The following is a 57,671-nucleotide window of genomic DNA, read 5'->3' as shown; positions in this document are numbered from 1 at the left end:
ATTATTTACTATACAGATGGCTTGACCGATGCTGCTGCCGCTGGTGGCGATCGCTTCGATGAAGATAACTTTGTGGCTGGCTTCAATACGGCTTGCAAGTACTGCAATGGGCCAGAAGAGATTGTGGATTACCTATTTGACCAAGTTCAGCAATTCATCGGCCCTGATAAGCAAAACACTGATGATATGACACTAGTTGTTCTGCAAATTTTATAGTCATCAGTATTTTGCTTAAGCTTATGGTGACTAGGGATTCACCATAGTGATTCTACTAAATTTAATTTTTTATTTATTTTTTCTTTGAATTTCCGTAGCGATCGCTCAAATGGTCGCACATCAACCTTTTTTCGCGACTTGTTTGTATTTAGCCTTTAGGATGTTACATAAAAAATGATCGTTAGAATACTTTTCTGTTCCAGTAAAAACTATATATTTTGCACATCTAGCACAGTAGGAAACGCCAAGGGGAAGACCAGGTAAAAGGTAAAATCTACAAGGTAAAAAGTAAAAGGTAAATTTACTTCTTCATTTTTGCTTTCTTACTTTCTTTCCTTGTGACGCAAGCATTTAGCCTGCTCCCTCTTGTCGTTTTAATTTTTCCTTTCTCCGCCGTAGCAAGTTCACAACAGCTACGACGGAGTTTTGCTTTTTTTATTTCTTACGCCTAGAATTGGTTTTTTAAATCTCCTCACTTTTTAAGTAAATCACCTTCATTTATTGATTTATCAACATATTTCTGAAAATTTTTTAGTTAAAGAATTCAGATGGCTATTCTTGCGCCCCAGCTTTTTGCAGACTCCGCACCACATTCTTATAACCATTAAATTCTGCAATCATCAAAGCAGTATAACCACCCCGGTTTTTCAAATTCACATCTGCCCCAGCTTGGAGTAATAACTGCACAATTTCGCCGTAACCTGCTGAGGCAGCCCACATCAATGCTGTTGCCCTTGCTGAGTCTTGAAAGTTCACATCTGCCCCCTTTGCCAGCAGCAAATGTATTATCTCTGTGTGCTTGCGTTCAGTTGCCTCGATCAAAGCAGTTTTGCCATCATCCCTCGGAGTGTTGGCATCAGCACCATACTCTAGCAAGACTTTCACTGTTTGGGTGTGTCCTTGTGATACAGCCAAAGTCAAAGGTACTTCACCAAGATTTTTCCCATTGATATCTCCCCCAGAATTCAGCAGTGCTTCGACAATTTGGCTATGTCCCTGCAATGCGGCTACAAGCAGTGGTGTATCACCCAGGTGGTTCCTAATTTGAACATCTGCACCCCTGGTAAGTAACACTTGCACGACATCAATGTAGCCTTCCACAACGGCAAGGTGTAGGGCTGTTTCACCATCTCGATCTTGGAGATTAATCTCGGCACCTCGATCTAGTAAAGCTGCTGCGATCGCACTGTGTCCAGCTGCTGCTGCTGCCGATAGGGCAGTTCCACCATCAGCGTTTTTCACATTCACATCAGCCCCTGCTGCTAATAGTGCTTCCACAATCTCTAGATGTCCCAAATCTGCCGCTAATGTTAAGAGTGTTTCACCCTCCTCATCTTGGATATTGACATCTGCACCAGTTTGGAGAATTGCTTCTAAAACTTCTATTTTTCCCTGCTTAACGGCGAGTTTCAAGGCAGTATCATCATCTTTATCTGCGATATTCACCTTCGCGCCAGCAGCCAATAAGACTCGCACTACATCTACATGCCCTTTGAGTACTGCTGCCATTAAAGCTGTGCTGCCATCTTCATTAGTCGCATTGACATCAGCACCTTTGGATAGTAAAAGCTGCACAATGTCAAGCTGCTTGGCACTAGCTGCCAACATCAAAGCCGTCAAACCATAGAGTTTTCTGGGCAAGTTGATATTTGCCCCAGCATCCAGTAGCGATCGCACAATTTCGGTGTAGCCTAAATTGGCAGCAAACATTAACGCCGTAGTGCCAAGGCGATCGCCCGCGTCCACCCTCGCACCAGCAGCCAGTACCGCACACAGTCCCTTGATATCGCCACTTTTAGCAGCTTTTAGCAGCAAAGTATCGTTGTTTTCAGTCATGGATGAGATCCCACACAGGGGGTTTTGTTCGTATACCCTCAAAATTTAGTCTGAGATTGTTTATCCACTTTGGCAAGAGGGTTATGCAATTCAAAATTCACTCATTCAAATTTCAACCTTAATAAATGCAGTTTTGGCAAGCATTCTGGCTATTGAATTGATGCAAATTAAAGTAAGGGAGGCTTTACTTGTTTCTTCTGTGCTCTCCCTCAGTCTCTTTTAATTTGTGCAATATTAAGCACAGAAAATAGAGTTATGCTAATTTTTATGAAGATTTAATAATTGGGCGAGAACACCATGAGTCTGGAACTTTCTGCGTCGGTAAAATATTGGCTAAACTTCTTTCATCCGGTGCTCATGTGGGCGCTATTAGCATTCTCAATTTATGCTGCCTACTTGGGGCTGCAAGTACAGCGTACCAGAAATGCTCAGGGAGAAGAAAAGAAAGAACTGATTAAAGGTAAATATAACGTTAGACACTACCAAATCGGGTCTATACTCCTAGCTTTGATGGTAACAGGTGCGATCGGAGGTATGGCTGTCACTTACATCAATAATGGCAAATTATTTGTCGGGCCTCACCTGCTCGCAGGACTGGGTATGACCGGTTTGATTGCATTTTCTGCTGCTTTGTCTCCTTATATGCAAAAAGGAGCAAATTGGGCGCGTGCAACTCATATTTTGCTAAATTTCACGCTTTTGGGGCTTTTTGCTTGGCAGGCTGTTACTGGCGTGCAAATTGTCCAAAGAATTCTCACTAAAGCATAGTAAGTAGTCCTTTGTCATTTCTCATAAACAAATGACAAAGGACTATTAACTCAGCGCTTTTGCTTAGAATTCCCAGAAAAGGGTATTTCTAAAGATTTATGAAAATCTTCCTGAACTTTGCGAGTTAAGCGGCGGGAGACTTGGCGGACGATTTGGTTAAGTAAGCGATCGCCTGTAGATTGAATTATAGACTTGGGTAAGCGCTGAATAAACCTGGGAAAGTGCAAATAAACCATTAAATCCAATTCCCATTCAACTCTTGTAACCTCGCCAGTGCTACTGGAAGCATCGGTTTCTATTAACTGTAGAGATGCCCGATAATCTACGTCATAACCGGGCGGTTGGTAGTCAGGAATGGGAATTGTACGGATGCGGTAAATACTTTCCTCTGGAGGTAATAATTCCAAACCAATCTTCGGTTCTACTTCATAACCAAAAGCACCAAAACGACCAATTACTAAAGCATAGCCATTTTCCCCAAGTGGTTGCACCTTCATGGGTTCAGCGCAACGACAAAACCATGAGGCATGAGCATTAAGATACTCGGCAACCTTTTCTACTGGGGCAGACATTTCCATAAAATCTTCATAACGACCGGAAAATTTTGTGAGCGTCGCTATATTTGCTTCTGTTAATGTATCCTCGGCTTCTTCTTGGCTAGACGCTACAGGTAAAACTGCTTCTGTTATTTCCCAGGATTTATATTCACCGTTTGTTGAGAGCATAAATACATTAATGTATACTTTGGCGTTCGTCTATATTAATGATTCCCCACATTCCTGGGTCATTTCACACCAATATCCCATTTTGACCGAAACCTCATTAATCTGCCATCACCTCCATAGAATTACTAAAATAAAGAACTGAACAAGCACACAATAGTTTCCCAGGATAGCATTTCTCATGAAAGCATTTGTAGCAGGGGCAACGGGTGAAACAGGTCGCCGGATTGTGCAAGAATTGATAGCGCGGAATATTCCCGTCCGAGCCTTGGTACGGGATATAGAGAAAGCTAGGGGTATTCTCTCTCCGGAAGCCGAATTGGTAGTAGGGGACGTGTTAGAACTAGAAAGTTTAACTGCTGCGTTGGGAGATAGCACAGTTTTGTTGGTTGCTACTGGGGCAAAACCTAGCTTTGACCCCACTGGCCCCTATAAAGTGGATTTTGAAGGGACTAAAAATTTAGTCAATGCTGCTAAGACAAGGGGAATTGAGCATTTTGTCTTCGTTTCTTCTTTGTGTACTTCCCAGCTTTTCCATCCGCTAAACTTGTTTTGGCTAATTTTGGTGTGGAAAAAGCAAGCTGAAGAGTACATCCAGAAAAGTGGTCTTACCTATACGATTGTGCGACCTGGTGGGTTGAAGAATGAAGATAACTCCGACGCGATCGTCATGCAGAGTGCTGATACACTGTTCGACGGTAGTATTCCCAGGCAGAAAGTCGCCCAAGTTGCTGTTGAGGCGCTGTTTGAAGCAGATGCACGCAATAAAATTGTCGAGATTGTTGCTAAACCGGAAGCAGCCTCCAAAACTTTTGGGGAATTATTTGCTAACGTCGCGTAATTAACCAGTGATGAGTTAGGAGCAACACGCGGTAGGGGCGTATATCTGTATCTGTGCGCCCTTACAAACAGTCGGTCTAAGTGAACTTTGCCAGAATGAGCGCGTCAATCATTGTTGTGAGCAAAGAGAGCAAATTTGAAGGAGTCGGACTCTGAAAGGCTTTGAATTCAAAGGTGTTGAAAAACTTATTGGGCCAATAGCCGCGCTTCTCGGCTTTGTGTATTTGTTGCAATGGTATATTGGAGACTTGCGATCGCCTCCCGATCCGATCTTTGCAGTTAAACAGCCGCCTTTAGTGATGAAACAGGGCGACCCTTATATCCGCGCTTTAATGCGAACCATCTCGGCGAGTGAGGCAAGTGGTAACCGTCCCTATTCGCTGTTATACGGTGGGCAGCAAGTTAACGACCTGAGCCGACATCCTGAGATATGCGTCACAATTGTCACAGGCCCCAACACTGGAAATTGTTCTACTGCTGCTGGCAGGTATCAAATTATCAACATTACTTGGTATCGTTTAGCCCCCCGTTATCATCCAAAGCCGATGCGGATGATGTTTTGGACTGCTTATAGTTTTGAAGCAGAATATCAAGATGTAGTAGTTTACCGTTGGTTGAATGATTCTAAAGTTTGGGGAACTGATATTTCTCAACAGTTGCATCAGGGAAAGTTAAATGATGTTTTGCGGCGACTTTCTCCCACTTGGACAAGTCTGGGATATGGCATAGAAACTAATTCTGTTAGTAACTCTTTGCCTAAGGTTTATCAGAAAATGTTACAAGAGGAATTAAGTGCAGCAAAGCAACCAACAGCCCCGAAGTTGATAGCATCCCCAACTCCTTCTAGCAAGGCAGTAAAGAAGCAGTGAGGCTATTTTAATTTTTAACTTGCTGCATACAAAAAACATTTGATATTTTCCACAAATGCCAAGGTATTTTCAAAGTGAATATTATGTCCAGCATTACTAATTATTTTTAGTTGGGCACATTCACAGACTTCAGCCATTTCTGTATTAATAGATATAAATTTTTGATCGTATTCACCTGCTAGTAAGAGCAGAGGAATTTTATTCTCTTGTAGCTTTTCCCACAAAGAAGGTTGGCATCCAGTTCCCATGAAGCGCAGTGATTTATCTAATTCATGTGGATTATTCTGCAACCGACTTTCTATCATGCGATCGTATTCTGGATGATTTTTTATAGAACCAAAAATTGGTTGATTGTACCAATTCGATAAAAAAGTAGCAAAATCGGTTTGAATAATACTTCTGCTTAATTTTCTAGCTATTTGAGCATCACGCCTAACTCGTTCTAATCGTTCTGCTTCTGTTGCTAAACCTGGGGAGGATGATTCTAATACGACTTTAATAAAACGTTCTGGGAAATTTAGAGTTAGGTATAAACCTAATCTTCCACCCATCGAATAACCCATTAAGTGGCATTTATCTATTTTTAATTCATCTAATAAATTGATTATTGCTTTAGCAGTGGGTTCCATTCCATAGTATTCATCACCTTCTACAACTTCGGTTTTACCATGTCCTGGTAAGTCAAGGATAAGATAAGAAAAATCTTCTGCTAGAAATTTTATAGCTTCATCAAATTCGTTAATATTTCCCATGAAGCCATGTAAAAAAATAATTATAAATTTATTAATATTTATATTGAAATAATAGTTAAATTTATATTTTTCTAAAGTCATTTTATAAGATATGTGTAAAGTACAAGCTAGTTTAACTTTTCGTTTACGCAAGATAACTACGTAGGGTTTGCTGCTGTATGTATAGCTTTTTCTAGCCTTGGCAAGATAAGTAATGCCAAAACGTCCCCGCCCCAATACACTTTGGAGGGCATATTTACCATAGTGCAATTACTTTGGAACTGCCTAGAGCATCAGCTATGACTGTGAGACACTTATGTTAATTTTGGCATAAAGAAGACTTTGCCTCGGTCAATATACCAAATCTCGCATCTCTACAAAATGTCTTGTCATGCAAGTGAATTTTTTATTTTTAAGGTAAAAAACGATCTAAAGCAGCCTTTAACTGTTTAATTTCAACGTCAATATTACCCTCTTGTGCAGCTCGAGCAATACATTCAGTTAAATGTTCATCCAAAACAATTCGCGCTACCTTATCCAATGCGCCCCGCACTGCGGCAATTTGCAGTAAAACATCAGGACAAGGGCTATTTTGCTGCACCATTGTTTTAATACCACGAACATGTCCTTCTATCCGCGATAATCGATTGGCAATTCGCCGTAATGACTCTTCGCTATGGACGTGAGGATGAGCCGACTCTCCATTTCCATGAGTACGATCTGTATGCTCGTGGTCTGGATCGTGATGGTGGGAATGTTCTGCTTGCTGGGGTATTGGCAAGGATTCTTTGCCTAATCGGTTTGATCCATTCATGGGTTATCAAAAGATTTGTAGTACTAAGATCCTAGCCTAGAGGGTAATGGTTAATCGCTAATGAGTTTACACCCATATGTGTAAACTTGAGCAATGGCGAATGGAACCCGTGAAATTTACGGCCACACAAACGTAGACAAAGCGTTCCCGCAGTGTAGCGCACCAGAAAAAAATAAATTATCCAAATTTTTGGAATCAAAACGACTTTTCCTCCCGCTGTCCCCTGCCTTAAAAGCGATAAAATATTTTTTTGGAAGTCCCTTAACCCGCACAGGCGGGTTAAGCTTCGTGTAGTTGCGGTTTCTAAGCGCCTATTTAACTACTGACGATTGGCTCTTTCTTGGGGAATAATTTCTGTTACTACCCTACCGCTAGAGCTGCCACCTTTAACAACAATATTTTCTGTTTCCAGATTACCAACGGCTGTTTCACCCGTAAAATTTAATTGTGGATCGGCTTGTCGATAAATTATATTCCCCTGAGCTTCAACTAACTTATTGTCTAAATACCAAGTTAATGTATTGGATCTCAAAGACTGGCGACGCTGACCAATAGCGTTGACATTACCTGTTAAATAAACCGTTTTTTGCGGTATTTTCATTTCACCTTGATTGGCGGTGACAGTAAGGTTTTCGACACGCTGAAACATCCGCACGGGGGAATTTGTAGTAACAGTTTCTGTGTTCATGTTCCAAGTCATAGAGTTACTAGCTATTTGCACTGGTGGGTCTAGTAAGTCTAATTGAGCATTTTTTTGAATAGTGGCAATTTTCGTTTTTAAGTTGACTTCGGCAGAATTTCCCTTGCCGCGATCGCTAATTTTATTATCTTTATAGCGGTCAATTTGTAAAGGGCGATCGCCAATCAGTTTTTCTTCTTTAATATTCCAGATTAAATGCTCGGTTCTCACTTGCATCTGGGGATCGGTAGAATTTGCTACTACCCGTCCAGAAAATTCCATGCGCTGTTCGCGGGTTTTAACTCGCGCTTCCTGCGCCACCGCTTGTAGTTGTTTATGAGTACCATTAATCTGGTTACGGACAATCAACAAATCTTCTTTGGGACGCCATTCTAATTCATTACCTTGCAATACAATCCCATTAGTAGGGTCTGTGGCAAATATCTTACCCTTAAGAAATAACTGCTTTCCATCTTGTTCAATATCTGCTACATCTGCCTTAATTTGGTAAACTACCTTACCATCTTGATATAGTTCACCATAAGGGCTTTCAGCCTGACCAATTTGTTTTTCTTTGGTATATTTTGCGGTTTTAGCCCTAACTTTCCAAATCGGTCTTCCCACTTCATCTGCTTGTTCTAGGGTGACATCAAAGAAAGTCAAATTGCTATCTTTGTTAGATGAATCCGCAGTATTTTGTTGGGAAGCTGGGGGGGATTTGTCGCCGCAGGAAACTAAACCAAATACCAAGAAAAAGGTCAAAGGTAAAATAAGAAAGGAGGGAGTGGAGGAGAAATTTTGAATTTTTCTCTTTCCCCATCTCCCTCTTTTATAAAATTGATGCGCCATTATTCTTGGATTTCTAGGTGTCCATCACTAGTTCTAGGGTCTTCCAAAAAACCAATGCCAGTTAACGGTCGGTATGGATAGCTTTGGCGAGGGGTTTTTTGAATATCTTCTTTGATGGCTTCTAAATCAATGTAGCGATCGCTGACATTAATTAAGCTGTCGCTGGTCATCGAACGCAAGCTCACTACTTCTACCCGCACGCCGCGATAGCTGACTGAATTTACCGCATATGCCAAATCCCCATCACCGCTAACTAAAACTGCGGTATCATAAGAATCTACTAGTGCCATCATATCTACTGCTATTTCTACATCCAGGTTAGCTTTTTTAGAGCCATCTGGTAGCTGGACTAAATCTTTAGCAATGACTCGATAACCATTGCGACGCATCCACAGCAGAAACCCCTGTTGCTTCTCGTTTGTCCGATCTACCCCAGTGTAGAAAAAAGACCGCAGTAGTCTAGAACCTCCAGTTAATCGACACAATAACTTGGTGTAGTCGATTTCAATCCCTAGTTGCAATGCAGCGTAAAATAGATTTGAGCCATCAATAAATATGGCGACCCTGCCCCGATTCTCCAAAACTTGTTCTGGCGTAAATATTGAATCGGTTTCCAAATTATTCAACATTGTTGTGATACCTCAATTTTTATCCTTGTTATTTTTGATACGAATTACCAACTTTTAGATGCTAGTCACAGCGGCTTATGATAATGTTCCGGGACTAATATTAAGTTCAGCCCCGATAAATTTTTTGAGAAAATAAGAAATTGAACAAAATCAGAGTTTGATAAGGACTAATCGTTTTTCGGGGGTTCTATTCGCTGAAAAACAGGTTGGTATGTACCCAACTGTTGTTTACTAGATAGTAGCCCCCATGTCGCATGGGTGGCAAAAGGAGCAGCAATAGAACTTTGTATGCGATCGTTAAAGTTTATTCCAAAGCCCAGCTGCTGATAAATATCGCTGCTGATGTTCGGAATAATTGGGGATAGCAGATAAGCTGCTAGTCTAACTGATTCTAGAACTGCGTACAGAACTTTTTCCACCGCCTCCTGCTGTCCCTGTTTATACAATGCCCAAGGAGCTTGTTCCTCAATAAACTTATTACTGGCTTGCGCCAGTGAAAGTATGTCCACGCAAGCTTGACTGAAAGCTAGCTCCTCATAGGCTTGTTTTACCTGTTCCCCTAGACGTAAACCAATTGCTTTCAAAGGATTTTCGTCAGGAATTGCTTCATTGCCGATTGATGGGACATTATTATCAGCGCAGTATTTCTTCACCATGCCCAAGGTGCGATTGAGCAAATTACCTAAATCATTTGCCAAATCTGCATTCAGAACATTAATGAACCTAACTTCATTAAAATCTCCATCTTTGCCAAATTCGATTTCCTTAAGGAAGTAATAACGAACGGCATCACTACCATAGCGCTGAACTAACGCCACAGGATCGAGGGTGTTACCCAGACTTTTACCCATCTTCAGACCATCTTTGGTCAAAAAGCCATGTCCAAATACTCTTTCTGGCAATGGTAAGCCAGCCGACAACAGCATTGCTGGCCAGTAAACTGCATGGAAGCGCAAAATATCCTTACCAATTAGGTGCAAGTTAATCGGCCACCATTTTTCTAAAGCATTTTCTAAAGTCGGTTCTGCATCTGGTTCAAGTAATGCCGTTACATAACCTAGCAGGGCGTCAAACCACACATAAAGAGTGTGCTTGGCATCGACTGGTACGGGAAAACCCCAATCTAGATTCACTCGTGAAATGGAAAAGTCTTGCAGCCCTTGATTGACAAAGCTGAGGACTTCGTTGCGCCGACTTTCTGGTTGAATAAAATCCGGTTTAGATTGATAAAATTCTGTCAGCTTAGTTTGATATTTGGATAAGCGGAAAAAATAGTTTTGTTCGTCTCGCCACTCCACTTCTTTGTTAGTATGAATCGGGCAACGGTGTCCTTCTAGCAGATCCCGTTCTTCTTTAAATTCTTCGCAGGATACGCAGTACCAGCCTTGTTGTTGTCCCTGGTAGATATCACCAGATTCCCAGACTCGCTCAAAGAATTCTTTAACGATCGCTTCATGACGAGGCGCAGTAGTCCGACTAAAGCGATCGTATTGAATGTCTAGTAACTGCCATAAACTCACGAAGCTAGGGACAATTTCATCGCAAAACTCTTGTGGTGCTTTGCCTAAACTTTCTGCCGATCGCTGAATTTTTTGCCCATGTTCATCTGTACCTGTAATCAGTAATACCTGATGCCCCAGCAGCCTGTGAAATCGTGCTACTACATCTGCTGCGATCGTCGTATAAGCACTGCCTATATGGGGGACATCGTTTACATAATATAACGGTGTTGTAAGTGCAAATGTCTTTTGTGTTTTATTCACTAGATTCATGCAAAATAAAAATTAAGTTAATTAAAACGTTTTACATCTTTTTATCGGCAAAACCACGCAATTATACAATATTATTCCGATTTTTTCCAAGAACATCTTCATACTAGCAAATTTCTCAGGTCAAGAATTGTTTTATAATATGCATCAATTCAGCTTGTTTTTGCCTAAAAGATGAAAATTAACTAATCATAATTTTTTTGAATAGTTCCTATTAGATATTCTTGTGATGGAGAATACAAAATTGAAAAAGCAGAAAATCTAGCTGCTTTTGTGGATTAGATATTTCTATCTTAAGACGGTCATGGCAGTAGTAAAGAAATGTAAAAATTAATTTAAGATAAACTGCCATATTCACCGGAAAAATATATTGATTAGGTATGAGTCTAAATAGCCCCCTGGAGATTTCTCGCGCTTTGGTGGCGGCATTCTCAACGCAAATGTTTCGCTATTACGAAGATCGCATTCCCCAGGATGCCAGCGTGTTGGTAGTCAGCAATCACCGCAGCTTTATGGATGCACTGATTTTAATGGCGGCGTTATCGAATCCGATTCGCTTTGCTTGCCATCACTACATGGGACAAGTGCCAGTCATGCGGGAGATTGTCACCGGACAGTTGGGGTGTTTTCCTTTGGAAGAAACTCAAAACCGCCAGCAAAGCTTTTTTTCGCAGTCGCAGGTGCTATTGCAGTCCAAGCAGATGGTGGGAGTATTTCCAGAAGGAACTGAACCAATGGTGAAATTTACCAAGCCAAATCATCTGGGTGAATTTCAGCGAGGATTTGCTCATTTAGCATTGCGTGCGGATGTGCAGGATCTAGCTATTTTGCCGATCGCGATCGCCTCCTTAGAAGAGGTAAACACGAATGGCTTCCCTTTAAGGCTTTTGAGTCTATTTGACCCTTCAGAACCTTTGTTTAACCAAGGTGGTTGGCATCCCCTGGTAATTTATCGTCGGGTTGCTGTGTTAATCGGCCGCCCTTATTGGATTACGCCCCAACATCAAAAAAAATATCACGGCAAGCAAGCCAGAACTGTTGTGGCTGAACTGACAGAACACTGTCATGCTGAAATCAGCAATTTACTGCGTCAAGGTTGCTATTAAAATCAAAAACACCCAAGCTTTTATAAGCAACAATCAGCAGTCCAAAAGTTTTATACCATTGACCAATGACCAATGACTATAAGAGAAGTTGAGCTAAACCCTTGTTTTCTGACCCCTAAACGAGTACAGCCAGAGTATCCGCTGTTAGTATACTTGCCAGGAATGGATGGAACTGGTCAACTATTGCGATCGCAAACCGCTGGATTAGAAACTGGCTTTGATGTCCGTTGTTTGGCGATTCCACGGAAAGACCTTAACTCTTGGGATGTGCTAGCTAAAAGTGTATTGGACTTGATCCACGCCGAATTAGAAAAAAGTTCCCAGAGGGCAGTTTATTTGTGTGGTGAGTCGTTTGGTGGTTGCTTGGCAATGAAAACAGCAATCCAAGCACCGCAGTTATTTAAGCGAATTATCCTAATTAACCCAGCTTCCTCCTTTCATCTTCGCCCTTGGTTGAATTGGGCATCCCAACTTACTTACTTAGTGCCATCAGAGTTGTATGATGTTGGCGCACTGGGGTTGTTGCCGTTTCTAGCATCTTTGCCACGCATTTCTCAAAGCGATCGCCATGAACTGTTGAAAACTATGCGTTCTGTACCACCAGAAACCGTTCTTTGGCGATTGTCTTTACTGCGGGAGTTTGAAGTTGATCGGGAGCAATTAAGCCACTTAAGTCAACCAGTATTGCTAATTGCCGGTGGTAGCGATCGCCTTTTACCTTCTGTAACTGAAGTGAAGCGGATAGGGAATATCTTACCAAATACCAAAATTGTGGTGTTGCCCGATTGCGGACACGCTTGCTTACTAGAGCAAGATATTAATCTCTATGACATTCTCAAGGATAACGACTTTTTAGAAAGTAAAGCTGATATAAGTGTGGGGCAAGAGGTAAATAAAAATTAATTAAATAAACTCCAAACACACCATAATGATTGCACCTTTAACTACTTAGAGTGGTTTTTAGGTGTTCAATAATCCCATCTTATACCCGCGTTTGTCAGATGGTGCTGGTTTGCCTCTGTCTTCCATTGCCTTAACTAGATCGAACGCGGGGATTAGATATAAATCGAGTTTTGGCGTATTTGGGAACACTCACCCCTGAGCAATATGTGCCTATTGTTGATGGATTAACACAATTGTTCAGACAATAAAATAGTTAATCTTAAACTGATATTTACGTTTATAGAGGGATGTAGAGCCGCTCATACTTCGCTACAAATTTAAAGAGAGAGGCTTTACAAGATGGTGTCAAGCAATGGCAGACAAACCCCAAAAAATAGAGGTGAACAAAATAGTTAATTCACCCAGAGAAACTTCAGAAGTAAAAATCCAGGCTCAATCATCAGTAGAAAAGGAACCCTCTATATTAGAGTCTTTTGTTGAAACTGTTGCTCAGACTGGCAAAGCAGTTTTAGATACAGCAGTAGAGGTGGGAGAAGCGACGGCGAAACAAACACACAAGTTAATTGAGCAAACAACTCAAAGCAGCGGTGAGGTTGTGAATCGCCTCAGCGAAAATTGGCTGATTAGAAAACTATCTGGAGTCTTAAATCTCAATTGGCTGATTAACGATAGTAACCTTGTTGATTTAGAACAAGCAGAAGCGGCGGTAAACAAGCTTAAGAAACAGTATCCAAATGAATCACCTAGCCAGCTTGCTCACCGCATCATGGTGGAAAAAGCAACTCAAGCAGCCACAGTTGGACTAGCCACTAGTATTTTGCCAGGAATAGCAGTGGCATTATTGGCAATTGATTTAACAGCCACAACAAAATTGCAGTCAGAAATGCTTTATCAAATTGCATCTGTCTACGGGCTAGATTTAAAAGATCCTGCTCGGAAAGGTGAAATTTTAGCAATTTTTGGGTTGGCTTTGGGTGGAGGGCGTTTATTGAAAGCTGCGGGATTAGGCTTGCTGCGAAATGTGCCCTTAGCGGGTGCAGTTATTGGAGCTAGTTCCAATGCAACGATGATCTATTCATTGGGGTATGCTGCTTGCCGATTTTACGAAACCAAGCTGGATGAATCAACTTCTCTGGCATCGCCACAGACATTGGCAACATTAAAAGCCGAAAGTGAAAAGTATCTAGAAAGTGCGATCGCTCAAGAAGCCGTCATGGATCAAATCTTAGTTCACATGATTTTGGCTAGCCATCCAGATAAGACTTTGGAAGAAATTTTGCCAGAATTACAAGCTGTAAAACTCAGTCCTACCTCGTTGGATGCCATTGCCCAAAATATCAAATCACCTAAGTCTTTAGATATACTGCTCAATCAGCTGAATCGTGATTTTGCTATACCTTTGCTCGTTCAGTGTGAAAAAATTGCCCAGCTTGACAATAAGACTACACCACTTGAGCAAGAAATAATAAAAGCGATCGCCAGCAAATTTGACATTGACACAAATGGAATTGGGGCATTGGGCATTGGCCAGAGCAGGTAAAAGAGTAGAGTTATAAGCCGAGTTCACGAGTATCAAAGACGGAACTAGCTCTTTAAAGGTGATTCAACCTTTTGAATGAAGCTAAACATTTTTAATAAGTTTAAATCCTGCCAAGTCGTTGGAGTTTGGCAGGCTTTTGTAGTGTTTTACTAAATTAATGTTCTATCATTAATCTTTCCAAATATAACTACCTCTCTTTTTTTTAAAGTTTTTCCCTTTCTACCTCGAACTTTAAGTTGCTGTTTTTCTAGTCTAATTTTTTGTCTAGTTAATTCCTGAGCTATTAATTCCTGAGTCCGGCTTTCAATTTTAATTTGGCTTTCTATTGGCTGTTCTTTAATTTTTTCTCTTAGGCTTTTACCCATTCGTCTTACCTTCCTCTTTTAGTTTTTGAAGATGACTTTTGTACCGGGCATCAGCCTTTTGAATTAAGTGTTTATAAAAAAGTTTTTGGCTAACGCCGGATTTGTCACCTGCTACCAATAAAATGGCTTGTCTCAATGGGTCAAAAGCAAATGCCACACGCCAAACACCACCAAAAGCTGAGAATCGTAGCTCTTTCATGTTTACGTACTTTGACCCTTTGAGTGTATCAACATGAGGACGCTTTGCTTATGGGCCAAACTTTTCTAAAACCTGAGCCGTAGCAAGCAACTCATTTTTTACTTCTTGAGGTAGAGCATCGAACTCAGACTCGAAATCATCATGAAACTCAACTTGCCATTCCACTAATTTATTATGGTTAAAATGTCATGCATTTTCAAGACTATTATCGATTGACACTCTCAGCACTAAGATTATAGCTACTGACCCCTCATCTCCCCTATCTCCCTCACTTCCCACTTCCCTCACCATGAAACAAGAATTTTGAGCAATACTGGTACAAGAAGGATTACTTACACAAAATTCCAAAATGAAAATTCAACCTAGTGATAAGCCTTTGCTAGAGTGGGCAGGCGATAGTTTGGCAATTGGATTATTTGAAGATGCAGTAGAGTTAACCGGAGAATTGGCAACTTTAGATCAAAAATTTTCCGGTGTCTTAAAAGAACTAATTGCTGAAGAAGAATTTAAAGGTAAAGCCAACAGTACCATCTTCACCCGTGTGAATGCTGGTAGCCCAGTGCGGAAATTGATTCTGGTAGGTTTGGGTAAACCAGATGCACTAAAACTCGACACTTTGCGCCGCGCTGCTGCTGCTGTAGCTAGGGTAGGAAAAAAGCAAAAAAGCAAAATTTTGGGATTTAGTTTTCCATTGTGGAACAACGATCCTGCCGCAAGTGCCCAAGCGATCGCAGAAGGTGTCGAATTAGCACTTTACCAAGATATTCGCTTTAAATCAGAACCAGAAGATAAAGGTTCACAAATAGAAACCGTAGATTTACTAGGGTTCGGTGGACAAGAAGCAGCCATCACCCGCGCCAGTCAAATCGTTTCCGGAGTGAACTTGGCACGGCAATTAGTAGCAGCACCAGCCAACGCTGTAACACCAATTACATTGGCAGAAACTGCTCAAGCGATCGCTAACGAGCACGGTTTACAAATACAAATTCTGGAACGAGAAGACTGCGAAAAGTTAGGCATGGGTGCTTTTTTGGGAGTAGCCCAAGCTTCCGATTTGCCACCGAAATTCATTCACCTAACTTACAAACCAGAAGGTACACCCAAAAAGAAACTAGCAATTATTGGCAAAGGTTTAACCTTCGACTCCGGCGGACTCAATATTAAAGGTGCGGGTAGCGGCATCGAAACCATGAAAATTGATATGGGCGGTGCGGCTGCAACCTTAGGCGCAGCAAAAGCAATTGCTCAACTCAAGCCAGATTCAGAAGTTCACTTTATCTCGGCGGCGACTGAGAACATGATTAGCGGTCACGCCATGCGCCCAGGAGACATTCTCACAGCATCAAACGGCAAAACAATCGAAGTGAACAACACCGACGCTGAAGGACGTTTGACCCTAGCAGATGCCTTGGTTTATACCGACAAATTGGGCTTGGATGCGATCGTTGATTTAGCCACCCTAACCGGTGCTAACGTCATTGCCTTGGGTGAAGATATTGCTGGTTTGTACACTCCCGATGATGCTGTAGCTTCCCAAATCGAGAAAGCTGCTGAAACTTCAGGGGAAAAGATTTGGCGGATGCCAATGGAAGAAAAATATTTTGAAGGGCTAAAGTCTGGTATAGCGGACATGAAAAATACAGGCCCGCGTCCGGGTGGTGCAATTACCGCTGCCCTTTTCCTCAAGCAATTCGTCAAAGAAACCCCTTGGGCGCACATAGATATTGCAGGCCCAGTGTGGACAGATAAAGAAAATGGCTACAACGGCGCAGGGGCAACTGGCTACGGCGTTCGGACGCTAGTTAACTGGGTACTGGGAGCTGGAGAGTAGGGAGTAGAGGGGCAGGGAGCAGGGGGAAAATTCCTTCCCTCTGCCTCTGCTCTGCACTGTTCTCCCTACCCCTCTGCCTCTGCTCTGCACTGTTCCCCCTGCCCCTCTGCCCCTCTGCCCCCTGCCCCCTGTCCCCCTGCCTCTTCTCTATATCCAAATTCGTGCTATCTTGAGCTTGCCAGCAAAAATTGTTGCAATAGTAACAGAAGTAATTTGGCAATCAGAAAGTTAAGCTTTTTGGGCAGAGCCATCTGGTAAAATTTGTAAGGTTTCTAGAAGCTGTGAGCAATGGGATCGACTCGTGTAAGGATCGCAATTGACGCAATGGGAGGGGATCACGCACCCGGTGAAATCGTTGCTGGCGCACTGCGAGCACGAGAAGAATTGGGTGTAGATGTATTACTGGTTGGCGATCCCCAACAAATAGAAGCTGCCTTGCCACCAAAAACAAATTTAGGGCAGGTGGAGATTGTGACTGCTGAGGAAGCGATCGCTATGGATGAGGAGCCTTTAAATGCAGTTAGACGCAAACGCAAGGCTTCTATCAATGTGGCGATGGATTTAGTCAAGCAGCAAAAGGCAGATGCCGTATTTTCTGCCGGTCACTCTGGGGCAGCGATGGCATCTGCTTTGCTCCGCTTAGGACGATTGCCGGGAATTGACCGCCCAGCCATTGGGACTGTTTTTCCAACGATTATTGCTGGTAAGCCAGTGCTGGTACTTGATGTGGGCGCGAATGTAGATTGCCGTCCCAAGTTTTTAGAGCAGTTTGGCGTTATGGGATCGGCTTACAGTCAGTATGTCTTGGGTACAACTGAACCGAAGGTGGGTTTGCTAAATATCGGTGAAGAAGACTCTAAAGGCAATGATGCAGCCGTCCGCGCCCACCAACTGCTCCGCGATAATTCCCAAATTAATTTTATTGGCAATGCTGAAGGGCGTGATGTGCTTTCTGGTCGCTTTGATGTGATTGTCTGCGATGGCTTTGTAGGCAATGTATTACTAAAATTTGCCGAAGCAGTCGGAGAAGTGATTCTGCAAATTCTGCGGGAAGAATTACCCCAAGGATTGCACGGTCAAATCGGTTCAGCACTCTTAAAACCAAACCTGAAGCGGATTAAGCAGCGGATGGATCACGCAGAACACGGTGGCGCTTTGCTGTTAGGCGTGGCAGGGGTCTGTTTTATCGGTCACGGTAGCTCCCAAGCTCCTTCAATTTTTAATGCAATTCGCATGGCAAAAGAAGCTGTTGATAACGAGGTGCTACAACGAATTCAGTCCCAATATATCCTAGAGCGCGAGAGCGGTTAGTCATTAGTCATTAGTCATTAGTCATTGGTCATTTGTAAAGGACAACGACAAAGGACAAATGACAGAAGACAACTGACAAAGGACAAATGACAAGGGACAAAAAGCTGATAGCTGGGGAGATTAGGAGTGCAAAACTTAGGCATAGCAATTACCGGAAGCGGCTCGGCAGTACCAGCAACTTCCCTACACAACCAGACATTGAGTGAAGTAGTTGAAACATCAGATGAGTGGATAAGTTCAAGGACGGGAATTCGTCAACGGCGATTAGCCCTACCGTCTGAGTCCTTGAGCGTACTCGCTACTGCCGCCAGCCGTCAGGCGATCGCAGCTTCGGGAATTAGACCAGAAGACCTAGACCTGATTCTGCTAGCGACTTCCACCCCTGATGATTTGTTTGGTACTGCTTGTAAAGTACAGGCCCAATTGGGAGCCAGCAACGCAGTAGCCTTTGACTTGACTGCTGCCTGCTCTGGCTTTGTGTTTGGTCTGGTTACAGCAGCCCAATATATTAGAACAGGTGCCTATAAAAATGTACTTTTGATAGGGGCAGACATTCTCTCTCGGTGGGTAGATTGGCAAGATCGGCGCACTTGTGTGTTGTTTGGTGATGGTGCCGGGGCAGTAGTATTGCAAGCTGACAAAAGCGATCGCTTATTGGGATTTGCACTTAAAAGTGATGGCACTCAAAACCATCACCTCAACCTTGCATATACAGCTGCTTCCGAAGAACTCCTCCCCGGTGTAAAGATCGCTAAAGGCACTTATCAACCTATTACTATGAACGGCAAAGAAGTCTACCGCTTTGCTGTCCAAAAAGTGCCAGAAATTATTGACAAAGCCTTGTTTCAAGCCAACCTCAGTGTTGACCAAATAGATTGGCTGCTGTTGCATCAAGCCAATCAGCGGATTATCGATGCCGTTGCCCAACGCCTGAATGTACCAGAACATAAAGTTATCAGTAATCTCGCCCAGTACGGCAATACCTCTGCTGCTTCCATCCCCTTAGCTTTAGATGAAGCAGTACGACAAGGCAAAATTAAACCCAATGACATCGTTGCTGCATCCGGCTTTGGTGCCGGTCTTACCTGGGGCGCGGCAATTTTTAAATGGGGAAGGTAAATATTTTGTCCTTTGTCATTAGTCATTTTTCCCTTGTTATTCACTAATGACCAATGACAAATGACCAATGACAAATGACCACTGACCGCTGACTATTGACAAATGACAAAAACTGCATGGGTGTTTCCCGGACAAGGTTCTCAAGCGCTGGGAATGGGAATAGATTTATTAGATATACCCTCCGCTAAAGACAAATTTGCCCAAGCCGAGGAAATTTTGGGCTGGTCTGTAACAGATATCTGTCAAAACGAAGAAGTAAAGTTATCACAGACGCTATACACCCAGCCAATTCTTTATGTGGTAGAAAGCATTCTGGCCGATCTTCTCCGAGAACGAGGACATCAGCCAGATTTAGTTGCGGGCCACAGTTTGGGAGAATATTCTGCCCTTTATGTAGCGGGTGTCTTTGAGTGGTCGGCTGGTTTATATCTAGTAAAGCGTCGTGCAGAACTCATGGATAGTGCCGTCGGTGGGATGATGGCGGCTTTGATGAACTTTGACCGCGAACAGTTGGAAAAAGTTATTGCTCAAACGCCGGATGTGGTGCTAGCAAATGACAATAGTTCGGCTCAGGTGGTAATTTCAGGCACGACTGAGGCTGTACAAGCGGTAATGACTCAAGTTAAAGCAAAGCGTGCTATTCCGCTAAAAGTTTCTGGAGCATTTCACTCACATTTAATTGCACCCGCAGCTGCGGAATTTCAAGATATTTTAGAATCTGTAGAATTTCAGCCAGCTACTGTGCCAGTATTGTCTAATGTCGAACCAATCCCGTCTATTGATGCCGAGATTTTAAAGCAACGCCTGAATAAACAAATGACTGGTTCTGTAAGATGGCGAGAAATTTCTCTGCAATTACCAGCCAACGGCATTCAGCAAGTAATAGAAATTGGGCCTGGTAAAGTGCTAACTGGTTTAATTAAACGTATTAGCCCTGACTTAATATTAAAAAATATCCAGAGTGCTGCTGATTTGCCTGATTAATTCTTTATCAGGACTCGATAAATTCTCATCAAGCTATGAAGTTAGCTTGTATAGGTAGGGTTACGACAAATTCTGTGCCCAATCCTTGCGTGGAATTACAATCAAGTTTACCTTGATGTAGTTCAGTCACAATTTGATAGCTGATAGATAAACCCAATCCAGATCCTTTACCCACATCTTTAGTCGTGAAAAAGGGGTCAAATAATCTTGTTAGAGTTGTTTCTGGAACTCCAAGACCATTATCTGCGATCGCAATCTTGATTTGGTTTTCAGATACCAAGCAAGTATGAATCCAAATTGTATTGGGATATGAAGCAATCTCTGTAGGCGTGCGGTGCTGATTTGCATCTTCTAACGCATCAATCGCATTAGACAGAATATTCATAAATACCTGATTTAGTTGTCCGGGGTAGCAGATAATCAAAGGCAAGTTACCATAGTTTTTTACCACTTCTATTGCTAGGCACTTTGGTTGATCTTTCAGACGATGTTGCAAAATTAATAACGTACTATTAATGCCCTCATGAATATCAACCGCTTTAAATTCAGCTTCATCTAAACGGGAGAAATTGCGGAGCGATCGCACAATTTCGCTAATGCGATTAGTGCCAATTTTCATCGAAGACAGCATCTTGGGCAGATCGCCTCGAATGAATTCCAGATCCAATTCTTTAGCCTCAGCTTGAATTTCAGCGACTGGATTGGGATAGTGATACTGATACAGTTGAATAAATTCCAACAAATCTTGGGCGTAATTCTGTATATGGGTGAGGTTGCCGTGAATGAAGTTGACAGGATTATTAATCTCATGTGCCACACCTGCCACCAATTGCCCCAGGGCTGACATTTTTTCACTCTGGATCATCTGGGTTTGAGTCCGACGTAGTTCTTCAAGTGTCTTTTGTAACGTTGTTGTTCGCTCCTCAACCCGTAGCTCTAACGCATTGTTTACCTGTTCTAGTTGAATGAAAGAAGTCTTTAACTGACTTGCCATACTGTTGAAAGAACTAGCAAGTCCTCCCAGTTCATCCTGTCGGGTGGTATCAAGAGCGATCGCAAAATCACCGTTAGCAAGTTGGTTACTAGCGGCGATTAATTGCTGGAGGGGTTTAGCGATTTCTTGGTGCAACACCGACAAGAGCAACAACACTTCAACCAGCAGTGCTACTGCACCGGAAATTAAGATAAATTGAGCCGTATCCCATGCTGCTCCCGATAGCAGTGATTTCGGATAGACTGTGACAAAATACCAGTCTGGGCCTTGTAAGCGAGTCACTGCTAAGTATTCACGGTCTTGGCTATTTTCCAGGACGTGGGTTTTGGGTTTAGCGGTTGTCACTAGCTGAAAAATGCGGTTGAGATGGGGATCGTTAATCGCATCGATTTTCAGTTGACCCTGAGCTTGCTGAATTTCCGCACTGCGCTGGGGGTCGACAATTAAACGACCGTCTGAGCGAAAAATTAGATTGTAAGTGCCCGGTAATTGATCCTGGATCGTATGCTCCATCAGATCGGTTAAGACCACATCATGTCCTACAATGCCCAGGAAGCGATCGCCATCATAAACAGGTACACTTGCCGAAATCATCCAGACTTTAACACTGAGATCGAGATAAACACCTGTCCACTTCGGCGATCGAGACGGGTTATGTTGAGGATCGGCAATATAGAAAAATTCCTCTTTCGGCATATAGAAATCAGGCGGTGTCTCTAACAAGATCGGCATACCTTTCCAATAGGTTGTCGTTGCATTTTCTCGTCTCACAAAATAAGTATCAACAAACTGATTAGACCAAGCAGATCCGTAGGCACTAATCAGCGTGTTAGCCGTTAGTAGTTGCTGCTTTAGTTCTTTAGTAATTTGCACATTTTGACCAATGAACGATCCAGCATATCGAGTAGAATCAAAGTCTTTGCGCGGTCGATTTTGGGGAAAATTGCGTTTAGTACCATCGTTCCAGGAAAAATATTGCCGCTCAAATTCAGCCTGGAAATCATTAGTGGGTTGCTTGAATTCCTGCAAAAGGCGATCGCGCAGCAAAGTGAGGTTATCCTCTGCAAGTTTAAAGATGTTGCTTTCATACTGTCCTCGATCGCTGATGTACTTTTCTAGCTGGACTTGGGTCTGGGCTTCCAAGCGGGACATGACATGGATATAGCTCACCCCAGCAGAGACGAGTACCACCACCGTTACTCGCAATGCCATATTGATTAGTGTTTTGTAGGTAAGTGAGGTAGGGCGATTCTTAACGAAACGGACAAACCTAAAAAGCAACTGTTTCTGAAGTGTTTGTCTAAATTGGGTAAGCATAGAGTAGCAGAGATAAGTGGCTGAAGATTTCCTGAAAGTTTTTGTAGATATACAGACGGATATGCTACATCGGTAGCTCGATCGCAAATTCAGTACCTTCGCCTGGTCTAGAATCTACTCGATCGCTCATCCATGTTTTTTTATGTTTGCCAAGCGCTCCGCTAACCCCAATCCCGTTCCTTTATCCACACCTTTTGTAGCAAATAAATGGTCAAATATCTTGTGTTAGATTGATTCATTCCCTAGCCAACCGAAAAGAGTCAAAAATCATACCGGAATTGCAATTACAAATTCTGTACCCTTACCCATAACTGAGTTAACGCTCAATTTTCCGCCGTGGGTTTCTTCAACGATTTGCCGAGCGATCGCCAACCCCAATCCTGTACCTTTACCAACTGCTTTGGTAGTATATAAGTGGTCGAATATACGGGTTTTCACTCCTTCGGGCATACCGGGGCCATTGTCAGCGATCGCAATTTTTACCCAATCTCCCTGTACTTTCGTCCCAATATTAATCCGATTGAGATTAGTTTGAATTTCGGCAAAACAGCATCCAGAATTAGACTCATCTAGCGCATCAATGGCATTTGCCAGAATATTCATAAATACCTGATTGATCTGTCCGGGGAAACAAAAAACTTCTGGAAGTTGACCGTAGTCGGTGACGACTTCGATGGCGGGACGATGTTCGTTAGCTTTGAGACGATGGCGCAGAATTAATACAGTGCTATCAATACCATCATGCAGATTAAAAGCTTGCTTGGTATTGCTGTCGGCACGAGAGAAAATACGAAGACTTTGGCTGATAGAGGTGATGCGATCGGCTCCATCTTTCATGGCGCGAATTAGTTTCGGTAAATCTTCTCGAATGTAATCTAGATCGAGCGCTTCCAGTTCGTCTTCAATTTCCGCACCGGGTTGAGGGAATTTTCTGCCGTAGAGATCGATGATGCCTAACAAGTCATGAATATAATCCTGTGCCGCATTGACATTGCCGACAATGCTGCCGATGGGATTATTGATTTCGTGGGCAACCCCGGCGACCAGATTGCCGAGGGCAGACATTTTTTCGTTTTGAATCAGTTGCAGTTGCGAAGCTTGTAGTTCTGCTGCTTTTTGGGCAACTTGTGCTGCGAGGGTTTGGGTGAGGAGAGACAGTTGCAAATGGGTACTGACTCGTGCTAGAACCTCTTTTTCATAGAAGGGTTTTACTATATAGTCTACGGCTCCTAGTTCCAATGCCTTGACTTTGCTCTCAGTATCTGAAAGGGCAGTCATAAAAATGATCGGAATACGGCAGGTGCGGACATTGGCCTTGAGCCGTCGGCAGGTTTCAAATCCATCGATTCCAGGCATCATCACATCTAGTAAAATCAGGTCGGGAAGGCGGCGTTCGACCTGTTGTAGTGCGCGATCGCCACTGATAGCGATCGCCACATCAAAGCCCGCATCGCCCAGCGTCTCTGAAACCACCTCTAGGTTGGTGGGCGTATCATCAACAATTAAAACTAAACCTGTAATCGTGGATATTGGAGGTATATGTTTCATATTGGAAAAGAGTAGTAGACGATAATTAGAACCAGCACAGGCAAAACAAACACTTTCTTTCCCTATTCCCTACTCACTACTTCCCGTCTTTCTTCCAAGAGATACTGCTGAATAAATTGTTCTAGTTGTTCGCTTTGGAATTGTTTTGCAAGTTGGACGATCTTTTGACTAAAAGCTTGGTAGCGATCGCTCTGTTGCTCAAGTTCTTCTGCTGCTGCGATGAGCTTCTTTAATCGCCCTTCTTGAACGAGTTCTAACCAAGCCTGGAGATCGGCTAGGGGGGGTGGAATTAATTCTGTCGGTTGCTGCCGATCTGAGGATTTATCTGGGATGTCTTCAGTTTTCCAAGTCAGTTCGAGATGTTTTTCTAGAACTCCAAATAAATCATTCACTTGCACAGGTTTGGTGAGGAAATCATCGCCGCCGGCATCAATACTCATTTGTTGATCGATTTGAGCGACGGAGGCAGAAGAGACAATGATTTTGAGCGAACGCAGTTGTTCATTTTTGCGAATCTGTCGCAGCATTTCAAAACCATCCATTACGGGCATAGCTAAGTCAGTAATGACTAAATCGGGGAGATGTTGCTGGAGTTGATCTAAGCCCGCTTGTCCATGTTCTGCTTCGGTGATGATGAAGCCTAGAGGCTCTAGGAGATTGAGCAAGACGGCGCGATTTTCCCAGCGATCGTCTACGACTAAAATATGGCGCTGTGGGCCTTCGTAGCCAATAATGTTACCCACGGATGCCGTCTGCTGTTGACTCCAGTCAGTTGCTAAGGGGAGGACGATCTCGAAGGAGAACTCACTACCGACACCAGGCTGACTCTTGACCTGAATCTGTCCACCCATTAACTGCACAAGCTGCTGGCTAATGGCTAATCCTAGCCCCGTTCCTTCTACTTTCCGCTTCTGCTCCCCCACTTGTTCAAATGTTTGGAAGAGTTTGTTGATATCTGCTGGCGCAATACCCACGCCAGTATCGGCAATGGTAAAGCAAAGTTGGGCAGTGCGTAGGCGTAGCCCGTCGTAGACATCGGACTCAACCACAATTCTTTTAACTTGTAGGGTAACACTGCCGCGATCGGTAAACTTAATGGCGTTACCAAGTAGGTTAATCAACACTTGGCGCAGACGTTTTTCATCCGCAGTAATACCTACGGGTAAATCAGCATTAGGTTGGTAGTGAAACTCAATGCTTTTTTGCTGCGCCCGAATATGGCAAATTTCGACAACGCCTTGCAGAAAAGACGGCAAGTGGAAAGCTTGGGGGGCAAGTTCGAGTTTACGGGCTTCGATTTTGGAGAGATCGAGGATGTCGTTAATCAGTGTTAGCAGATGAGAGCCACACTGGTGGATGATGTTGACTCCCTGACGTTCTTTGCCCCCCAAGCTTTTGGAGCGTCCAAGAATTTGGGCATAGCCCAGAATCCCATTCAACGGTGTACGAAGTTCGTGGCTTATGTTGGCAAGAAATTCACTCTTGGCACTGTTGGCACTGTCAGCAATTTCTTTGGCTGCATCCGCTAAGAGTTTTGATTGTTTCAGTTGGGCTTGTTCAGCAGATTGGACATAAACCAACACCCCAATCAGTGTTCCCGCCAAGGCTAAGATTGCCAGAGCGATGGTATCTAAAAGCTTTAGTTGAGATTCAATATTTTCACGGGGAATGACGAGTGCTACTGACCAGTTAGCTTCTTTTAGAGGGAGAAACGCAACATATTTTTTAGTTTTGTCAAGGGTTACTAATTCAATACCCTGTTGCCGATGTACCATCTTTTGAGCGATCGCCGCTAAACCTGGATCTTCGGAATCGGTTAATTTCATCCCAGGCTTTTCGATTGTGGTCATGAAGGCTGGGTTAGGATGGATAATTGCCTGTCCTGTGGAGTTGAGAGTAAAAGCATAGCTATCCTTCCCGTATTTTAGTGTCTCAATGACATACTTGACGCGATCGACAGCAACGTTCCCATGCACTACACCTATTGGAGAACTTAATGAATTTCCATCTCTGCGGATGGGAGCCGAGATTGCTACTGATGACACTCCATTCGCTCTGGCAATCATGGGATCGCCTACATAGATATGTCCTAACATCGACCTTTGAAACCAGGGGCGATCGCGGACATTTCCCCGCTTACTGTTCTCTACAGTACTATCGCGCCATCCATCTTTTGTTGTTAAAGCAAAGAGTGAAAAATCTTCAATTCGCTGGTGTTCCGCCTTCAAATATTTACTGGCGATCGACCAATCCACTGAGCGCACTACGTCTGTGTTTGCCAGCATTTCAACTCTAACTTTTAGACTTGCTAGCCAGCGATCGATCTCATGTGCGCTATGTTCCACCTCTGACAGAGCATTATGCTTGAGATTTTCTAGCATCATGCTTCGCACGGTCTGATAGCTTAAATAAGCACCTACAACTACAAATAAGGTAGTGCCACCCACAATTACTTTAGCTAACAGGCTGCGTGAAGGTCTAACAGGTTTTGTGTGGAGGGATGAGGGCGAATCGTAGGCAGGTTTTTTAGCTGATTGGAAAGACTGCCAGAACGAGAGGGCGGACATAGATATCTGTAATAAATTGAAGATTTATAATTTATGATGCCCATCTGTTCAGGAAGATTACCAAGATGGGTTCACCGAGCGATTTTCTCAACAATCATCCACGAGTCAACCCCTCGATTCATTCTGCCTGTTTGTTATGGTGATAAATAGCTGAGTGTCCCTTCTAATACATTTGGACTCATCAGCGTTTGAGTTTCTTGTGGCAGTAAAGATGCAATACTAAAGTCAATTAATTTAACTTGTTTGGTTTCGGGATTAATTAAAATATTGGCGGGTTTGATATTTTTATGAATAATGCGATCGCGATAGAGTATATCTGAGGTATTGCAGAGTGCGATGTCTACGACGGGCTACGCCTACGCAATTCTTAAAAACTCTTGTAGAAAAGCGGTATGTCGCGTCTGCTCAGAGGTGAAATAATATTTAAGAGAAATCCCGCCAAAATCTTCCATCACCAATGCATAGCCATTTTGATCCGGTTCCAAACTGTAGGTTTGAATGATTAGAGGTGAGTTGATATTTTTAGCTATGGTGTAGTGATTACGAAACGATAAGAGTTCGCCCAAACTCGGATAAGGATTTTTCAGCAATTTAATCACTACAGGTAATAAGTCAGTTTCTCTATAACCGCGATACACCAGGGTTCGAGAACCGTTGTAGAGTTGTTCGCTAACCTTGTATCCAAGAATACTGACTGTAGCGATCGCCATACTGCTAAATCCTAAAGATTTCTAGATTTAGTTTTCCCAGATGGGTGAAGCAATTCATCTCTACGGCTTTTTGCGTTTGATCTAGGCGTTGCGATCGCTTATGCTAAATTCAGTTTGATTTGCATTATCTTCTGTGGACAAAAACCGCGAACCGTTTATCAGTCTGGCACTTTACCACGCCTTTAAATGGTCAGTCGTCAGCCCCATGCTTCACACTTACTTTCGGGGCCAGATTTATGGTACGGAAAATGTCCCCCAATCAGGGCCGTTGTTGATAGTGAGTAATCACGCTAGTTACTTTGACCCGCCCATTGTCTCTAATTGTGTACGTCGTCCTGTGGCGTACATGGCTAAGGAAGAGTTATTTAATATTCCCATTTTGGCGCAAGCGATTAAATTGTACGGTGCTTATCCGGTGAGTCGGGGAAATGCCGATCGCAATGCCATCCGTTCCGCCCTAAAATATCTCGATAACGGTTGGGCTGTCGGTGTTTTCTTGCAAGGTACTCGCACCCCAGATGGTCGAATTACAGACCCCAAAAGAGGCGCACTGCTGCTGGCGGCGAAAGCAAAAGCCCCAATATTGCCGGTGAGTGTCTGGGGTACTGAGGGGATTTTACAAAAAGGCTCGTCCCTACCTCGCGCAGTTCCCATTACTGTGAGAATTGGTAACTTAATTGATGCTCCCAGTTCCAGTAATAAAGAGGAATTGGAAGCGTTGACACAAAAGTGTACCAAAGTAATTAACGAGATGCATGATTTAGGAAGATAAGGTAGACAAGCAAGAGATATATGCTTTAGGGAGGTAGCAATCGCGTCCTTAGCCTCTGTATGTTTAATCTCAATGTGCTCTAGCTATGAAGTTTAACTTTATGCTTAAATGCAGCTACTAGGCAAATCTACTTCAATTTCACCCTAAACAGCATATGAGCGGCTTGGAAGCCAAGAATTTTTGGGAACGATTAAATAATCTGGCGTTAGTCCGCTTCTTGCTTTTAATTGCTTCTGGCTGGGCAATTGTACAACTTTTAGCTTACTTTGAAGCGGTCATTGTTATTTTTACATTTGCGGCAATTTTAGCTTTTTTACTCAGCTATCCTGTACAATGGCTGCGGCATTTTTTGCCACACAGCGTAGCTGTTGGTGTCGTTTTCTTGTTCAGCATTGTGATTATTGGGAGTCTGATAATTACCGTCGGCTTAACGGTTTTATCTCAAGGACAACAATTAATTGACAGTCTAACTGGCTTTGTAAATTCTTTAATCCCTTTATTAGAGCAGCTAGAAGGGCTTTTGCGAAGCCGGAATTTGCAGATAAATTTAAGTTTCATTCAAGAACAATTGCGAAACCAAGCTATATCTAGTCTTGTTACTAGCTTGGCTGTTTTACAAGGATTTATGACGAATTTCCTGACATTTATATTGATTGCAGTTGTGGCTTTCTTTATGTTACTAGATGGAGACAAGCTGTGGAATTTTACCATAAAAATAGTACCAAAACACCGACGCAATAGATTTACAAAGATAATCAGACGCTCCTTTCTTGGATTTTTTAGAGGTCAGTTGTTATTAAGTGCATTTCTCACAAGTACAACTTTTTTAATATTTTTAATATTAAAAGTACCTTTTGCTTTGATATTGTCAGTGATAGTCGGAATTCTTGATATCATTCCTGGTATAGGAGCGACATTAGGAGTAAGCACAGTTACTCTATTTGTGTTGTCTCAAGGTGTTTGGTTAGCATTGAAAGTATTGATAGCTTGTATTGTCCTCCAGCAGATACAAGACAACTTGATTTCGCCTCGAATTATGCAAGATGCACTGAATCTTAATCCTGTAGTAATATTCTTCGCTTTGCTAGTAGGCGCTAAAGTAGCAGGTTTACTAGGAGTTTTTATATCTATTCCCATCGCTGGAGTAATTGTATCTTTATTTGAAATTGATGAGATGAAAGCAGAGGTTTAGAGACGCGATGAATTTTAGAGACGCGATGAATTGCGTCTGTACAAAAGTTGGAAGTAGAGACGCGATTCATCGCGTCTGTAGTAATTAATGTAAAATAGTTTCTTAGCCAATACAAATTGAGGAATGATGTCGGATTTAAGAGCGGAATTGACAGAAATTCTGGATGAGGCAGAGTGGGAGTGGCTAATTCCTCATGTACAACGAGATGCAGTAATTTTGGTGGCGCTTGAGCTAAACTTGGTGGATGTTGGAGTAGCGATCGCCAGTGATAACATCCCATCAGTGGAACAGTGGATTGATAAACAATTGATTGCCAAACCCACGACAGTACAAGTGGGAGAATGGAATGGCGATCGCACTAAACGATTTAATACTCTCATCGTTCAGCCTTACGTTCTGGCGCAAGAAATAGTTGCTGCTTAATCGGTTTTTGTAGCATTTCGATCGGAGTTAGAGCCTACAAAAATGTTTATGTAGTATAAAATACATCAATGTATAAGAAGGCAGAGGGTGAATATACCTCTTAACCATTGACTAAAGCAAAATTTTCTCCTTAAAGATTTAGCCATCTAGGAGCTAGAATTGTTACGATAATTTCAGATTAGATGTTGAAACCTTGATCCAATCTGAAACCTTAGAACTATTAGAATGGCATCGCCTCTGCCAGCACCTTGCCACCTTTGCGGCAACTAAGTTGGGGGCGACAGCTGCGCGTCATCTGAAAATACCCGATTCTCAGATCCAAAGCGAACAGTTGTTAGAGCAAACCAAAGAAGTTTACCAACTGGAAACTCGCCTCACAACGGGACTTTCATTTGAGGGAATTCAAGATATTGGCGATTCCTTAGAACGGGCAGAACGTAGTGGAGTTTTGGCAGGGGATGAACTGTTAGCGATCGCCACCACCCTCGCTGGTGCCAGAAACTTGCGCCGTGTGATTGACAATCAGGAAGATTTGCCGATATTGACTGATTTGGTTGCCGATTTGCGGACTTATCCAGAACTAGAACAGGAAATTCACCGTTGTATTGATGAACGGGCCCAGGTAACCGATCGCGCGAGTCTAAAACTGGGAGAAATTCGCACAGACTTGCGGCGAGTACGCAGCCAAATTACCCAAAAGCTGCAAAATATCTTACAGGCAAAATCTGGAGCAGTTCAAGAACAGCTAATTACCCAACGGGGCGATCGCTTTGTCATCCCCGTAAAAGCACCTCAAAAAGATGCCATCCCCGGTATTGTCCACGATACCTCTACCAGCGGTGCCACCTTGTACGTGGAACCGAATTCAGTAGTACCCTTGGGCAACCAACTGCGGCAGATAATTAGGAGAGAGCAAGCCGAAGAAGAAGCGGTTCGTCGTGCTTTGACTGAACAAGTAGCCGCAGTCAAACCAGATTTAGAGAGATTGTTAGCGATCGCTACCACTTTGGATCTGGCAACCGCTAGATCGCGATATAGTTACTGGCTAGGAGCGAATCCGCCGCGATTTATCCAGCGTGAAGACAATGAAATCATTACTTTGCGGAATTTACGACATCCATTGTTAGTGTGGCAACAACAGCACGAACAAGGGCAACCAGTAGTTCCTGTAGATTTACTGATCAACCCGCTAATTCGGGTAGTGACGATTACCGGGCCAAATACTGGCGGTAAAACTGTAACCTTAAAAACTTTGGGGTTAGCAGCATTGATGGCAAAAGTGGGTTTATTTGTCCCCGCCCGCGAACCAGTGGAAATACCTTGGTTTGATAAGGTGTTGGCAGATATTGGCGACGAACAATCCTTACAACAAAGTTTATCTACATTCTCTGGGCACATCCGCCGGATTAGTCGGATTTTAGAAGCATTGGGAAATGGAGAATCGGGAATCGAGAATGGGGAAAAGGAAATACCCAAGCCCCGATCGCTCGTTTTACTCGATGAAGTCGGCGCAGGAACCGATCCAGTTGAGGGTAGTGCTTTAGCGATCGCCTTGTTGCAATATCTCGCCAACCATGCCCAGCTAACGATCGCCACCACTCACTTCGGGGAATTAAAAGCCCTGAAATACGAAGACGAGCGGTTTGAAAATGCCTCTGTAGAATTTGACGAAAGTACTCTGTCGCCTACTTATCGTTTGCTGTGGGGCATCCCCGGACGTTCTAACGCCCTGACAATTGCCCTACGCTTGGGATTAAAACCAGAAGTGGTAGAACAGGCGAAAACTCAAGTGGGAGAGGCTACAGATGAAGTTAACCAGGTGATTGCTGGCTTAGAAGCGCAACGCCGCCGCCAGGAAACCAAAGCTGCGGAAGCCCAAGTTTTGTTGCAGCAAGCGGAACGTTTATACAAACAAGTATCCGCAAAAGCCGCAAGTTTGGAGGAAAGGGAAAGCAGTTTGCGGGCTTCCCAGGAAATCGCAGTCCAACAAGCGATCGCCCAAGCAAAAGGTGAAATTGCCCAAGTGATTCGCCGCTTGCAGAAAGGTACGCCCACAGCCCAAGAAGCCCAACAAGCAACCAATGCTTTGAATCAAATTGGCCAGCAATATCAGCCAGCAACGCCAGCAAAACCAAAAGCTGGATTTATGCCCAAAGTAGGCGATCGCCTCCGTGTTCCCAAATTGGGACAGGTAGCAGAAGTTATAACTGCCCCCGATGAAGATGGGGAGTTAAGCGTTCGCTTTGGGCTAATGAAGATGACTGTGAAGTTGCAAGATGTAGAATCTCTAGATGGTCAAAAAGCCGAACCAATCGTCAAACCCAAACCAGCCCCAGCACCAGTAACGCCACCACCGCAAACTGTCCCAGAAATTCGGACTTCCCAAAATACCATTGATTTGCGTGGTAAACGGGTGGCTGATGCCGAATACATTTTAGATAAAGCCATTTCGGAAGCTACAGGCCCAGTCTGGATTATTCACGGGTACGGCACTGGTAAGCTGCGACAAGGAGTTCACGCTTTTTTGCAACAGCATCCCAGAGTGAACAACTACGAACCAGCAGAACAAGCAGATGGCGGCAGTGGTGTTACCGTTGCTCACATAAAATAAAGAGCAGGAATGCTATGTTACTTGAACTGAATCAACTAATTGTTAGAGCCGGTCATCAGTTGTTGATTAAAGATGTCTCCTGGTCGGCATACAAACGCATTTTAGCGGAATTGGGAGACAATCGCAGTTCTCGGATAGCTTACAGTCAAGGGGTGCTGGAAATAATGGCTCCTTTACCAGAGCATGAAGTAGCTAAAGTTATTATTGGGGATTTGGTAAAAGTTTTATTAGAAGAACTCGATCTGGAATTTTGGAGTTTGGGTTCTACAACTTTTGATAAGGAAAGTATGGATGCTGGGGTAGAACCCGATGATTGTTTCTATATTCAAAATGAAGCTAGAATTAGGGGCAAAGATAGAATCAATTTAGAAACTGACCCGCCTCCAGATTTAGCTATTGAAATTGATATTACCTCCCGGACTCGTTTTAATAATTATCAAGCTTTGAGAGTACCAGAACTGTGGCGATGGAATGGAAGCAAGTTGCAAATAAACGTGCTGCTCGATGGTCAATATATAGAATCAAATACCAGTTCTATTTTCCAAAATCTTCCAATTGACCAAGTGATTCCCGAATATTTGATGCTGAGTAAAACTAATGGTAGAAATGCGACAATGAAAGCATTTCGTGCGTGGATAAGACAGCAAATTGGTAGCCAGATTTAGTTGAAATTGCCAGAAATTGCTACTAAAAAAAGTTTGTGACCAGTGCTATAAAAGTATGATTTTATCGCTCAAAGCTAGGCTAATGCCATCTACGGCAATAATTGGCGATTTCTACGTAATTTCCATACCATCAGACAAGATGAACTAACTAACAATAAAGCTGAGATTGATGGTTCTGGAACCTTGGTGATTACTAACGAGAGGTCATCAGCATAGCCATCATTCACGCGTCCACGAACATAGTTCATCTCCAGAGCAACATTAATTTGTCTTGCACCAACGGGAATAAAACCTTTTGTAGATTTGAATAATAAACCTGTTGTATTATTTCTTTTGTCTGGAGTGGGAGAAGTAAGGAATGCTGTATTTAGAGATTGACCATCTTGATTGAGGAAATTAAGACTAAACTTCACATTATCTAAATCAGTGCCGTAGCCACCTAACCAGGCGCTTAAATCGTATGCTCCTTGTCCAGCATCAGTTATGGAGGCAAGGTCAGCTATATCAATTAATTGAGAAGCACTTGATGAGCCTCTATTAGCACCACCAAAAAAGAGATTTTTTCCACCTACACTTGGGCCTGAACTATTAGCATCAGGAAGTCCACTAACGGCAACTATATTGCCCAAAGCATTAGTAAATTCAAAACCTGTTGCTCCATATTGCAGCACACTAAAACTATCACTTGGAACCCAGCCAGGGATAAAAGGTATATCAGTTCCAACAGCATTACCAATTGTATCTCCTTGCCCTTGTTCTGCATCCCCATTAACAATAAGATTTTGACCAAGGGTGGCTGCATAGATAGGGCTAGCAAGCAGAATACTCGATGAGATTCCCGCTATCAGAGCTATACTTTTATTTGCGATTTTTTGAGATAAAAAAGGAAAGATATTCAGCTTATTCATATTTTACTTACTTTGTAGATATAGTATGAGATTGATTGAGTTCAAGACAAAATTAGAAACTTTTCTACCTGCGCTGGTCTAATTTGATTAATTGTTTTTTGACCAATCCTTGTTTTTTATTCAGGATAAAAGCTATACCTACAGCCAGTAAAATTCCACCAGCACCCTGATGTTCGGGAACAGAAGTAGAGGGTGCACTAAATCCATACTTTTCTAAAATTTCTTGCCCTTTTTGTGACAGGATATATTCAGCTAATTTTTCACCATCCGGATCGGCGTTCTTGAGTGTAGCTAATCCATAATCAGCTTTTGTTGCTAAATAGTTGGGTAGCTCTACTATTTGCAGATTTTCACCACCTTCTATTTTTTGGGCAGTCTGACCACTCGTGTAATAAGATAAAAATATATCTGCTTGCTTTGTTTCTTCTAGAAAGTAGACTAAATTATTTTTGCCATTAGGAACTATAGGAGCATTCGGATTACCACCTACTAACTGCAAGGCTTTATCCTTCAGAATTTGAGAGCTACCAGGTGTAACCCGATCGGCCTTGTCAAATATCTGCCATGCATAGTTACCAGATGGATCTGCTATAGGTGTTGAAGTTCCCACCTTGATTTCAGGCTTTAGCAAAAAGTCCAACAAATTATCTGATGTAATACCAAGTCCCGATCTGACAACAGCAGTCATGCGGTTGCTAGTGAAGTTCTCTACAGGTTCACTTAAACCTTCTTCAAACAATGTCTGAGGATTATCAATATCTGCACTAGCAAAAACATCTGCGGATCTTCCGGTTTCGGCGAATTCTTGTTCTATCAATTCTCGTGTTAGCCCAGACGGGCCAAATCTCGTTTCTACCGGAATCCCATATTTCTCGTTAAAAGATTCAGCTACTTCTGTAAGGCTATCTCGCAAACTACCAGCACCGTATAGCTTAACTGCGAATGCCTGAGTTGGCAGAGTGACACCGACAGCACAAACTATCAGTGAAAAGGCAAAAAAATGCTTTTTCATCGTTGTTATATTATTGGGTTGCTATTACTACTCAGCGAACTATCTATAACCCATACTTAAGTATGATCGGTACTAAATGTCTAAACTATTACCTCTGCCCACTAAGTTTATAAATGAGTTCTGATATGTGCGTGGTTGGCAGTTAGAGCTATACTACCAACTAAGTTGGATAAAATCAATTGGCCAATATCTTCAAACGCTGACTTTATCAAATTTTTAAGTTTGTCATCAGTTTCATGGAGGCATCAATCGTCCTGATGTTGCCCACCCTGTCCTGAAATAACAGGCTGCACACAAGCAAAAAAGAGGTGGGATTGTGTCCAGCAGCAAGAAACGCCTTTAGCAAACAGGCAAAAGATTTGTATAGTAATTATGTATACATAAAGACCAATTAATAAACATCAATAAATTTCAAAATTTAAAACCATAAATAAATTAGGAGGTATTCTACATAATTATTTAACGATAATTAGCTGTTAGTATTCAAAACAATAGTTTATTTATACTCTTATACGGAGCTAGCAGCGAAAGTTAGGTAAACCTTAACTAGAATTGATAATTTTCTACTTTGTCGAAAATAAATTTTCATCTAGAGTAAGACAAAGATACCTGCTGTTTACCACATAGAAAAAAGCTACCTGAAGCCTCTGGCTCAGAGCTATGGGAAACCAAGCTTGATTCTTAAGAGTCTGGTTTCAAAATGGGTAACAGCAACATCCCCTATCAGCTCGATCACCTATGCTAAAAGTTATGCACTCGGCCGCCAACTCAGCCACTCCAAATTCCCAGTGGGAGGATTTAATCAAGCTTCCAGCCCCAAACACAGTTCAATGGGACAATATCAAAACCCAATTAGACTTGGTGCTGTTGGCGCTAGAAACCTTAACTGGGATTGGTTCAGAGGCTATGCTTTCGGCGGCAACCGATCTGAATTTAGAGTCAAGAGTGCCAGACCGCGTAGCTTTATGGCGACTGCGCCAATCAAATCCCCTACGCAAAGGTCAAGGAGGGCGAAAAAAGCTAGATGTCGAAGAAGCGCGATCGCTTGTTTTAATCGTCTGCTACCTAGCCAAACAGCACCAGGAATTGATTCGCCGCGCTGTCGGCCTATTAGAGCAAATGGCAGAAAATAACCGGGAACCTCACCAGGCTGCTTTACTTGGAGATTATATTGATGCTTTTTGCAACACCTACCAAGAGCGGATGGAAGAGGACGAGAAAATCTCAACGGATTTACTTACCAACCTGGCCCTAAAACTGCTTGTAGATTTACTTTTTTACAGTGCTCCTGGTGGGCATCGCCGTCTCTGGCTAGCACTTATAGACCGTTCAACAAAATTTTAAATTTAGATTTGAAATTCCTCAACGAAAATTTGCTTGTGATTTGTTTACTAGATCGGGAAACCTTTTTGATAGTCGTTAGCTCTTGGCCGATCCACTATCAGCACTACTTCCTTATTGCACACCAGTTTGCATAACGGAAGGAACTTGACAAAGTTCTGAGTGGAGGAATCCGCCGTTACAACTTTTCTTTGCAAGCAACTGGCTCAACTTTTTGCAAAATCCCAAATAGTCTTCCTCGCAGTTCCTGTCATGCCTCTATCAAATTCTGTTATTCGTTGCTACACACCCCCAACTTGCACGCTAGAAGTATTCGCGCAAAGCTCACCTTTGTCCCGTTGGATGGGTAAAACTGTCCTCAAGCACCTGAGCTTTGAGCTTCGTTTTGACGATCCCCGATTACCAGAAGAACACAGAGTTCCAATTCGGGGCGATCGCGAACAACTCGAAGCTTTGTGTGATGCCGTCACAAGCTACGTACAGCAATTCCTCCAACAGCCTCCAGAAAGCTTTTGGGTCAGTTTCTCCGGTACCCAACAGTCAAGCACAGCATTGGGTGAGCCGGAATTAAAGTCCTCAACAAAAATATTAAATTCCTTTAGTACCCAGTTTCCTGGGGCAAATATCCACTTAGAACCAAGCGGCTATTTAACTCACAATTTATTTCTTGGTTCTCTCGCTAACCACTCATCTGGCCCCGTAATTCAACTCAGTCTGCTGCAACTATTCGATTTGGCAAGTGCTTTAGATGAATACTCAACTGATGTCATGGCACTCCCAACTCTCAACAGCACTTCGACTCTGAGGTTCCCTGCTTGGGCACCTGTTGCCGCAGTCTTAGTATTAGGTGTAGGTTTTTTACCACTTACTTGGCAATATGCTAACAACATTAGGGAAAACCAACAGCAGACAGCCAAAACATCAGATGCAGGAGCGGTAAAGACTGCTCTAGAACCTTCATCCTCACTAAACTTTCCCACGCCGCAACCTGGACTCACTCCTTCATCAGATAATCTGCTAGGTTCTACCCCTCCACTTCCCACATCCAGTTTGCCCCAAGCACCTCTAACAGCCCCTGGTTCCAGTTTCTCTACACCGCTACCTGTATTTCCAAATAATAATGCGCTGACAATACCTCAGGGCAAGACTTCAACCCTTTCTACTAATCCAGCGATGCCTCCGGCGAGCTTTGCTAACACACCATCTAGCAAAACCCCAGGCCAGGAAATTGCTATATTACCAAATCTTGGACAGAACCCTACAGGGTCAAGTACCCAACCTAGTACTCTCCCTCAGCTGCGGAATTTGCCACCTAGACTATCTTCTAACCCAAGCAGCTTACCGGCTAATATCTCACCAGTCTCTCCCCCGCCTCTTAGCACCATACCCAATAATAGTGGTGGAAATACCCCTACCCAACCTTCCCCACTAACCTCACAACAGCTAGAGGAAAGAATCAATTCCCTACAGCCACCTTCTCCTAGAGAGAAACCTGCTTCACAACTTTCCTCCTCTAGAACTGCGGAAAATAATCCATTCATCGATCAATTAGGGGACGCACGCAAAGCTCCAGCATCTACAGAAGTAGCTACGGGCACATTATTTGACACACCTCAAGTAGCAGAAGCTAGAGAGTACCTCACAAAGCGTTGGCAACCACCCACTGGACTGGGACAAACATTAGAGTACAGTTTGATAGTCAGTGTTGACGGTACAGTTGAACGAATTTTTCCCCTTAATAAGGCAGCAAGAGAATTTGTTGATAGCGCTGGGATGCCTGAAGTTGGTAAACCTTTTGTTTCCGCCAATAAACGCGGACAAAATGTCAGAATTCGAGTTGTACTCAGTCCTGATGGCAAGGTACAGACTTTTCCAGATGAATAAATAAACTAATCGGTTTGATGCCACTTGTAAAACTGGTACAAATCTTGTGCCAGTTTCTATTTACTGCAATTGCTCTTGAGCTTGTTTTTTGGAGTCCAGTTACCAAACTGGTCTTACTATTGATACCAGTAAACCTACCAATCAATAGAATCACTGTTAACACCAATTCTCCAAAATCAAACTATAGATACAAGTCTGGAAACCCAGAGGAAATCTGACTTTTCTTGATTAGGTAGCTTGCTTCTCCCTGGAGGCGAGTATTAGGAATTGGTATAAATTACCCAGATCGAAGGTAGGAAATATGCAAACAATTGGTACTCAAAAAGACAGTCCGGCTTGGGTTATTCAAACTTGGGCAGCTTTTGTGATTTCTATTTCTATGACCACCTTCGGCATTGTAAACTTACCTGTAAATGGCTGGGTGAAAGGTTTTATGGGTATGGGTATGGCTTTCTCTGTTGGCTCAACTTTTACTTTGGCGAAAACTACTAGAGACTTGCATGAAAATAGAAGATTAACCGCTAGGTTAGACGAGGCGAAAGTAGAAAAATTGCTTTCACAACACGATCCTCTAAATTTCAAATAAAGGCAGTCATACCAATTTTGGATTAACAGGCTTTACCAAAAAGCCGTTTCAGGAATATCAAACAATACTACCTTTTGCTATTTGATGGGATCTCCATATCATAAATTAATCATATGACAAAAGACAAAAGGACTGGTATAGCCAGTCCTTTCTTATATTGATTTAACGTTTTTATCTTAATAACGGGATTTTTTGGTTTTTAACTTTTGCTTTTTACGCCGACGTTCGCTAGCAGCAACTGCCTGTTCTACCGGATAACCCACTACAGGAATTACCTGATATTTGCGCTCTTCTTCTAACTTTTTCAGTTCAGTGTAATCAAGCCAGTGAATGCAATCAACCGGACAAGTGTCAATTGCTTCTTGGATAATTTCCTCAGCGTCCCCATCTTGCCGAACTACGCGCGATCGCCCGTAATCTGGTTCAATGTAAAAGGTGTTACGTGCAACGTGAGCGCAATGTTTGCAACCAATACAGGTAATTTCATCAACATAAACACCATTTTGACGCAGCACACCACCCAATTCCGGTTCTAAACCAGAACGTTCTGGGGCATCCCGTAAAAAACCCCCTAATTCTGGTTCCAAACCGGAACGGTTGTCTTCTTCTTCTTCTGGCGACGGCAGAAAATCAGCCATTACGCACTCCAGCGCTGTACTACTAAGCGAATTGAACCATCTTCATTTTTTTGTTGTTCAGCGACTTGAAAGCCAACACGAGCCGTTTCTTTCACAACTGTTTGATAAGCATAACGCTGTGTCACCTGGCGCAAAAATCCATCCACAGATAGGCCTTGCTGCCAATATTGCAAGTCAGCTACCAATTCATATTCCTTGCCATTCCATCTAAAGCCGATGTCATAGCCATTTTCCTGCTCAATACTAACTTCCGCAGGATGGGTTTGACCGCGATAGCCGCGTACTTCGCGTGGGCCGGGTTTCCAGTCTATACCTAATTCAGTCAGAGCATCTTTTAAAGAATCAAGGTTACGGATTTGAGTCTTAATTTGGCTAAAGTGTGACATGGTGGTTGTGAATTAATTACACTAAACTACTGTGAAAACTTACCAATCGCTGTTACCAATCGCTGTAAGTGGTGTGTGTATTCGCCACATTAGATTGCTGCACCTTCGCGGCGAAATATTCTGAGGTTGGCTCATGATTAAGTACTTGCCCCAGCTGCGCTTCTATTGCTGCTGTAACCTCAGCGCAAGAAGCACCCACAATGCCAGTGACTTTTTCTTGTACCCGACCGTCTGGATAGATTATGAACTCTAATGTCTCCATGCTCTTGGCCAACCACGATAAGTACGCTTAAATTTTACTGCTTTAGCAGAAGGCTACAAATATAGCCGTAGGAACATTTTTACTATTTTTACTTTAGATACAAACTTGCCATTTGTTAAATAATGTTCCATCTCTCAACATATATATCTCAGAATCTTTACAAAACTTATTAATATTATAAGCAGTCACATCAGTCTTTAGTTAGTCTCTCTTAACCTTATCGATTAGTCAAGGTAACTACTGGAGCTAGCTAAGTAAGCTGCAAAAGTCCTAAAAACAAGCATTAGACGTAGTATGGCAAGCTAAGTGAGTTACAAAAATATAGAAATTCTTGAAAAACTTTATCAACATTAAGTTTGCCCTATTCCTTTAGGGGTTTCCGCAAGCTAGTAGCTATAGCGGCGTATATCCTCCGGGTTCACCAATCATAATGCGATCGCTAGCCTTATACTTATTTAAAGTGTCTGTTTTGTGTAGCAAAATGTTATGCTGCTTGACTACGTAACAACCTCGAATCACCTTCTGCTGCAATTATCTCAAAACAAGAATCCATCTCAAGAAATAATTCCCAGTAATCTTTTCTGCACTGAGTAGCCAACCTTTTAATCACAATCTCTTCAAGTTGAGTATTACGCTTACCTTTCCAAAGGTTATCAGCTAAGGCAACAAGTAACTCCTCAAGCGAGCATTCCATTGTTTGCCATTGCCCATGAGAACGACAACATCGTGCAAGCTTTGGATTAATACCATTACTAATTAACAACTGTTCACCGTCAGCTTCGTGATTATTTCCTTTTGCAACAAGCTCATCTGGATGAACAATCTTTCCTGCATCATGAAACGCAACGCCAAGATGCACAAAGTCTCGATCGAATGAAACTCGTAATTTTTGTAGTTTTGTAATCAATAAATCACTAGCTTCACCAACTAACATGATGTGGAGAATCAGCTTTGATGAAGCTCCCAAATGTTCTAGAAACTCGTAAGCATCTTCTATTGTTTGAAAGGTTATAATCTGGCTACTCATCTAGCATTTTTTCCCGAAGTATTAATAGTAGGTAAAAGTTCACCTTGAATCGTACTATATTTACCCTGTAGCATAGGTTTATGGATAATTTGACCGTCAATGTACTCGCTTACTGGCAGGTTTCGTTTCTGATAGTTGAAGAAACTAATTCAAATGCTGCGATCGCTTTCAACAAGGAAACTTTGCTTGAGAGAACTAACCATTACGGTTGGAATCTCATAACCATTCGGTGTATACAATTCTTAGACACATTATTCAGCAAACATTTCAGCCAAAGTATCTAAAACTGCTTTTTGTTCATCAGAGTCAATCTGACCTAGCTTTTTGACTAATCGAGTTTTGTCAACTGTACGAATTTGATCCAGAACTATTTGCCCATCCTTGCCCTGAAACTGACAAGCAATACGAGTTGGATAAGACTGTCCTTTAGTTGTCATCGGAGCAACAATGACCGTGGCAATATATTTGTTCATCTGGTCTGGTGAAATTACTACACAGGGTCTTGTCTTCTGAATCTCACTGCCAATTGTCGGGTCGAGGTTAACCAAAAACACATCAAATCGATTGACTACCACTCCCACTCTAGATGCTCCCACTCTGTAGTTACGGCATCATCGAGCAGTGTATCGTCATGTTGTTTAGCCATTGTTGCAAATGCTTCCTCCCACCCCTTACGCGATCGAGAGGCAGCACGGACAATTAGGTGACAATCTTGAATTTCAATTTCCACCTCTTCACCAATACCACTTTGTTCCAGCAGAAGTTTAGGAATGCGGATACCTTGAGAGTTACCAATTTTAACAATACGGGTTCTAATTGCTGTTCTCATGACGATACTTGTCCTGAAGCGTAATTACATTGTGATTACAATTACAGCTTTTGTCAACAAGCGCTCAATTTTTCACTTACAGAAAAAAAACATCAGTCAGCCAAAGAACCCAGGATAATGAATCATAATTAACCTCTATAGCTTTGAGCTATCAGCCATCAGCCACCAGTTACAAGCCGGAAGCTGAGATGCCGAATGCTAAGGGCTTTTGATTCAACTTAACCAATTGACTATGAATTCCGAAAAAGTCAAAAATTCTCTAAATATTTCGCCAGCGATACGCATAGGAGTACTAGGTTTCGGCGGACTCGGACAAGCCGCCGCCAAGGTACTTGCTGCTAAACAGGAAATGATTTTAGTCGCCACAGCAGATCAAAAAGGCTACGCTTACGCTGCTGAAGGTTTAAATACTCAAGAATGCATTGCAACCTACCAGTCCCAAGGTTCGGTAGGTCATTTAGAGCCAGTTGGTACGTTAACAAATCAAAGTATTCAGGATTTAATCGAAATAGCTCAACCTGTGGATGGGTATTTTCTGGCTTTACCCAACTTGCCAAATGACTTTATTCCCTCTGTAGCCAAGGAGTTTATCAAATCTGGTTGGCGTGGGGTGCTAGTGGATGCGATTAAGCGCACCACTGCTGTAGAACAACTACTGGGGATGAAAGAAGAGCTGCAAGCAGCTGGGATTACCTACATGACAGGCTGTGGTGCAACACCCGGATTGCTAACCGCCGCAGCTGCTTTAGCTGCCCAAAGCTACGCCGAAATTCATCAAGTCGAAATCACCTTCGGGGTAGGAATTGCTAACTGGGAAGCTTACCGCGCCACTGTTCGGGAAGATATTGGCCATATGCCTGGTTACACAGTGGAAACTGCTAGAGCGATGACTGACGCGGAAGTAGAAGCGCTATTAGATAAAACTAATGGCGTGCTTACCTTGACGAATATGGAACACGCTGATGATGTGATGTTAGAAGTAGCCGGAATAGTGGGGCGCGATCGCGTTACTGTTGGTGGTGTAGTCGATACTCGCAATTCTAAAAAGCCTCTCAGCACCAACGTTAAGGTAACAGGGCGCACCTTTGAAGGGAAGATTTCCACCCATACCTTTACTCTGGGAGATGAAACTAGTATGGCAGCCAATGTCTGCGGCCCTGCTTTTGGTTATCTCAAAGCTGGTAGACAATTGCACCAACGCGGTATCTATGGAATATTCACTGCTGCTGAAATTATGCCGCAGTTTGTCAGGTAATAGTTAGAAGTTAGGAGTTAAGAGTTAGGAGTTAAAAAGCTAAACTTGAGGCTTAAAAATCTCTAGCTTTGTTCAAAATTTGCCATTTAAAACTCTTAACTCCTAACTTTTTCTAAGTAGGTCGGCACAATAAAACCAAACTGGATGAAGAAAAGTAAATAAAACTTAAACCCTCTTTCCCCCTGCCCCCTGCTCCCTGCCCCCTGCCTTATCCCAACGATAATTAATTACGCCGACCTACTTAAACTGGTGGAATTTGTGGAGAAAAAATATCTGTGAAATTCTCCTCAAGCAGCGAATCTGATGTTTCCATAATAAATGGAAGTTCGGCTCCTACGAGTCCTCGTTGGATGCGTTCTAAAGTATCGCTAAAAACGACAAACAGAGGATATACGGTATTGGCTCCCTCACTCAAAATATGACTGTGGCGCAGAGGCATCAACCATTCATAATCATTGTCTAGCCAAACTTGGGTTTGTCGCCAACGTCCTAACAAATCAGAAAAGTCTTCATGAGCACGATGAATAAAGACTAAAATTTCTGCTCCAGTTTTGATTTTCCACTCAGGATCGCACATCAAAATTGCCACATCACAGGGTAACGAAATCGTTTGTGATGCTGTTATAGCAGTGTTGCGAAGACGGACAATTGGCAAAGGAATAGTGATGACACTTTCATCTGGACGGCGCAGACTGGGAATCATCTCCAAGTATGGCCGATATTGCTTTAGTAAGGCGATCGCAGCTAGATGATTGCTGTACTCTGCCAAACTCGCTTCGTACTGAGATTTTTGCACAGTCATAGTTTATTAAATTAAGAATAAAATTAATCAGTTAGGAGTTAAAACTTAGGAATAAAAATTTTAACTCCTAATTCCTAACTGGAGGCAGAGCGTCTTTAGCTCTACTATTAATCCTTTATCCCAGCTTTTCAAATACCGCAAACATCGGCAGATACATCGCTAGCAAAATGGTTCCCACCATTCCCCCTAGAACTACAATCATCACCGGTTCTAAAATACTGGTCATTGCTTTTACTGCTTGCTCAACTTCATCTTCATAGAAATCAGCAACTTTCATCAACATTGCATCTAATTCTCCAGTTTCTTCTCCGATACTAATCATCTGAATTGCCATAGCCGGAAAAACGCCATCACTTTGTTGTAAAGCAATGCTAATCATACCTCCTTGTTGAATCTCCATACGAGCTGCATCTATGGCATTGGCAATTACTTGGTTTCCTGATGTATCTCGGACAATTTCTAAGCAAGTTAAAATTGGTACACCTGAACGAGTCAAAGAACCAAAAGTCCTGCTAAAGCGGGCAACTGAAGATTTTTGAATTAAGTCACCAAACAATGGCATCTTGAGGGAAAGACGATCAATTGTGATGCGACCAACAGGAGTTTTAGAGTATTGTGTAAAGGCAACTTTTAGTCCTATAAGAACAAAGAGAAGGATGACAGCACTCGGACTTCTCAAAAATTTACTAGCATCCATCAAAAATTGCGTTAGAGGTGGTAATGAGATTCCAATTTGTGTAAAAATCGTGGCGAAAATCGGAATAAGAAAAATAGTCATGCCGAGAAAGATAGAAACTGCGATAAAACCCACAACCGTTGGATAAGACATTGCTGATTTAATTTGGTTTTGTAGACGAGCAACATCTTCTAACAACTTAGCTAAACGATTCAATACTTCGTCTAGAACACCACCAACTTCGCCAGCTTGAATCATACTCACATATAATCCATCAAAACAGTCAGGATGCTTCCGCATTGCCTCTGAAAGATTCATTCCGCTTTGAACATCGGTGCTAATGTCCATAAGGGCTTGTTTCAATTTAGTATTACTACACTGTTCGGAAAGCACCCCCAGACTTCTAACGATCGCAACTCCCGCATTCATCAAAACGGCAAATTGACGCGAAAAAACGGCTTTGTCTTTCACAGAAACCTTAACCAAGGAATTCTGGAAATTTTTGAAGGCAACATCTGGCTGAAATCCTTGAGATTGCTTGAGTTCTTGGATTACAAAACCTTGATCTCTGAGATTAGTACGAGCTTGCGACAAAGATTCGGCAACAATTTTTTCTGTTCGGGATTTTCCTTGCGAATCGCGAACACGGGCAACGTAGTTTGGCATAATAAATTCAAAATTCAAAATTCAAAATAGTCAAGGGGATGAAAAATTCTTCATCTCCCCTATCTCCAGTTCCTTTAATGTGCTTTGGCTGCCGCACCAGGTTTAGCACCTGCTGCTTGGGGCGGTGTAGAATTACCAATGAGACGTTGAATTTCATCAGGCTTAGATGTCTTAGACATCGCCGCTTCAAAGGAAATCGTTCCTGCTTTGTAAAAATCTGCTAAAACCTTCTCCAAAGTTTGCATCCCCAATTTCCCGCCAGTTTGAATCGCTGAGTAAATTTGAGATGTTTTGCCTTCTCGAATCAAGTTGGAAATAGCAGGAGTGACAATCAGGATTTCTTGAGCCATTACCCGACCATATTCACCAGGTTTAGGGCTTTTCTTGGATACCAAGGTTTGGCTAAATACCGCCACTAACGAGTTAGACAACTGCACCCGCACTTGGGTTTGTCTTTCATGGGGGAAAACGTCAATAATCCGGTCAACTGTCTGTGCGGCGGAACTGGTGTGTAGGGTGCCAAATACCAAGTGTCCTGTTTCTGCGGCGGAAATTGCCAAAGAAATTGTTTCTAAGTCGCGCATTTCCCCTACCAGAACAATATCTGGATCTTCCCGCAAAGCTGCTTTCAAGGCATTAGCAAAGCTCTTAGTATCTTCACCTAGTTGGCGCTGGTGAACCAAGCTTTTAATTGGTTCGTAGACAAATTCAATCGGATCTTCCACCGTCAAAATATGCTCTGCCTTGGTGCGGTTAATCAAGTCAATCATTGCCGCTAGGGTAGTTGTCTTGCCGGAACCTGTAGGGCCTGTCACCAGAATTAGCCCTCTGGGCTTATCTGTCATTTCCCGCACGATATCTGGCAAACCTAATTTTTCAAAGTTAGGAATCTTAGAACTTAATGCCCGTAAGCAAGCAGCATAAGAACCACGTTCTTTATAGACATTGACCCGGAAGCGAGCCAAACCCTTAACACCGTAAGAACAATCCAACTCCCAGTTCTGCTCTAAGGTTTTACGCTGGGTGTTGTTGAGCATACTAAAAATCAGCCTTTGACATTGATCGGCTGTCAATACATGCTCACCTATGGGGGTGAGTTTACCACTGATACGGAAGTAGGGAGGCAAACCTGCGGATAAATGCATATCCGAGCCACCCAATTCAATCAACTGCTCCATCAGGTCTTCAATCATCATTTCCATAGTTCTGCTTCCTTTTAATGTTTATTGTTTGTCATTTGTCCTTTGTCATTTGATTTGTTTAAAGTTAGTAAGCATTAACAAGTGACCAATGACTAATGACTAATGACCAATGACTAGTCTTAAAACCGAGATGTCATACAGTAGGGACACTCGAGCCATTCTGGTTTCAATGTGGCCTCGCAAGTTCGACAGGTAAGACCAGTCTTGCGTTTGGCTTTTAACTCGGCTTCCAAACCAGTATCAGTAAACGTTACTCGTTCTACTTCTTCTAAAGTGGTGGAACCTTCGCGCACTAAGTCCAAACTGTAAGCCAGCAAGGTTTTCATGCCCTCTTCTATTGCCACTTCCTTGATGCGTTCTGTGGGTGCATCTTCGTTGATGAGAGTTTGCAGGTTTTCGGTGACTCGCATGACTTCATAGACACCACAACGCCCTTTGTAGCCGCCGCCACTACATTTTGGGCAAAGCTGATTTTTGGTTTTGGCTTCGGCGATCGCTTCTAATGTCAAGGTGTTAGCTTTATAAAAGGTGACTCCCACATCAGAGGAAGCTGATAGACCATAACGAGCCAGTTCCTCGGTTGTGGGAGTGTAGGGAACACGACATTCAGAACATACACGCCGCACCAAACGTTGAGCTAAAACGCCAATTAGGGAACTAGAAACCATGAAAGGCTCAATCCCCATTTCTCCCAAACGAGCGATCGCACCTGGGGCATCATTGGTGTGTAAGGTAGTTAATACTAAGTGACCGGTCAAGGCAGCTTCAATCGCTGTTTTTGCTGTTTCCTTATCCCGCGTTTCACCCACCAGTAGCACGTCTGGATCTTGCCGCAAGAAAGCCCGCAGAGCGGTAGCAAAATCCAGCCCCTTTTCGCGAATTACCTGTACTTGAGTAATCCCTGGAAGACTGTACTCAATTGGGTCTTCCACAGTACTGATATTAATTCCGGGATCGTTCTTTTCTGATAGTGCAGAATACAGCGAAGTTGTTTTCCCAGAACCAGTTGGCCCAGTTACCAAAATTAGCCCAAAGGGACGGCTAACCATATCCTGGACAATATGTAAAGTCTCTGGATCGGTAATTAACTTATCTAATCCCAGTTGGGTGGAGGAGTTATCCAAAATCCGCAGTACCACCTTTTCCCCGTAGCGACTGGGCAAGGTATTCACCCGGAAGTCCACCTTACGTCCCTCAAACATCCGCCGGATACGTCCATCTTGGGGTAGACGGCGTTCAGCAATGTCTAGATTGGAGATGATTTTAAATCGGGCTGTCACCGCTGGGATGATTTTTTTCGGTAGGGGATCGAAAGCTTCCTTCAGTACGCCATCCTTCCGAAAGCGAATGCGTAAGTTTTCTTCTTGCGGTTCGATATGAATGTCAGAAACGCCCTCATGCAAGGCTTTAGCCAGGATTCTGTTGACTAGGTTGATGACTGGGGCATCCTCCGCACCCTTCATCGCTGCCCCAAGATCGGCCTCCATTTCTTCAGGAGCATCCGAAAGATCGAGATTTCCGAGGTTTTCTAAATCCTGATTAATATCTGTAAACTTTTCTTGTTCCAGATGCTTCTGCTTAACAGCCATTTCATCCAGATATTGGTTGATTAGCTGTTGGTAATCTTCCTGGGTAATCACCATGCGCTGCAAGGCCAAGCCTTGGGGGCGCAAGATACGATTCAGGTCATCGGAAGCCTCTAGATTATCTGGAGCGACCATCGCCACTAAAACTGAGGGCGGGGTTTGGTCTTCGTGTTTCGACAGTGGTACTAAACGATGGCGACGGCAGATATCCACTGGGATGAGGGTTTCAATCAGGTTCCCCATCATCGTGTTGCCAACGGAATTGACTTCCGGATCGAGGAATTCAACACCGTATAGTATTTTAAGTTCAAATAGTTGCTGTTTTTTGTACTGCCTGAGCAACTCAGGCGATAGTTGTTGCCCAGTGATTGACTCTAATACTTCCGTTAAGGGTCTGCCAGATTTGCGGCTTTCAATTAATGCCTGCCTCATCTGTTCGGTATTGACATAGCCAGATTGCACTAGCTTGTTGCCGAAGGGCGAAAACTCTGTTCTGGTAGTTAGAGCGGTACTGCGCCGTTGTGGTGACGAGTTCATAAATGAGCAATTGATTTGGGGAAACCTCTGCTTAAAGTATTCCCAGGCTGTGAGACAGAATTCTCATTTACCAAAAAAGTCCTGAGTCACCGAACTCTGAGCAGCGGCTTCTGTTGCTCAGAGTTCTCGCTAAGTGCTGAGTGAAAAAGAAATAATAGTAGAGAAAATATAAATTCCTGACTCCGCTCAATCAACAAATTTTTAGTTATAAGGGACAACCCAAAACTCAAAACATCTGACTCAGCATTTAACTAGCACTTTTGAAGGAATGACAATATTTGATAAATGGTTAAATTTTAAGTAGTAATTCATTAAAAAACTGACTCATGAATAAGATCGGGGGCGAATCACATTCAGTCCCACTCTTCCAAATTACTTACTCCTAGAGGTAGACTACTCGTTCGGGTTACCGCCTTAATGGCGTCTGGGCTAACGTGTTCACCATTTGTCACAATAAGAGGACGGTTACATCACTTCCAGGAACTTGTCGGCAGCAAAATCAGCCTCAGTGGCAAGTCGTGAATGACGACGGTTGCCAGCTGTGGAGATACACTGCCATCAAAAGCATCTGGAATGAGTAGACAATGATGGATGAAAATAAACAGATAAACAATACAAGCCAGCAATTGGGTGAACCAATAGAGGTAAAGCAAGCAATGAAGAGTGACTCCCCAGCCCAAATTAATTTCAATGAATCTGGTAGCGAGGTGACAGAGCAAGTGGCAGCCCAAACCAATGTATCAGGGGATACGGCTAATCTCAATCCAGAAAATAGCGTCGCTGCAAGTGAGAAAACTGGAGTGGAAACAGCAGCTTTGGCAGAACTGACTCAACAAATCGAGTCTGTTAAAACCCAACTAGAAGAGCGTAGTACTCAATATATGCGGATTGCCGCTGATTTTGAGAATTATCGCAAACGTACTAGCAAAGAAAAAGAAGAGCTAGAGACACAAATAAAGCGGAACACCATTCTGGAATTGCTGCCAGTGGTCGATAATTTTGAGCGGGCGCGATCGCACCTCAAACCGCAATCTGATGGCGAAATGACAATGCACAAAAGTTACCAAGGCGTTTACAAACAATTAGTAGATAGCCTGAAGCGCTTGGGTGTTTCACCAATGCGTCCTGAAGGTCAAGAATTCGATCCTAACCTGCACGAAGCAGTAATGCGGGAACCTACGGATGAACATCCTGAAGGAACAGTGTTAGAAGAGTTAGTGCGCGGATATTACTTGGGCGATCGCGTGCTGCGCCATGCAATGGTCAAAGTAGCTGCTCCAAAGGAAGATACACCTTCTACGGAGGAAGATCAGTCGAGTCCAGCCAACAGTTAAGCTGTAGTCGCTCGTCTCGCTGACCAAAAGTGCCTGGGTTCTAGCAAGGACGAGCATCGCGTACCTAAAACTTGAACAAGGCTTTGGATAACTCTCTGTATTTCAACTTCTGGCATTGCTACCAGCAACAGGGGTTCCACAGACGTTATCCGCTAGCCTTGGTTCGTAGCAAAAAAGTTAGTCCGCGACAAATTACAGCAGAAAGACTCCGTAAAAATACTGGTAAGTATGGGAAAAGTTATTGGGATCGACTTAGGCACTACTAACAGTTGCGTCGCAGTTTTGGAAGGCGGTCAACCACTGGTGATCTCCAATTCTGAAGGTGGACGAACTACTCCAAGTATCCTGGGATTTGGGAAAAGTGGCGATCGCTTGGTTGGTCAATTGGCAAAACGCCAAGCCGTAACCAATGCCGAAAACACAATTTACAGTATTAAACGATTCATCGGGCGGCGTTGGGAAGAGACTGAAATAGAACGCGATCGCGTCCCCTACAACTGTATCAAAGGTCGAGATGATACCGTTGATGTCCAAATTCGCTCAAAAAACTACACGCCACAAGAACTATCCGCCATGATCCTGCAAAAGCTCAAGCAGGATGCAGAAAACTTCTTGGGTGAGGAGGTGACTCAGGCAGTAATTACCGTACCAGCATATTTCACAGATGCCCAAAGACAAGCAACTAAAGATGCTGGCACGATTGCTGGATTAGAAGTCCTGCGAATCATCAATGAACCAACAGCTGCGGCTTTAGCTTTCGGATTGGAAAAGCAAGATCAAGAGCAGTTAATTTTAGTATTTGACTTGGGAGGCGGTACCTTCGACGTATCGATCCTGCAACTTGGGGATGGCGTTTTTGAAGTTAAGGCGACTTGTGGTAACAACCACTTGGGGGGAGACGACTTTGATAATGCGATCGTGCTTTGGATGATGGAACGTTTCCAGGAACAAGAGAAAATCGACCTTTCCAAAGATAAGATGGCACTGCAACGCCTGCGGGAAGCAGCGGAAAAGGCAAAGATTGAACTTTCCAGCATGGTGAATACCTCCATCAACTTGCCGTTTATCACGGCTGATGACACCGGGCCAAAGCATCTGGAGATGGAACTCAGCCGCTCTAAATTTGAAGAACTCGCAGCGAAATTAATTGAAGCGACGATCGAACCAATGATCCAAGCGCTCAAAGATGCGGATCTCAAACCACCAGCCATAGATCGGATTATTTTGGTAGGTGGTTCTACCCGTATTCCCGCAGTCCAAAACGCGCTAATTAAGTTTTTCAACGGCAAAGCTCCCGATCGCTCTATCAACCCTGACGAAGCTGTAGCATTGGGAGCGGCTATCCAAGCGGGCGTGTTGGGTGGTGAAGTCGATAATCTCTTACTATTGGATGTCACCCCTCTGTCCTTGGGAATTGAAACCTTGGGTGAAGTGTTCACCAAAATCATTGAACGCAACACCACAATTCCTACAAGTAGGTCACAAGTTTTTTCCACAGCAGTTGATGGACAAACCTCAGTGGAAATTCACATCCTCCAAGGTGAACGGGCAATGTCACGAGATAACAAGAGTCTCGGCAAGTTTCTGCTAGCAGGAATTCCCCCATCGCCACGAGGTGTGCCGCAAATTGAAGTCTCCTTTGAAATCGATGTCAACGGCATTCTGAAGGTTTCTGCCCAAGACAAAGGTACAGGAAGAGAACAGAGTATTCGGATTACCAATACAGGTGGTTTGAGTACCAACGAAGTCGAACGGATGCGCCAAGAGGCCGAACTGTTTTCCGAAGAAGATAGAAGACGTAAAGAACTGGTTGAACTCAAAAACCAAGCAGATAATCTGTTGTTCAGCTACGAATCCACCATTAAGGATAATAGCGACTTTATCGGCGACCAGATCAAAACCTTGGCCAGTGAAAAAGTTTCACAGCTCCAAGCTGCAATGATTGACTCCAACATTTCCACAGTGGAATTTAGGCAGCGCTTAGACGACTTCCAACAAACCCTGTTTGCAATTGGTGCTGATGTCTACAATCGAGCTAACAGCCAAGGTGATGAGATTGAGGAGGCTTCAGCTAGTCTCTTTACCCCAGAAGTAGACTCACCAATGAATGGCACACTAATACCACAATTCAACTTTGATTTTGACGAAGAAAGTACAGCACAGGCTGATTATGAGGCGATAGATTAGGGATTGGGTATTGGGAAGAGGCAAATGGGTAGGGAACAGTGACCACAGGGAATAAGAGGTAATTTTTAATTTTTTATTCTCCTCCCTGCCCCCTGCCCCTTGCCTCTTCCCCACTCCCTAAGTTGCAGATTTTTATTAAGACACTTTAATATATCTAAATATAGTGATTATAAAATTAGCGAAGTTTCACAAGACTCCAGCGGTTTGCTAGATTGTAGAAGCAAATTACTTTGAGCTAGGCAATGTGCCAGTTCAGATGCACTTCCATTGCATATGGGTGGTTTTCCACACCTAATGGTGCGGCTAGCCCCTCTAGTTGATGGGCGGGGTTTTCCTCTCCTACGTAGCACAATTGTAAAAGAGACAGCCGACTCGGCAGTGAGAAGTCTGAGCAAAGGCTTCCCCTGCTCCTAACTTCTATAGCTTTTGTCGTCTCCCACGAGGAAAGCACCTGTTGCTCAAGATTTGTCGGTGATTTTTGTAAAAGGTAAAGGGTAAAATCAGTTATTAACAAAAATTAATTTTATCTTCTGCCTGTCCTCCGGCAAGCCACCCTCTAAACGGATACTGTTACTGTATTACTGTTCATCTGTAGGCAAAACACTTTTCCGTAGGGTAGCAAATGACCGTGACCTTCTACTGCCTTCTGCTTTCTTCCTTCTAACTTTTACCTTTGCTATATGGCCCGCGACTATTATGAAATCCTGGGTGTCTCTCGTGACACCGACAAAGAAGAAATCAAACAAGCCTATCGTCGTTTAGCCCGGAAGTATCACCCAGATGTGAACAAAGAACCGGGCGCGGAGGATCGCTTTAAAGAAATTAACCGCGCTTACGAGGTACTCTCGGAACCAGAAACCCGCGCTCGTTACGATCGCTTTGGCCCAGAGGGTGTGTCAGGTGCTGGCGCGGGCTTCCAAGATGTCGGCGATATGGGTGGTTTTGCCGATATCTTTGAAAGCATTTTTAGTGGCTTTGCTGGCGGTATGGGTAATCCCACGCAACAAAGACGGCGCAGTGGCCCTGCAAGAGGTGATGACCTGCGGCTAGACCTGAAGTTAGACTTTCGGGAAGCGGTATTTGGCGGTGAAAAAGAAATTCGCATTTCCCATCTAGAAAATTGTGAAGTTTGTAGCGGTTCTGGTGCTAAACCTGGAACCCGCCCTCGGACTTGTTCGACTTGTAGCGGATCGGGTCAAGTCCGCCGTGTAACTAGAACACCCTTTGGCAGTTTCACTCAAGTCTCGACTTGTCCCACCTGTAATGGGACAGGGATGGTAATTGAAGATAAGTGTGATGCCTGTGATGGTAAGGGCGCAAATCAAGTCACAAAGAAACTCAAAATTACCATTCCAGCTGGGGTGGATAATGGCACCCGCTTGCGGATTTCTAGTGAAGGAGATGCCGGTCAACGCAGTGGGCCTCCAGGGGATTTGTACGTTTACTTGTTCGTGAATGAGGACGAGGAATTCCAACGGGATGGCATTAATATTCTCTCGGAAATTAAAGTTAGCTATCTGCAAGCGATTTTAGGTTGTCGGTTAGAGGTAGATACGGTAGATGGCCCAGTGGAACTGATTCTTCCAGCGGGAACGCAGCCCAATACAGTGATGAAGTTGGAAAATCGTGGCGTACCCCGCTTGGGTAATCCCGTAAGTCGTGGGGATCATATGCTGACAGTATTAATTGATATTCCCAATAAAGTTACCCCAGAGGAGAGGGAACTGTTAGAGAAGCTGGCTAAAATTAAGGGGGATCGCACTGGTAAAGGCGGTCTAGAAGGATTCTTGGGAAATTTATTTAAGTGATGAAGCCCTCCTCTGTTTTAACTCCCGATGCTCAACTTGATTTACGGGGCACTCCTTGCCCAATTAATTTTGTGCGGACAAAACTACGTCTGGAAAAAATGCCATTGGGAGGTTTGCTAGAAGTCTGGCTAGACCCAGGTGAGCCGATTGAACAGGTTCCTGATAGTCTGACAATGGCAGGTTATCAGGTAGAACAAATTACAGACTGCACTAGTTATTTTTCTCTGTTAGTGCGCCGTCCAGAAGCTGGCCAATGACAGCGGAAAATTTTGCCGTAACTGGACAGTTATTGGGTACAGTGCTGGCTGTACAAGCTAATTTTTACCGAGTACACCTGGATCGACAGGATGGGGAGATGAGGGAGATAAGGCAGATGGGAGAGCAAGATCCTCCTCATCTTCCTTATCCCCCTCTCCTGCTTTGTACCCGAAGAACACGTTTGAAAAAAATCGGACAACAGGTGATGGTAGGCGATCGCGTTGTGGTAGAAGAGCCAGATTGGGCTGGAGGACGGGGAGCGATCGCTGATGTCTTGCCCCGTCAAAGCGAATTAGATCGTCCAGCGATCGCCAATGTCAACCAAATCCTATTGGTATTTGCCGTAGCCGATCCGCCTTTGGAACCTTACCAGCTGAGTCGCTTTCTGATTAAAGCTGAGTCTACAGGCTTGGATGTGCTTTTATGCTTGAATAAAAGTGATTTAATTTCACTGCAAGAACAGGAACAAGTTAGCGATCGCCTTCTCGGTTGGGGGTATGAACCAATATTTATCAGCGTCAAAGATGGTATAAATACTGACCAAACAAGCAGGTATTTGAGCAGTAAGATTACCGTGATTGCTGGTCCTTCCGGCGTGGGTAAATCCAGCCTGATTAATTCGCTGATTAACTCTCTTCAGCTGCGAGTGGGAGAAGTTTCTGGCAAACTAGCTCGTGGTCGTCATACCACTCGCCATATAGAATTATTTGAGTTGCCTAGCGGTGGAATGCTTGCAGATACTCCCGGCTTTAATCAGCCGGACATGGATTGTAACCCAGAAGAATTAATCTATTATTTCCCAGAAGCCAGAAAGCGGTTAGCAGTTGCTAGCTGTCGGTTTAGTGATTGTCTGCATCGAGACGAGCCTGAATGTGCGGTGCGGGGAGACTGGGAACGATACGAACATTATTTAGAATTTTTGTCCGATGCGATCGCTCGTCAAACTCAGCTGCACCAACAAGCCGATCCTGAATCTAACATGAAGTTAAAAAGCAAAGGCAAAGGGCAGAGTCAATACGAACCCAAGCTAGAAAGTAAAAAATATCGCCGGATTTCCCGCAAGACTCAGTTACAGGACTTGCAAGAGTTATATCGGGATGAGGAATAAGCAGTGCGATGTCTAGGACGGGCTGCGCCTACGCACTTCTATATAAAGGTTTGTCGCCGTATGGATACAAACAGAAAAACTATCGGCGTTGCATATTTGCGGGATGATTTTGCTAGTTTTGTGGGATGGGCATCTTGCCCGTCCCTTGTATTTCAGGGCGCTCGTGTCGCCCACTTTACAAGAATCATCCCTTGATTCAGCAACGCCAGAAAAACTATCTTGTCTAGTAAATTACGCTTTTTTAACCCAGAATATTGCCAAAAGAAGCAAAACCACAGTTGCAGCAAGAGAACCAGCAACTAGAACAGGAACGCCAACGAGCTAAAAAATTGGCAGAACGCTTATGAGCCACAGGCATTAAACCTGAGTAAATATTTTAGGTACAGGATTATACAATAAACAAATAGGCAGGTTTTACAGAGATTCAAAACTAGTTAACAACAATACGCAGTGAGGGACAACACTTTTGTGACCCTACAGACACTGTATTTAACTCAATTGAAAACTATTCTTACGATCCCCATAAAGTCTTAAAATATTGTTAATTTCAGCCAAACCTCTCGACCTTCAACTTACAAGTATCACCCCAAAATCACTATGGCTATCGGCTACGTCGCGCTTGTACTCCACGCACATCTGCCCTTCGTTCGTCACCCGGAAAGTGACTACGTGCTGGAGGAAGAATGGCTCTATGAAGCCATCACAGAAACCTACATCCCCTTATTGAAAGTATTTGAAGGCTTAAAGCGAGACGGTATCGACTTTAAAATCACGATGAGTATGACACCACCTCTAGTGTCGATGCTTCGCGATCCTCTACTTCAAGAACGCTATGACGCACACTTAACCCAACTAGAAGAACTTATACAACTAGAAGCAGAACATAATGTCAATAACGGACATCTTCGTTATTTAGCCGAACATTACATTACTGAGTTTAAAGAAGCGCGTCAGCTATGGGAACGGTACAGCGGTGACTTGGTGACAGCTTTTAAGCAGTTCCAAGACAGTAACAACCTAGAAATCATCACTTGCGGTGCTACTCACGGCTATTTGCCGTTGATGAAAATGTATCCAGAAGCGGTCTGGGCGCAAATTCAGGTAGCTTGCGAACATTACGAGCAAACCTTTGGAAAAGCACCTAGAGGCATTTGGTTGCCGGAATGCGCCTACTATGAAGGTTTAGATCGGATGCTAGCCGATGCTGGGCTACGCTACTTTCTCACTGATGGGCATGGCATCCTTTACGCCCGTCCCCGTCCGCGCTTTGGCACTTATGCCCCAATTTATACAGAAACTGGTGTTGCTGTCTTTGGTCGAGATCATGAATCTTCGCAACAGGTATGGTCTTCTGAGGTGGGCTATCCTGGGGCGGCGGAATATCGAGAATTTTACAAAGATTTGGGCTGGGAAGCAGAATATGAGTATATTAAACCCTACATCATGCCCAATGGTCAGCGAAAAAATACTGGTATTAAGTATCACAAAATTACTGGACGTGGCTTAGGTCTATCAGATAAGGCACTCTACGATCCTTATTGGGCTAGGGAAAAGGCAGCAGAACACGCTGCTAACTTTATGTATAACCGAGAGCAGCAATCTGAGCATCTCTATGGTATAATGCAGCGTCCGCCAATTATCGTTTCGCCTTATGACGCAGAGTTATTTGGACATTGGTGGTATGAAGGCCCCTGGTTCATCGATTACCTATTCCGCAAGTCATGGTATGACCAAAAAACATATCAAATGACCCATTTAGCAGACTATTTGCGGGATCAACCAACTCAGCAAGTCTGTCGCCCTTCGCAGTCAAGTTGGGGTTTCAAGGGTTTCCACGAATATTGGTTGAATGAAACGAACGCGTGGGTTTATCCGCATTTGCACAAAGCTGCTGAACGGATGATTGAAATCTCGCATTTGGAACCAGAGGATGAATTGCAGTGGAAAGCGCTTAACCAAGCAGCGCGGGAACTGTTATTAGCACAATCTTCTGACTGGGCATTTATTATGCGGACGGGAACAATGGTACCCTATGCAGTTAGACGGACGCGATCGCACCTAATGCGGTTTAATAAGCTCTATGAAGATGTGAAAATCGGCAAAGTTGACAGTGGTTGGTTGGAAAAAGTCGAGTTAATGGATAATATCTTCCCCGAAATCAACTATCGCGTCTATCGTCCGTTGTAGTCTCACAAAAAATAATCAACAGTAGTAGGGTGGGCAATGCTCACCCTATATTAGTAGTGAGGAGCATTCGTTTATTTTACCAACAACAGAGCAAGCCTTAGCCTGTGTAAGGGTTTGTCAAATGCTGTCAAATCTTTACAAAGACATCCGCTTATTTCGATTTGACGACAAAACAGGGCAAGTTTACATCCTAGCTGGAGATGAACTCTAAGTCATTGTACTCAGGACTTACGCAACTGGCACAGGCGATCGCCAATTACTAGTACTCTAGTACTGTATAACTGACGCAACTGGCACAGGCGATCGCTAATTG

At 43.3% G+C, this 57,671-nt stretch carries 51 protein-coding genes and 3 pseudogenes (1 of these 54 running past the window's edge); 28 read left to right on the top strand and 26 right to left on the bottom strand.

Annotated elements, in window-relative coordinates:
- On the top strand, nt 1-216 hold the 3' end of the coding sequence (locus V7L01_RS30995; RefSeq protein ID WP_335041766.1) for a PP2C family protein-serine/threonine phosphatase. The gene continues 1,176 nt to the left of window position 1, outside the view; 216 of the gene's 1,392 nt are visible here — the last part of the coding sequence; the start codon falls outside the window, past its left edge; the stop codon is at nt 214-216.
- 552 nt (nt 217-768) lie between these two features.
- Here the strand turns inward: V7L01_RS30995 and V7L01_RS30990 are convergent.
- Nucleotides 769-2,052 carry an ankyrin repeat domain-containing protein gene (locus tag V7L01_RS30990; RefSeq protein ID WP_335041764.1) on the bottom strand — a complete coding sequence of 428 codons (1,284 nt, stop codon included), beginning with the start codon at nt 2,050-2,052 and terminating at the stop codon, nt 769-771.
- A gap of 297 nt (nt 2,053-2,349) precedes the next feature.
- Between V7L01_RS30990 and V7L01_RS30985 the strand changes: the two genes are divergently transcribed.
- Entirely contained in the window at nt 2,350-2,820 is a 471-nt protein-coding gene (locus V7L01_RS30985) for a DUF4079 domain-containing protein (protein ID WP_335041763.1), read from the top strand.
- 50 nt (nt 2,821-2,870) lie between these two features.
- Here V7L01_RS30985 and V7L01_RS30980 read toward each other — a convergent pair whose 3' ends face one another.
- Complete coding sequence (locus tag V7L01_RS30980; RefSeq protein ID WP_335041761.1) at nt 2,871-3,545, bottom strand: DUF1997 domain-containing protein; 675 nt, start codon at nt 3,543-3,545, stop codon at nt 2,871-2,873.
- Between the two features lie 178 nt (nt 3,546-3,723).
- Here V7L01_RS30980 and V7L01_RS30975 point away from each other — a divergent pair, with 178 nt between their 5' ends.
- Together V7L01_RS30975 and V7L01_RS30970 are read left to right on the top strand one after the other, a co-directional pair.
- Nucleotides 3,724-4,383 (top strand): NAD(P)H-binding protein, encoded by a 660-nt coding sequence (locus V7L01_RS30975; RefSeq protein WP_335041759.1) that lies wholly within the window; start codon nt 3,724-3,726, stop codon nt 4,381-4,383.
- 217 nt (nt 4,384-4,600) lie between these two features.
- Nucleotides 4,601-5,251, top strand: a complete 651-nt coding sequence (locus tag V7L01_RS30970; RefSeq protein WP_335041757.1) for a glycoside hydrolase family 24 protein — start codon at nt 4,601-4,603, stop codon at nt 5,249-5,251.
- A 14-nt stretch (nt 5,252-5,265) separates the two neighbouring features.
- On the opposite strand, the gene menH is transcribed toward V7L01_RS30970, so the two are convergent.
- The 5 genes from menH to metG all read right to left on the bottom strand — a co-directional run bounded on the left by menH (nt 5,266) and on the right by metG (nt 10,725).
- A complete protein-coding gene (gene menH / locus V7L01_RS30965; protein WP_335041755.1) occupies nt 5,266-6,084 on the bottom strand; it encodes a 2-succinyl-6-hydroxy-2,4-cyclohexadiene-1-carboxylate synthase in 819 nt (272 codons plus the stop codon).
- Nucleotides 6,085-6,394: 310 nt separating this feature from the next.
- Nucleotides 6,395-6,796, bottom strand: coding sequence for a metal-sensitive transcriptional regulator (locus tag V7L01_RS30960; protein WP_335041753.1), 402 nt, complete (start codon nt 6,794-6,796; stop codon nt 6,395-6,397).
- Nucleotides 6,797-7,115: 319 nt separating this feature from the next.
- Nucleotides 7,116-8,324 (bottom strand): LPS export ABC transporter periplasmic protein LptC, encoded by a 1,209-nt coding sequence (lptC, locus tag V7L01_RS30955; protein ID WP_335041751.1) that lies wholly within the window; start codon nt 8,322-8,324, stop codon nt 7,116-7,118.
- On the bottom strand, nt 8,324-8,953 hold the full coding sequence (locus V7L01_RS30950) for a LabA-like NYN domain-containing protein (protein WP_335041749.1): 630 nt from the start codon (nt 8,951-8,953) through the stop codon (nt 8,324-8,326). The genes lptC and V7L01_RS30950 overlap by 1 nt, the downstream gene beginning before the upstream one ends.
- 167 nt (nt 8,954-9,120) lie before the next feature.
- Nucleotides 9,121-10,725 carry a methionine--tRNA ligase gene (metG, locus tag V7L01_RS30945; protein ID WP_335041747.1) on the bottom strand — a complete coding sequence of 535 codons (1,605 nt, stop codon included), beginning with the start codon at nt 10,723-10,725 and terminating at the stop codon, nt 9,121-9,123.
- A 377-nt stretch (nt 10,726-11,102) separates the two neighbouring features.
- On the opposite strand from metG, the gene V7L01_RS30940 reads away from it, so the two are divergent.
- The 3 genes from V7L01_RS30940 to V7L01_RS30930 all read left to right on the top strand — a co-directional run bounded on the left by V7L01_RS30940 (nt 11,103) and on the right by V7L01_RS30930 (nt 14,271).
- Entirely contained in the window at nt 11,103-11,828 is a 726-nt protein-coding gene (locus tag V7L01_RS30940) for a lysophospholipid acyltransferase family protein (protein ID WP_335041745.1), read from the top strand.
- Nucleotides 11,829-11,900: 72 nt separating this feature from the next.
- Nucleotides 11,901-12,731 carry an alpha/beta fold hydrolase gene (locus V7L01_RS30935; protein ID WP_335041744.1) on the top strand — a complete coding sequence of 277 codons (831 nt, stop codon included), beginning with the start codon at nt 11,901-11,903 and terminating at the stop codon, nt 12,729-12,731.
- Between the two features lie 352 nt (nt 12,732-13,083).
- Nucleotides 13,084-14,271, top strand: a complete 1,188-nt coding sequence (locus tag V7L01_RS30930; RefSeq protein ID WP_335041741.1) for an EcsC family protein — start codon at nt 13,084-13,086, stop codon at nt 14,269-14,271.
- 149 nt (nt 14,272-14,420) lie between these two features.
- Here V7L01_RS30930 and V7L01_RS30925 read toward each other — a convergent pair whose 3' ends face one another.
- Both V7L01_RS30925 and V7L01_RS30920 read right to left on the bottom strand, forming a co-directional pair.
- Nucleotides 14,421-14,636, bottom strand: coding sequence for a hypothetical protein (locus V7L01_RS30925; protein ID WP_335041738.1), 216 nt, complete (start codon nt 14,634-14,636; stop codon nt 14,421-14,423).
- Nucleotides 14,629-15,000, bottom strand: a pseudogene (locus V7L01_RS30920) (type II toxin-antitoxin system RelE/ParE family toxin). Before V7L01_RS30920 ends, V7L01_RS30925 begins: the two are co-directional and overlap by 8 nt.
- 184 nt (nt 15,001-15,184) lie before the next feature.
- Here V7L01_RS30920 and V7L01_RS30915 point away from each other — a divergent pair.
- From V7L01_RS30915 to fabD, 4 genes are all read left to right on the top strand, one after another.
- Complete coding sequence (locus V7L01_RS30915) at nt 15,185-16,666, top strand: leucyl aminopeptidase (RefSeq protein ID WP_335041736.1); 1,482 nt, start codon at nt 15,185-15,187, stop codon at nt 16,664-16,666.
- A 288-nt stretch (nt 16,667-16,954) separates the two neighbouring features.
- Nucleotides 16,955-17,977, top strand: a complete 1,023-nt coding sequence (gene plsX, locus V7L01_RS30910; RefSeq protein ID WP_335041734.1) for a phosphate acyltransferase PlsX — start codon at nt 16,955-16,957, stop codon at nt 17,975-17,977.
- A gap of 126 nt (nt 17,978-18,103) precedes the next feature.
- The gene (locus V7L01_RS30905; protein ID WP_335041732.1) at nt 18,104-19,096 is read left to right on the top strand and encodes a beta-ketoacyl-ACP synthase III; all 993 of its coding nucleotides are present in this window, start codon (nt 18,104-18,106) and stop codon (nt 19,094-19,096) included.
- 102 nt (nt 19,097-19,198) lie between these two features.
- On the top strand, nt 19,199-20,080 hold the full coding sequence (gene fabD / locus V7L01_RS30900) for an ACP S-malonyltransferase (RefSeq protein ID WP_335041730.1): 882 nt from the start codon (nt 19,199-19,201) through the stop codon (nt 20,078-20,080).
- 28 nt (nt 20,081-20,108) lie between these two features.
- Here the strand turns inward: fabD and V7L01_RS30895 are convergent, their stop codons facing one another.
- From V7L01_RS30895 to V7L01_RS30880, 4 genes and pseudogenes are all read right to left on the bottom strand, one after another.
- Nucleotides 20,109-22,286 (bottom strand): ATP-binding protein, encoded by a 2,178-nt coding sequence (locus V7L01_RS30895; protein WP_335041728.1) that lies wholly within the window; start codon nt 22,284-22,286, stop codon nt 20,109-20,111.
- Nucleotides 22,287-22,658: 372 nt separating this feature from the next.
- Nucleotides 22,659-23,939: a sensor histidine kinase gene (locus V7L01_RS30890; protein WP_335041726.1), complete on the bottom strand. Its 1,281-nt coding sequence runs from the start codon at nt 23,937-23,939 to the stop codon at nt 22,659-22,661.
- Nucleotides 23,940-24,001: 62 nt separating this feature from the next.
- Nucleotides 24,002-26,506, bottom strand: coding sequence for a hybrid sensor histidine kinase/response regulator (locus tag V7L01_RS30885; protein ID WP_335041724.1), 2,505 nt, complete (start codon nt 26,504-26,506; stop codon nt 24,002-24,004).
- A gap of 137 nt (nt 26,507-26,643) precedes the next feature.
- Nucleotides 26,644-27,216, bottom strand: a pseudogene (locus tag V7L01_RS30880) (serine/threonine protein kinase); the annotation flags it as partial.
- Nucleotides 27,217-27,349: 133 nt separating this feature from the next.
- Here V7L01_RS30880 and V7L01_RS30875 point away from each other — a divergent pair.
- The 5 genes from V7L01_RS30875 to V7L01_RS30855 all read left to right on the top strand — a co-directional run bounded on the left by V7L01_RS30875 (nt 27,350) and on the right by V7L01_RS30855 (nt 32,879).
- Nucleotides 27,350-27,988: a lysophospholipid acyltransferase family protein gene (locus V7L01_RS30875; RefSeq protein WP_335041722.1), complete on the top strand. Its 639-nt coding sequence runs from the start codon at nt 27,350-27,352 to the stop codon at nt 27,986-27,988.
- A gap of 154 nt (nt 27,989-28,142) precedes the next feature.
- Complete coding sequence (locus V7L01_RS30870) at nt 28,143-29,180, top strand: AI-2E family transporter (protein WP_335041720.1); 1,038 nt, start codon at nt 28,143-28,145, stop codon at nt 29,178-29,180.
- 126 nt (nt 29,181-29,306) lie between these two features.
- Entirely contained in the window at nt 29,307-29,603 is a 297-nt protein-coding gene (locus tag V7L01_RS30865) for a DUF2288 domain-containing protein (protein ID WP_322717676.1), read from the top strand.
- A gap of 193 nt (nt 29,604-29,796) precedes the next feature.
- Nucleotides 29,797-32,214, top strand: coding sequence for an endonuclease MutS2 (locus tag V7L01_RS30860; protein ID WP_335041717.1), 2,418 nt, complete (start codon nt 29,797-29,799; stop codon nt 32,212-32,214).
- A gap of 14 nt (nt 32,215-32,228) precedes the next feature.
- Nucleotides 32,229-32,879, top strand: coding sequence for a Uma2 family endonuclease (locus V7L01_RS30855; RefSeq protein ID WP_335041715.1), 651 nt, complete (start codon nt 32,229-32,231; stop codon nt 32,877-32,879).
- Between the two features lie 89 nt (nt 32,880-32,968).
- Here V7L01_RS30855 and V7L01_RS30850 read toward each other — a convergent pair whose 3' ends face one another.
- Nucleotides 32,969-33,787 carry a PEP-CTERM sorting domain-containing protein gene (locus V7L01_RS30850; RefSeq protein WP_335041712.1) on the bottom strand — a complete coding sequence of 273 codons (819 nt, stop codon included), beginning with the start codon at nt 33,785-33,787 and terminating at the stop codon, nt 32,969-32,971.
- A gap of 64 nt (nt 33,788-33,851) precedes the next feature.
- On the bottom strand, nt 33,852-34,799 hold the full coding sequence (locus V7L01_RS30845) for a molybdate ABC transporter substrate-binding protein (RefSeq protein ID WP_335041709.1): 948 nt from the start codon (nt 34,797-34,799) through the stop codon (nt 33,852-33,854).
- Nucleotides 34,800-35,537: 738 nt separating this feature from the next.
- On the opposite strand from V7L01_RS30845, the gene V7L01_RS30840 reads away from it, so the two are divergent.
- The 3 genes from V7L01_RS30840 to V7L01_RS30830 all read left to right on the top strand — a co-directional run bounded on the left by V7L01_RS30840 (nt 35,538) and on the right by V7L01_RS30830 (nt 38,610).
- Complete coding sequence (locus tag V7L01_RS30840) at nt 35,538-36,143, top strand: DUF3038 domain-containing protein (RefSeq protein WP_335041707.1); 606 nt, start codon at nt 35,538-35,540, stop codon at nt 36,141-36,143.
- Nucleotides 36,144-36,392: 249 nt separating this feature from the next.
- On the top strand, nt 36,393-38,024 hold the full coding sequence (locus V7L01_RS30835) for a DUF4335 domain-containing protein (RefSeq protein WP_335041705.1): 1,632 nt from the start codon (nt 36,393-36,395) through the stop codon (nt 38,022-38,024).
- Between the two features lie 301 nt (nt 38,025-38,325).
- Nucleotides 38,326-38,610: a YiaA/YiaB family inner membrane protein gene (locus tag V7L01_RS30830; RefSeq protein WP_094328132.1), complete on the top strand. Its 285-nt coding sequence runs from the start codon at nt 38,326-38,328 to the stop codon at nt 38,608-38,610.
- A 176-nt stretch (nt 38,611-38,786) separates the two neighbouring features.
- Here V7L01_RS30830 and V7L01_RS30825 read toward each other — a convergent pair whose 3' ends face one another.
- From V7L01_RS30825 to V7L01_RS30795, 6 genes are all read right to left on the bottom strand, one after another.
- Complete coding sequence (locus V7L01_RS30825) at nt 38,787-39,248, bottom strand: ferredoxin (RefSeq protein ID WP_335041703.1); 462 nt, start codon at nt 39,246-39,248, stop codon at nt 38,787-38,789.
- Nucleotides 39,248-39,634, bottom strand: coding sequence for a DUF1257 domain-containing protein (locus V7L01_RS30820; protein ID WP_335041701.1), 387 nt, complete (start codon nt 39,632-39,634; stop codon nt 39,248-39,250). Before V7L01_RS30820 ends, V7L01_RS30825 begins: the two co-directional genes overlap by 1 nt.
- A gap of 52 nt (nt 39,635-39,686) precedes the next feature.
- On the bottom strand, nt 39,687-39,896 hold the full coding sequence (locus V7L01_RS30815) for a DUF2997 domain-containing protein (RefSeq protein ID WP_012406943.1): 210 nt from the start codon (nt 39,894-39,896) through the stop codon (nt 39,687-39,689).
- A 484-nt stretch (nt 39,897-40,380) separates the two neighbouring features.
- The gene (locus tag V7L01_RS30810; RefSeq protein WP_335041699.1) at nt 40,381-40,923 is read right to left on the bottom strand and encodes an HD domain-containing protein; all 543 of its coding nucleotides are present in this window, start codon (nt 40,921-40,923) and stop codon (nt 40,381-40,383) included.
- Nucleotides 40,924-41,174: 251 nt separating this feature from the next.
- Nucleotides 41,175-41,504, bottom strand: a complete 330-nt coding sequence (locus tag V7L01_RS30800) for a type II toxin-antitoxin system PemK/MazF family toxin (RefSeq protein WP_335041697.1) — start codon at nt 41,502-41,504, stop codon at nt 41,175-41,177.
- On the bottom strand, nt 41,492-41,752 hold the full coding sequence (locus V7L01_RS30795; protein WP_335041695.1) for an AbrB/MazE/SpoVT family DNA-binding domain-containing protein: 261 nt from the start codon (nt 41,750-41,752) through the stop codon (nt 41,492-41,494). Before V7L01_RS30795 ends, V7L01_RS30800 begins: the two co-directional genes overlap by 13 nt.
- 232 nt (nt 41,753-41,984) lie before the next feature.
- Between V7L01_RS30795 and bioU the strand changes: the two genes are divergently transcribed.
- Nucleotides 41,985-43,007, top strand: coding sequence for a (S)-8-amino-7-oxononanoate synthase BioU (gene bioU / locus V7L01_RS30790; protein WP_335041693.1), 1,023 nt, complete (start codon nt 41,985-41,987; stop codon nt 43,005-43,007).
- Nucleotides 43,008-43,248: 241 nt separating this feature from the next.
- Here bioU and V7L01_RS30785 read toward each other — a convergent pair whose 3' ends face one another.
- The 4 genes and pseudogenes from V7L01_RS30785 to V7L01_RS30770 all read right to left on the bottom strand — a co-directional run bounded on the left by V7L01_RS30785 (nt 43,249) and on the right by V7L01_RS30770 (nt 48,476).
- On the bottom strand, nt 43,249-43,809 hold the full coding sequence (locus V7L01_RS30785) for a hypothetical protein (RefSeq protein WP_335041691.1): 561 nt from the start codon (nt 43,807-43,809) through the stop codon (nt 43,249-43,251).
- A 115-nt stretch (nt 43,810-43,924) separates the two neighbouring features.
- Nucleotides 43,925-45,151, bottom strand: coding sequence for a type II secretion system F family protein (locus V7L01_RS30780; RefSeq protein WP_335041689.1), 1,227 nt, complete (start codon nt 45,149-45,151; stop codon nt 43,925-43,927).
- 74 nt (nt 45,152-45,225) lie between these two features.
- Nucleotides 45,226-46,356, bottom strand: a pseudogene (locus V7L01_RS30775) (type IV pilus twitching motility protein PilT); the annotation flags it as partial.
- Between the two features lie 116 nt (nt 46,357-46,472).
- The gene (locus tag V7L01_RS30770; RefSeq protein WP_335041686.1) at nt 46,473-48,476 is read right to left on the bottom strand and encodes a GspE/PulE family protein; all 2,004 of its coding nucleotides are present in this window, start codon (nt 48,474-48,476) and stop codon (nt 46,473-46,475) included.
- Nucleotides 48,477-49,060: 584 nt separating this feature from the next.
- On the opposite strand from V7L01_RS30770, the gene grpE reads away from it, so the two are divergent.
- Both grpE and dnaK read left to right on the top strand, forming a co-directional pair.
- A complete protein-coding gene (grpE, locus tag V7L01_RS30765) occupies nt 49,061-49,810 on the top strand; it encodes a nucleotide exchange factor GrpE (RefSeq protein WP_335041683.1) in 750 nt (249 codons plus the stop codon).
- Between the two features lie 228 nt (nt 49,811-50,038).
- Nucleotides 50,039-51,997: a molecular chaperone DnaK gene (dnaK, locus tag V7L01_RS30760; RefSeq protein ID WP_335041681.1), complete on the top strand. Its 1,959-nt coding sequence runs from the start codon at nt 50,039-50,041 to the stop codon at nt 51,995-51,997.
- A 235-nt stretch (nt 51,998-52,232) separates the two neighbouring features.
- Here dnaK and V7L01_RS30755 read toward each other — a convergent pair whose 3' ends face one another.
- On the bottom strand, nt 52,233-52,511 hold the full coding sequence (locus V7L01_RS30755; protein ID WP_335041679.1) for a hypothetical protein: 279 nt from the start codon (nt 52,509-52,511) through the stop codon (nt 52,233-52,235).
- A 166-nt stretch (nt 52,512-52,677) separates the two neighbouring features.
- Here V7L01_RS30755 and dnaJ point away from each other — a divergent pair, with 166 nt between their 5' ends.
- The 6 genes from dnaJ (at nt 52,678) to V7L01_RS35530 (ending at nt 57,569) form a co-directional block, all read left to right on the top strand.
- On the top strand, nt 52,678-53,805 hold the full coding sequence (dnaJ, locus tag V7L01_RS30750) for a molecular chaperone DnaJ (protein ID WP_335041678.1): 1,128 nt from the start codon (nt 52,678-52,680) through the stop codon (nt 53,803-53,805).
- On the top strand, nt 53,805-54,062 hold the full coding sequence (locus tag V7L01_RS30745) for a sulfurtransferase TusA family protein (RefSeq protein WP_335041677.1): 258 nt from the start codon (nt 53,805-53,807) through the stop codon (nt 54,060-54,062). Before dnaJ ends, V7L01_RS30745 begins: the two co-directional genes overlap by 1 nt.
- The gene (gene rsgA, locus V7L01_RS30740; RefSeq protein WP_335041675.1) at nt 54,059-55,171 is read left to right on the top strand and encodes a small ribosomal subunit biogenesis GTPase RsgA; all 1,113 of its coding nucleotides are present in this window, start codon (nt 54,059-54,061) and stop codon (nt 55,169-55,171) included. The genes V7L01_RS30745 and rsgA overlap by 4 nt, the downstream gene beginning before the upstream one ends.
- Before the next feature lie 60 nt (nt 55,172-55,231).
- Nucleotides 55,232-55,366, top strand: a complete 135-nt coding sequence (locus V7L01_RS30735; RefSeq protein WP_335041673.1) for a hypothetical protein — start codon at nt 55,232-55,234, stop codon at nt 55,364-55,366.
- A gap of 402 nt (nt 55,367-55,768) precedes the next feature.
- Entirely contained in the window at nt 55,769-57,358 is a 1,590-nt protein-coding gene (locus tag V7L01_RS30730) for a glycoside hydrolase family 57 protein (protein ID WP_335041670.1), read from the top strand.
- A 49-nt stretch (nt 57,359-57,407) separates the two neighbouring features.
- Nucleotides 57,408-57,569, top strand: coding sequence for a DUF6888 family protein (locus V7L01_RS35530; RefSeq protein ID WP_442937052.1), 162 nt, complete (start codon nt 57,408-57,410; stop codon nt 57,567-57,569).
- The last annotated feature ends 102 nt before the right edge of the window (nt 57,570-57,671 follow it).

Origin of the sequence: Nostoc sp., assembly GCF_036917095.1 — a bacterium.
In the GTDB taxonomy this organism is placed as follows: Bacteria; Cyanobacteriota; Cyanobacteriia; order Cyanobacteriales; family Nostocaceae; genus Nostoc.
The sequence above is the reverse complement of the archived record's forward strand: the minus strand, read 5'-3'. Positions and strand labels throughout refer to the sequence as shown.

Coding starts and splice junctions, on each gene's coding strand:
- V7L01_RS30990 (WP_335041764.1), bottom strand. CDS start 2,052: ATGACTGAAAACAACGATACTTTGCTGCTAAAAGCTGCTAAAAGTGGC.
- V7L01_RS30985 (WP_335041763.1), top strand. CDS start 2,350: ATGAGTCTGGAACTTTCTGCGTCGGTAAAATATTGGCTAAACTTCTTT.
- V7L01_RS30980 (WP_335041761.1), bottom strand. CDS start 3,545: ATGCTCTCAACAAACGGTGAATATAAATCCTGGGAAATAACAGAAGCA.
- V7L01_RS30975 (WP_335041759.1), top strand. CDS start 3,724: ATGAAAGCATTTGTAGCAGGGGCAACGGGTGAAACAGGTCGCCGGATT.
- menH (WP_335041755.1), bottom strand. CDS start 6,084: ATGACTTTAGAAAAATATAAATTTAACTATTATTTCAATATAAATATT.
- V7L01_RS30960 (WP_335041753.1), bottom strand. CDS start 6,796: ATGAATGGATCAAACCGATTAGGCAAAGAATCCTTGCCAATACCCCAG.
- lptC (WP_335041751.1), bottom strand. CDS start 8,324: ATGGCGCATCAATTTTATAAAAGAGGGAGATGGGGAAAGAGAAAAATT.
- V7L01_RS30950 (WP_335041749.1), bottom strand. CDS start 8,953: ATGTTGAATAATTTGGAAACCGATTCAATATTTACGCCAGAACAAGTT.
- metG (WP_335041747.1), bottom strand. CDS start 10,725: ATGAATCTAGTGAATAAAACACAAAAGACATTTGCACTTACAACACCG.
- V7L01_RS30940 (WP_335041745.1), top strand. CDS start 11,103: ATGAGTCTAAATAGCCCCCTGGAGATTTCTCGCGCTTTGGTGGCGGCA.
- V7L01_RS30935 (WP_335041744.1), top strand. CDS start 11,901: ATGACTATAAGAGAAGTTGAGCTAAACCCTTGTTTTCTGACCCCTAAA.
- V7L01_RS30930 (WP_335041741.1), top strand. CDS start 13,084: ATGGCAGACAAACCCCAAAAAATAGAGGTGAACAAAATAGTTAATTCA.
- V7L01_RS30925 (WP_335041738.1), bottom strand. CDS start 14,636: ATGGGTAAAAGCCTAAGAGAAAAAATTAAAGAACAGCCAATAGAAAGC.
- V7L01_RS30915 (WP_335041736.1), top strand. CDS start 15,185: ATGAAAATTCAACCTAGTGATAAGCCTTTGCTAGAGTGGGCAGGCGAT.
- plsX (WP_335041734.1), top strand. CDS start 16,955: ATGGGATCGACTCGTGTAAGGATCGCAATTGACGCAATGGGAGGGGAT.
- fabD (WP_335041730.1), top strand. CDS start 19,199: ATGACAAAAACTGCATGGGTGTTTCCCGGACAAGGTTCTCAAGCGCTG.
- V7L01_RS30895 (WP_335041728.1), bottom strand. CDS start 22,286: ATGGCATTGCGAGTAACGGTGGTGGTACTCGTCTCTGCTGGGGTGAGC.
- V7L01_RS30890 (WP_335041726.1), bottom strand. CDS start 23,939: ATGAAACATATACCTCCAATATCCACGATTACAGGTTTAGTTTTAATT.
- V7L01_RS30885 (WP_335041724.1), bottom strand. CDS start 26,506: ATGTCCGCCCTCTCGTTCTGGCAGTCTTTCCAATCAGCTAAAAAACCT.
- V7L01_RS30870 (WP_335041720.1), top strand. CDS start 28,143: ATGAGCGGCTTGGAAGCCAAGAATTTTTGGGAACGATTAAATAATCTG.
- V7L01_RS30865 (WP_322717676.1), top strand. CDS start 29,307: ATGTCGGATTTAAGAGCGGAATTGACAGAAATTCTGGATGAGGCAGAG.
- V7L01_RS30855 (WP_335041715.1), top strand. CDS start 32,229: ATGTTACTTGAACTGAATCAACTAATTGTTAGAGCCGGTCATCAGTTG.
- V7L01_RS30850 (WP_335041712.1), bottom strand. CDS start 33,787: ATGAATAAGCTGAATATCTTTCCTTTTTTATCTCAAAAAATCGCAAAT.
- V7L01_RS30845 (WP_335041709.1), bottom strand. CDS start 34,799: ATGAAAAAGCATTTTTTTGCCTTTTCACTGATAGTTTGTGCTGTCGGT.
- V7L01_RS30840 (WP_335041707.1), top strand. CDS start 35,538: ATGCTAAAAGTTATGCACTCGGCCGCCAACTCAGCCACTCCAAATTCC.
- V7L01_RS30835 (WP_335041705.1), top strand. CDS start 36,393: ATGCCTCTATCAAATTCTGTTATTCGTTGCTACACACCCCCAACTTGC.
- V7L01_RS30830 (WP_094328132.1), top strand. CDS start 38,326: ATGCAAACAATTGGTACTCAAAAAGACAGTCCGGCTTGGGTTATTCAA.
- V7L01_RS30825 (WP_335041703.1), bottom strand. CDS start 39,248: ATGGCTGATTTTCTGCCGTCGCCAGAAGAAGAAGAAGACAACCGTTCC.
- V7L01_RS30820 (WP_335041701.1), bottom strand. CDS start 39,634: ATGTCACACTTTAGCCAAATTAAGACTCAAATCCGTAACCTTGATTCT.
- V7L01_RS30815 (WP_012406943.1), bottom strand. CDS start 39,896: ATGGAGACATTAGAGTTCATAATCTATCCAGACGGTCGGGTACAAGAA.
- V7L01_RS30810 (WP_335041699.1), bottom strand. CDS start 40,923: ATGAGTAGCCAGATTATAACCTTTCAAACAATAGAAGATGCTTACGAG.
- V7L01_RS30795 (WP_335041695.1), bottom strand. CDS start 41,752: ATGAGAACAGCAATTAGAACCCGTATTGTTAAAATTGGTAACTCTCAA.
- bioU (WP_335041693.1), top strand. CDS start 41,985: ATGAATTCCGAAAAAGTCAAAAATTCTCTAAATATTTCGCCAGCGATA.
- V7L01_RS30785 (WP_335041691.1), bottom strand. CDS start 43,809: ATGACTGTGCAAAAATCTCAGTACGAAGCGAGTTTGGCAGAGTACAGC.
- V7L01_RS30780 (WP_335041689.1), bottom strand. CDS start 45,151: ATGCCAAACTACGTTGCCCGTGTTCGCGATTCGCAAGGAAAATCCCGA.
- V7L01_RS30770 (WP_335041686.1), bottom strand. CDS start 48,476: ATGAACTCGTCACCACAACGGCGCAGTACCGCTCTAACTACCAGAACA.
- grpE (WP_335041683.1), top strand. CDS start 49,061: ATGATGGATGAAAATAAACAGATAAACAATACAAGCCAGCAATTGGGT.
- dnaK (WP_335041681.1), top strand. CDS start 50,039: ATGGGAAAAGTTATTGGGATCGACTTAGGCACTACTAACAGTTGCGTC.
- dnaJ (WP_335041678.1), top strand. CDS start 52,678: ATGGCCCGCGACTATTATGAAATCCTGGGTGTCTCTCGTGACACCGAC.
- V7L01_RS30745 (WP_335041677.1), top strand. CDS start 53,805: ATGAAGCCCTCCTCTGTTTTAACTCCCGATGCTCAACTTGATTTACGG.
- rsgA (WP_335041675.1), top strand. CDS start 54,059: ATGACAGCGGAAAATTTTGCCGTAACTGGACAGTTATTGGGTACAGTG.
- V7L01_RS30735 (WP_335041673.1), top strand. CDS start 55,232: ATGGATACAAACAGAAAAACTATCGGCGTTGCATATTTGCGGGATGAT.
- V7L01_RS30730 (WP_335041670.1), top strand. CDS start 55,769: ATGGCTATCGGCTACGTCGCGCTTGTACTCCACGCACATCTGCCCTTC.